This window comes from Enterobacter cloacae complex sp. S1, from assembly GCF_014930525.1.
Lineage (GTDB): Bacteria > Pseudomonadota > Gammaproteobacteria > Enterobacterales > Enterobacteriaceae > Enterobacter > Enterobacter hormaechei_C.
In genome coordinates this window covers 1-42,427 of record NZ_JADBRE010000012.1, presented here as the reverse complement: position 1 = coordinate 42,427, position 42,427 = coordinate 1, and the positions used below count along the sequence as shown (strand labels likewise).

44 protein-coding genes are annotated in these 42,427 nt (G+C 58.7%); 15 read left to right on the top strand and 29 right to left on the bottom strand.

What is annotated here, in order from left to right:
- Nucleotides 1–1,470: STY4199 family HEPN domain-containing protein (locus tag IM290_RS10335; RefSeq protein ID WP_193354476.1), on the top strand; the 1,470-nt coding region annotated here is incomplete at its 5' end.
- 57 nt (nt 1,471–1,527) lie between these two features.
- Here the strand turns inward: IM290_RS10335 and IM290_RS10330 are convergent.
- The 4 genes from IM290_RS10330 to IM290_RS10315 form a co-directional block, all read right to left on the bottom strand.
- On the bottom strand, nt 1,528–3,177 hold the full coding sequence (locus IM290_RS10330; RefSeq protein ID WP_003861211.1) for an alpha,alpha-trehalase: 1,650 nt from the start codon (nt 3,175–3,177) through the stop codon (nt 1,528–1,530).
- 241 nt (nt 3,178–3,418) lie between these two features.
- Nucleotides 3,419–3,706 carry a hypothetical protein gene (locus tag IM290_RS10325; protein ID WP_003861213.1) on the bottom strand — a complete coding sequence of 96 codons (288 nt, stop codon included), beginning with the start codon at nt 3,704–3,706 and terminating at the stop codon, nt 3,419–3,421.
- A gap of 171 nt (nt 3,707–3,877) precedes the next feature.
- Nucleotides 3,878–5,230 (bottom strand): glutathione-disulfide reductase, encoded by a 1,353-nt coding sequence (gene gorA, locus IM290_RS10320; RefSeq protein WP_017384179.1) that lies wholly within the window; start codon nt 5,228–5,230, stop codon nt 3,878–3,880.
- Nucleotides 5,231–5,300: 70 nt separating this feature from the next.
- Entirely contained in the window at nt 5,301–6,143 is an 843-nt protein-coding gene (locus IM290_RS10315) for a 23S rRNA (adenine(2030)-N(6))-methyltransferase RlmJ (protein WP_193041563.1), read from the bottom strand.
- A gap of 206 nt (nt 6,144–6,349) precedes the next feature.
- Between IM290_RS10315 and prlC the strand changes: the two genes are divergently transcribed.
- Together prlC and rsmJ are read left to right on the top strand one after the other, a co-directional pair.
- Entirely contained in the window at nt 6,350–8,392 is a 2,043-nt protein-coding gene (gene prlC / locus IM290_RS10310) for an oligopeptidase A (protein WP_039269545.1), read from the top strand.
- 7 nt (nt 8,393–8,399) lie between these two features.
- On the top strand, nt 8,400–9,152 hold the full coding sequence (gene rsmJ / locus IM290_RS10305; protein WP_017384177.1) for a 16S rRNA (guanine(1516)-N(2))-methyltransferase RsmJ: 753 nt from the start codon (nt 8,400–8,402) through the stop codon (nt 9,150–9,152).
- A gap of 133 nt (nt 9,153–9,285) precedes the next feature.
- Here rsmJ and uspA read toward each other — a convergent pair whose 3' ends face one another.
- Nucleotides 9,286–9,723, bottom strand: coding sequence for a universal stress protein UspA (uspA, locus tag IM290_RS10300; RefSeq protein WP_003861223.1), 438 nt, complete (start codon nt 9,721–9,723; stop codon nt 9,286–9,288).
- Nucleotides 9,724–10,006: 283 nt separating this feature from the next.
- Between uspA and uspB the strand changes: the two genes are divergently transcribed.
- The gene (gene uspB, locus IM290_RS10295) at nt 10,007–10,342 is read left to right on the top strand and encodes a universal stress protein UspB (protein ID WP_003861224.1); all 336 of its coding nucleotides are present in this window, start codon (nt 10,007–10,009) and stop codon (nt 10,340–10,342) included.
- 54 nt (nt 10,343–10,396) lie between these two features.
- Here uspB and pitA read toward each other — a convergent pair whose 3' ends face one another.
- A complete protein-coding gene (pitA, locus tag IM290_RS10290; RefSeq protein WP_003861225.1) occupies nt 10,397–11,896 on the bottom strand; it encodes an inorganic phosphate transporter PitA in 1,500 nt (499 codons plus the stop codon).
- A gap of 228 nt (nt 11,897–12,124) precedes the next feature.
- Between pitA and IM290_RS10285 the strand changes: the two genes are divergently transcribed.
- Nucleotides 12,125–13,324, top strand: a complete 1,200-nt coding sequence (locus tag IM290_RS10285) for an NAD(P)/FAD-dependent oxidoreductase (RefSeq protein WP_102990562.1) — start codon at nt 12,125–12,127, stop codon at nt 13,322–13,324.
- A gap of 87 nt (nt 13,325–13,411) precedes the next feature.
- Nucleotides 13,412–14,437 (top strand): TerC/Alx family metal homeostasis membrane protein, encoded by a 1,026-nt coding sequence (locus tag IM290_RS10280; protein WP_015571505.1) that lies wholly within the window; start codon nt 13,412–13,414, stop codon nt 14,435–14,437.
- 60 nt (nt 14,438–14,497) lie between these two features.
- Here IM290_RS10280 and IM290_RS10275 read toward each other — a convergent pair whose 3' ends face one another.
- The 3 genes from IM290_RS10275 to IM290_RS10265 all read right to left on the bottom strand — a co-directional run bounded on the left by IM290_RS10275 (nt 14,498) and on the right by IM290_RS10265 (nt 16,975).
- Nucleotides 14,498–15,160 carry an HAD family hydrolase gene (locus IM290_RS10275; RefSeq protein WP_003861228.1) on the bottom strand — a complete coding sequence of 221 codons (663 nt, stop codon included), beginning with the start codon at nt 15,158–15,160 and terminating at the stop codon, nt 14,498–14,500.
- A gap of 106 nt (nt 15,161–15,266) precedes the next feature.
- Entirely contained in the window at nt 15,267–16,061 is a 795-nt protein-coding gene (locus IM290_RS10270; RefSeq protein WP_193041613.1) for an SDR family NAD(P)-dependent oxidoreductase, read from the bottom strand.
- Nucleotides 16,062–16,093: 32 nt separating this feature from the next.
- The gene (locus IM290_RS10265) at nt 16,094–16,975 is read right to left on the bottom strand and encodes a LysR family transcriptional regulator (RefSeq protein WP_032669019.1); all 882 of its coding nucleotides are present in this window, start codon (nt 16,973–16,975) and stop codon (nt 16,094–16,096) included.
- A gap of 99 nt (nt 16,976–17,074) precedes the next feature.
- Here IM290_RS10265 and IM290_RS10260 point away from each other — a divergent pair, with 99 nt between their 5' ends.
- From IM290_RS10260 to arnF, 8 genes are all read left to right on the top strand, one after another.
- Complete coding sequence (locus IM290_RS10260) at nt 17,075–17,581, top strand: phenolic acid decarboxylase (protein ID WP_015571502.1); 507 nt, start codon at nt 17,075–17,077, stop codon at nt 17,579–17,581.
- A gap of 324 nt (nt 17,582–17,905) precedes the next feature.
- Nucleotides 17,906–19,045, top strand: coding sequence for a UDP-4-amino-4-deoxy-L-arabinose aminotransferase (arnB, locus tag IM290_RS10255; protein ID WP_193041564.1), 1,140 nt, complete (start codon nt 17,906–17,908; stop codon nt 19,043–19,045).
- 1 nt (nt 19,046) lies between these two features.
- Entirely contained in the window at nt 19,047–20,030 is a 984-nt protein-coding gene (arnC, locus tag IM290_RS10250) for an undecaprenyl-phosphate 4-deoxy-4-formamido-L-arabinose transferase (protein WP_017384101.1), read from the top strand.
- Entirely contained in the window at nt 20,027–22,009 is a 1,983-nt protein-coding gene (arnA, locus tag IM290_RS10245; protein WP_193041565.1) for a bifunctional UDP-4-amino-4-deoxy-L-arabinose formyltransferase/UDP-glucuronic acid oxidase ArnA, read from the top strand. Before arnC ends, arnA begins: the two co-directional genes overlap by 4 nt.
- Entirely contained in the window at nt 22,006–22,908 is a 903-nt protein-coding gene (gene arnD, locus IM290_RS10240; RefSeq protein ID WP_193041566.1) for a 4-deoxy-4-formamido-L-arabinose-phosphoundecaprenol deformylase, read from the top strand. The genes arnA and arnD overlap by 4 nt, the downstream gene beginning before the upstream one ends.
- Complete coding sequence (gene arnT / locus IM290_RS10235; protein WP_193041567.1) at nt 22,905–24,524, top strand: lipid IV(A) 4-amino-4-deoxy-L-arabinosyltransferase; 1,620 nt, start codon at nt 22,905–22,907, stop codon at nt 24,522–24,524. The genes arnD and arnT overlap by 4 nt, the downstream gene beginning before the upstream one ends.
- Nucleotides 24,524–24,847 (top strand): 4-amino-4-deoxy-L-arabinose-phosphoundecaprenol flippase subunit ArnE, encoded by a 324-nt coding sequence (gene arnE, locus IM290_RS10230; protein WP_015571497.1) that lies wholly within the window; start codon nt 24,524–24,526, stop codon nt 24,845–24,847. The genes arnT and arnE overlap by 1 nt, the downstream gene beginning before the upstream one ends.
- On the top strand, nt 24,844–25,227 hold the full coding sequence (gene arnF / locus IM290_RS10225) for a 4-amino-4-deoxy-L-arabinose-phosphoundecaprenol flippase subunit ArnF (RefSeq protein ID WP_017384105.1): 384 nt from the start codon (nt 24,844–24,846) through the stop codon (nt 25,225–25,227). The genes arnE and arnF overlap by 4 nt, the downstream gene beginning before the upstream one ends.
- Here arnF and acpT read toward each other — a convergent pair.
- The 20 genes from acpT to IM290_RS10125 all read right to left on the bottom strand — a co-directional run bounded on the left by acpT (nt 25,199) and on the right by IM290_RS10125 (nt 41,850).
- Nucleotides 25,199–25,792 carry a 4'-phosphopantetheinyl transferase AcpT gene (gene acpT, locus IM290_RS10220; RefSeq protein ID WP_017384106.1) on the bottom strand — a complete coding sequence of 198 codons (594 nt, stop codon included), beginning with the start codon at nt 25,790–25,792 and terminating at the stop codon, nt 25,199–25,201. The genes arnF and acpT overlap by 29 nt on opposite strands.
- A 2-nt stretch (nt 25,793–25,794) precedes the next feature.
- Nucleotides 25,795–27,024, bottom strand: a complete 1,230-nt coding sequence (locus tag IM290_RS10215; protein WP_017384107.1) for a beta-ketoacyl-ACP synthase — start codon at nt 27,022–27,024, stop codon at nt 25,795–25,797.
- On the bottom strand, nt 27,021–27,752 hold the full coding sequence (locus IM290_RS10210) for a 3-ketoacyl-ACP reductase FabG2 (RefSeq protein WP_026094333.1): 732 nt from the start codon (nt 27,750–27,752) through the stop codon (nt 27,021–27,023). The genes IM290_RS10215 and IM290_RS10210 overlap by 4 nt, the downstream gene beginning before the upstream one ends.
- Nucleotides 27,746–28,219 (bottom strand): 3-hydroxy-fatty acyl-ACP dehydratase, encoded by a 474-nt coding sequence (locus IM290_RS10205; protein ID WP_193041614.1) that lies wholly within the window; start codon nt 28,217–28,219, stop codon nt 27,746–27,748. The genes IM290_RS10210 and IM290_RS10205 overlap by 7 nt, the downstream gene beginning before the upstream one ends.
- Complete coding sequence (locus IM290_RS10200) at nt 28,219–29,385, bottom strand: beta-ketoacyl-[acyl-carrier-protein] synthase family protein (protein WP_017384110.1); 1,167 nt, start codon at nt 29,383–29,385, stop codon at nt 28,219–28,221. Before IM290_RS10200 ends, IM290_RS10205 begins: the two co-directional genes overlap by 1 nt.
- Before the next feature lies 1 nt (nt 29,386).
- Nucleotides 29,387–29,965 (bottom strand): DUF3261 domain-containing protein, encoded by a 579-nt coding sequence (locus IM290_RS10195; protein WP_193041568.1) that lies wholly within the window; start codon nt 29,963–29,965, stop codon nt 29,387–29,389.
- Complete coding sequence (locus IM290_RS10190) at nt 29,962–32,283, bottom strand: MMPL family transporter (RefSeq protein ID WP_193041569.1); 2,322 nt, start codon at nt 32,281–32,283, stop codon at nt 29,962–29,964. The genes IM290_RS10195 and IM290_RS10190 overlap by 4 nt, the downstream gene beginning before the upstream one ends.
- Complete coding sequence (locus IM290_RS10185) at nt 32,252–32,857, bottom strand: outer membrane lipoprotein carrier protein LolA (protein WP_023295558.1); 606 nt, start codon at nt 32,855–32,857, stop codon at nt 32,252–32,254. The genes IM290_RS10190 and IM290_RS10185 overlap by 32 nt, the downstream gene beginning before the upstream one ends.
- Nucleotides 32,854–33,276 (bottom strand): thioesterase family protein, encoded by a 423-nt coding sequence (locus tag IM290_RS10180; RefSeq protein WP_006812302.1) that lies wholly within the window; start codon nt 33,274–33,276, stop codon nt 32,854–32,856. The genes IM290_RS10185 and IM290_RS10180 overlap by 4 nt, the downstream gene beginning before the upstream one ends.
- A gap of 3 nt (nt 33,277–33,279) precedes the next feature.
- Nucleotides 33,280–34,971 carry a glycosyltransferase gene (locus IM290_RS10175; protein WP_193041570.1) on the bottom strand — a complete coding sequence of 564 codons (1,692 nt, stop codon included), beginning with the start codon at nt 34,969–34,971 and terminating at the stop codon, nt 33,280–33,282.
- Nucleotides 34,962–35,312 carry a hydroxymyristoyl-ACP dehydratase gene (locus IM290_RS10170; protein WP_193041571.1) on the bottom strand — a complete coding sequence of 117 codons (351 nt, stop codon included), beginning with the start codon at nt 35,310–35,312 and terminating at the stop codon, nt 34,962–34,964. Before IM290_RS10170 ends, IM290_RS10175 begins: the two co-directional genes overlap by 10 nt.
- A complete protein-coding gene (locus IM290_RS10165; protein ID WP_193041572.1) occupies nt 35,299–36,645 on the bottom strand; it encodes an AMP-binding protein in 1,347 nt (448 codons plus the stop codon). The genes IM290_RS10170 and IM290_RS10165 overlap by 14 nt, the downstream gene beginning before the upstream one ends.
- A complete protein-coding gene (locus IM290_RS10160; protein WP_047062433.1) occupies nt 36,638–37,237 on the bottom strand; it encodes a hypothetical protein in 600 nt (199 codons plus the stop codon). The genes IM290_RS10165 and IM290_RS10160 overlap by 8 nt, the downstream gene beginning before the upstream one ends.
- On the bottom strand, nt 37,209–37,460 hold the full coding sequence (locus tag IM290_RS10155) for an acyl carrier protein (RefSeq protein ID WP_003861262.1): 252 nt from the start codon (nt 37,458–37,460) through the stop codon (nt 37,209–37,211). Before IM290_RS10155 ends, IM290_RS10160 begins: the two co-directional genes overlap by 29 nt.
- Nucleotides 37,461–37,471: 11 nt before the next feature.
- Entirely contained in the window at nt 37,472–37,729 is a 258-nt protein-coding gene (locus IM290_RS10150; RefSeq protein WP_003861263.1) for a phosphopantetheine-binding protein, read from the bottom strand.
- On the bottom strand, nt 37,710–38,525 hold the full coding sequence (locus tag IM290_RS10145) for a 1-acyl-sn-glycerol-3-phosphate acyltransferase (RefSeq protein ID WP_193041573.1): 816 nt from the start codon (nt 38,523–38,525) through the stop codon (nt 37,710–37,712). The genes IM290_RS10150 and IM290_RS10145 overlap by 20 nt, the downstream gene beginning before the upstream one ends.
- Nucleotides 38,522–39,244 (bottom strand): beta-ketoacyl synthase chain length factor, encoded by a 723-nt coding sequence (locus tag IM290_RS10140; protein ID WP_017384119.1) that lies wholly within the window; start codon nt 39,242–39,244, stop codon nt 38,522–38,524. The genes IM290_RS10145 and IM290_RS10140 overlap by 4 nt, the downstream gene beginning before the upstream one ends.
- Before the next feature lie 125 nt (nt 39,245–39,369).
- On the bottom strand, nt 39,370–40,419 hold the full coding sequence (locus tag IM290_RS10135; RefSeq protein ID WP_032655401.1) for an AI-2E family transporter: 1,050 nt from the start codon (nt 40,417–40,419) through the stop codon (nt 39,370–39,372).
- A gap of 135 nt (nt 40,420–40,554) precedes the next feature.
- Entirely contained in the window at nt 40,555–41,112 is a 558-nt protein-coding gene (locus IM290_RS10130; protein WP_003861272.1) for a DcrB family lipoprotein, read from the bottom strand.
- Nucleotides 41,113–41,184: 72 nt separating this feature from the next.
- Complete coding sequence (locus IM290_RS10125) at nt 41,185–41,850, bottom strand: 7-cyano-7-deazaguanine/7-aminomethyl-7-deazaguanine transporter (protein WP_003861274.1); 666 nt, start codon at nt 41,848–41,850, stop codon at nt 41,185–41,187.
- 169 nt (nt 41,851–42,019) lie between these two features.
- Here IM290_RS10125 and tusA point away from each other — a divergent pair, with 169 nt between their 5' ends.
- Entirely contained in the window at nt 42,020–42,262 is a 243-nt protein-coding gene (gene tusA, locus IM290_RS10120) for a sulfurtransferase TusA (RefSeq protein ID WP_000130627.1), read from the top strand.
- Nucleotides 42,263–42,427 lie beyond the last annotated feature (165 nt).

The following is a 42,427-nucleotide window of genomic DNA, read 5'->3' as shown; positions in this document are numbered from 1 at the left end:
GATCCACGCTGGTTTCTGGAGCAACTGGATGGCGCCCGCCTGGGGCTGGGCGGGTGGGGCGCCGTAGCCAGGAAGCTGAATCTGAATGATGCGGAAATGACGGCCTTTACGCTGCAATTACGCTTGCTTCAGCAGCGTGTTCCCCAGTATGAAAGCGGGCAGGATGTCAGCGAAAATCAGCTGATTGCGGCGATGCGCTTCGTCACCTCCCTTGAATATCTGCGTCTGCAACAGCCCCTCCTGACCTACGATACCGGGAGGATGCCAGAGAAGGAGAGCCAGCTTCAGGCGCAGAAACAGGTGCGTGCCATTGAGCTGATGATTAAAGGGCTGATACAGCAGGCGTGGCCCGATCCGGTGCGGCTGAATAATCATCTTAAGACCTTGTTTAACGCTGAACGCGTGCGTCGCTGGCTGAAAAACGGTGAGATTAATGATGTTCTGAGCGGCATGTTGTTCAGCGAACTGGCCCAGCTGCTGGTGGATAAAAAAGAATTTAGCCGCTACTACGCGCCGTTGTTTAACGCTCCGGACATGCTGACGCTGCTGGTAGAGCCCCGCAAAACCCTGCAAACCTTCCTCGAAGATATTCGACAAATCCGCAACAGCATCACCGTGCAGCAGCCGTTAAGCGGGGCGCAAATCCAGCTGCTCGACTGCTATTACACGCAGATCACCCGCTCCGTTCAGCGCGCGTTTGAGGAAGGGCGGACACGCGTTAACCCGGCGGCGCTGATGGCGGTGGACGAAAGCGAGCTGCACGCGTTCTGGGAAAAGGCGCAAAAAATGGACCGCACCACAGGCGGCGATCTTTTTGAAGTGCGCGACAGTATAGAAAAACCGACTCAGCGCGCCGCGCGTACGCCAGAGCAGCGCGAACAGCTGATTTCCGGCGTGCTGTGGGGAGCGGTTGGCGTGATGGTTATCGCGATTGTCGTGGGGGGATTCTGGCTGGTGACCAGCAGTAAACCGCAGCCGGCTGTGGCCAGTACGGCATCTCCCGCGCAGGTGCAGGAGATGCGCGAAACGCCTTCCTCACGCGAGACGTTAACCCGCATGGGTGTTACCTGGGATGAGAATAATTTCCGCTCGGCCATCAATCGCAATGACACCCGCGTGGCGCTCCTGTTTTTGCAGGGCGGGATGGACTGGAAAATGTCATGGACGGAGGAGGCGTTGTCGGCAGGCTACGACGATGTACTGGAAGTAATGTTGCGCTACCGCCTGCAAATGACAGAGCAAAAGCCCTGCCGACGCTTTATTAATACGCTTAGCCATGCGATGGCGAACGGCGAATCGCTGACGCCTATGCGTAAGCAGTACCTGAAAGCATTCTGTACCGTCCCCGCGGTGGTGAAACGCCAGCAGCACGACGCCGATATGGCAACGCGCCGCGCGAAGACGCAGCCCGATGCCAGCACAAAAAAATGGCAGTCCATCCAGACTGCCATTTATGAGGTGATCCGCTGATTATTTTTCCCCCTCACCCTGCCCCTCAGGGGAGAGGGGCAGGGTGAGGGGTGAGGCTCAGGGCTCCCCATACAGCCCAATCAACCGCCGCACCACGCCATTCGTCCAGCCGAAGCCATCCTGCAACGGATACTCACCCCCGCCACCTTCGCGTGGCGTGCTGCTGGCGATGTGGTACTTCTCAATCAGCTTATGATGGGTTTTGTAGTAATGGTTCACCGTGTGCAGCCAGCTCCAGGCGATCTCATCTCCCAGCGAGTCGTTGCCGTACTGCTTGAACCCCTGGATCGCCATCCACTGGAGCGGCGCCCAGCCGTTCGGCTTATCCCACTGCTCCCCGGTTTCATATTCGGTGGCGAGAATACCGCCCGGCGTGAGCAGACGGGCTTTAACGGCATCGGACAGCCGTTCAGCCTGCTCATGCGTCGCCATGCCCACATACAGCGGCACAATGCTGGCCGCAGAGAACAGCGCCAGGGCTTCACGCCGCCAGTCGTAATCACGATAACAGCCGTTCTCTTCGTCCCACAGATAGCGGTTCACCGCCGCGCGCCGGTCGCTGGCTTTCTGGCGGAACAGATCAGCCGTCTCTTTATCCCCTTTCGACGCGGAGATATTGGCGATAGCGCTCTCCAGTTTGAACAGGAATGCGTTCAAATCAATGGGGATAAATTGTGTCGTGCGGATGCTGGCCAGCCGCGCAGGATCGCGCAGCCAGCGGGATGAGTAATCCCATCCTGAGGCTGCCCCGGCGCGCAGGTCGCGATACACCTCGTTCGGCGGACGACCGGAATGACGGGCGGTTTCCACATCCTCAATCCACGATTCATCTCGCGGCGTGTCGCGATCGTCCCAGTAGCGGTTGAGCAATGAGCCATCCGGCATGCGTACCGCACTGCGATAGGCCTGGTTGAGCAGCAGCGATTCCGCCCCGTCCATCCAGAAGGCGTACTCCATCTTAAGATGCTCAAGATAGCGCTTCGCCCCGCGCACGCCGTCCTCTTCAAACAGCTCCACCATCAGGGCAAAAACGGGCGGCTGGGAGCGGCTGAGATAGTAAGTACGGTTGCCGTTCGGGATATGGCCGTAGCGCTCAATCAGCCAGGCGAAGTTATCGGCCATACATTTCAGCAGATCGTTACGACCGCTTTCAGCCAGCCCCAGCATGGAGAAGTAAGAGTCCCAGTAATAGGTCTCGCTGAATCGTCCGCCGGGCACAATATAGGCCTGCGGCAGCGCCAGCAGCGACGACCACGGGATGTGATCCTGCGGCTCGCGCGTCAGCACCGGCCACAGATTATCAATATGTTCTTTCAGAGACAGGCCGGGGTCAGAGACGTACTCTTTGCTGTAGTCCTCCGGCAGCCAGAAGTGATTCTCCACAAAGCGCGCCAGGTCAAAATCACGGTGACGACGCACCTTGCGATAGCGGATCAAAATATCCAGCGGATCCATCTTCGGCGCGCAGTCGGGAAAGGTTTTGCTGTCCGCAAAAAGCCGCGACGACTGGACGTGTTCAAACAGTTCAAGGTAGCGGTCTGCGGGCGTAAGGGCATCGGACGCCGGCAGCCCTTCAATCATTTCCGGTTCCGGCTCTGCCTCGATCATCTCATCCAGTTTTAACTCACAGGGATCGGTTTCGTAGCGCAGCTCTTCTGCAATGTCGAACTCGATATCCTCGGCAGTCTGTAGTTTCTGGTTGAACATGGTGTTCAGGACCTCCGGTTTTTGTCGTAACCAATACGGGTTTTTCCCGGCTATCTTTTAAGCGTAGACATTCGCTTCGGTTAATGTGGTGCGAAGTGTGCGGTAGATCACGCTTTCAAAATGGATTTAAACACGCTGAAAGTCAGATATCCCTTTGATTATGAAATCATTAAAACAGAATCTTTGGAAACAGAGCAGGAATAAAATTCAGAGCATTCGGTATTCTGCATATACGCAGGGATTAATGCGCCTGACGCGCATTGCCCTGAAGGCTGTTGGCGGTTTGATTGGCTTTCTGGCTGGCGCCTTCGCTTTTATCCATCGCTTTGCTGGCCGCTTTTTCCGCATGGGCGGCGCTGTACGCAGCCAGATGGGAAATCACGATGGCGTAAATGCTCATTAACGACACCCACAGAATGCTGTTTTTCCACCACAGCAGGGTAGGAATAGTCAGTATCGCCCAAACCAGCGCGAGAACAAGGTGCATTTTGGCCATCAGTTTTGCGGTGATCTTTACGTGCATTTTCATATCTCTAATCTTTTTCCGTAGTAACAGGCGAACGCGTAGCGCTTTCTAAGATTAGTTAATTCCACCCCGGGTAGCGGGTTATTTTGTTACCGTTTGTACAGCCGTTGGGTTTACCTGCCCAGGGCATAAAAAAACCGGCCAGCTGGCCGGTTTTGTTGCGGATCAGACGGATCAGCGCATAGTCACAAACTCTTCCGCCGCAGTCGGGTGGATCGCCACGGTGTTATCGAAGTCTTTCTTCGTTGCGCCCATCTTCAGCGCCACCGCGAAGCCTTGCAGGATCTCGTCCATGCCGAAACCAATGCCGTGGATGCCGACGATCTTCTCTTCCGGGCCCACGCAGACCAGCTTCATGCGGCACGGCTGACGGTGCGAGGTGACCGCGGTATACATCGCGGTAAACGCCGATTTATACACTTTCACCTGGTCATCGCCGTACTGCTCACGCGCCTGCGGCTCGGTTAAGCCGACGGTACCGATTGGCGGGTGGCTGAAGACCACGGTCGGGATGTTGCTGTAGTCCAGATGTTCGTCCGGCTTGTTGTTAAACAGACGCTCGGAAAGACGACGCCCCGCCGCCACGGCAACCGGCGTCAGCTCTACGGCGCCGGTGTTATCACCGACGGCATAAATGCCCGGTACGCTGGTGTTCTGGAACTTATCAACGACGATGTAGCCTTTTTCATTGGTTTTCACCCCGGTTGCGGCCAGGTTGAAGTTGTCGGTGGCCGGTTCACGACCAATCGCCCAGATCAGGCAATCAACGGTCTGGCTACGGCCATCTTCCAGTTCCAGAGTCAGGCTACCGTCCGCATTTTTCACCACCGCTTTTGGCACGGCGTTGGTGTGCAGGGTTGGGCCTTCGGCGTTCATCACCTCGACCAGCGTGTCGACGATCAGCGGATCAAAGCTGCGTAGCGGCGCGTGTTTACGCACGAACAGGTGCGCTTCCGCTCCCAGGCCGTTAATCACGCCGGCCAGCTCAACCGCGATGTAACCTGCGCCCACAATGGCAACGCGTTCTGGCAGAGCAGGCAGCTCGAAGAAACCGTCGGAGTCTATACCGTATTCCGCGCCCGGAATGTTCGGGTGGCTCGGACGGCCGCCGGTGGCGATCAGGATGTGATCGGCGGTGATCGTCTCGCCGTTCACTTCGATCGTCTTCGCATCCACGAAACGGGCGAAGCCGCGGATCACGTCGACGTTATTCTTGCCCAGCACGTTATCGTACGAGGTGTGAATACGGTCGATGTAGGCGGTACGGCTGGCGATCAGTTTATCCCAGTCGAAGTGGTTGATGGTGGTGTCAAAGCCGTAGTCCGGGCCATACATATGGATAGCTTCACGGATTTGCGCGGCATGCCACATCACTTTCTTCGGTACACAACCCACGTTCACGCAGGTGCCGCCGAGTTCTTTGGCTTCAATCAGCGCACACTTCTGGCCGTACATGGCCGCACGGTTGATGGAGGCGATGCCGCCGCTGCCGCCGCCGATTGCGATGTAGTCATAATGCTTAGTCATAGCGTTGTCCTTAATCGTGAATTGCCGCGATTGTATACCTGAAATCAATAGTTTCCACCGATGGCTGCGATTACTCCGGCACGATCCAGCTCACGGTGGCGTGACCCGTACCGGCTGGCACCAGCGTTTTGCGCAGCCACGGCAGCACGTTGTTCATCTGTGCTTCGAGCTTCCACGGCGGGTTAATGACGATCATGCCGGACGCGGTCATGCCGCGCTGGTCGCTGTCAGGGCGCACCGCCAGCTCAATTTGCAGGATTTTACGAATGCCGGTCGCTTCGAGGTCTTTGATCATGCGTTTAATTTGCGCGCGCAGCACTACCGGATACCACAGGGCATAGGTGCCGGTCGCAAAGCGTTTGTAACCTTCGTTAATGCCGGTCACCACCGCCTGATAGTCGGTTTTGATTTCGTACGGTGGGTCGATCAGCACCAGGCCGCGACGGGAAACCGGCGGCAGTTTGGCTTTCAGCTGCTGGTAGCCATCGGCTTTGTCCACGCGGGCGCGGTTATCTTTCTGAAACTCAGAACGCAGCAGCGGGAAGTCGCTCGGGTGCAGCTCGGTCAGCTGGAGGCTGTCCTGCTCACGCAGCAGCTGGCGGGCAATCAGTGGTGAACCCGGGTAGTAACGCAGTTGGCCGTTGCGGTTGAAGTGATTCACCACGCCAATGTACGGCTCCAGCTCGGCAGGCAGATCGTCCTGCTGCCAGATACGCGCAATCCCTTCCAGATATTCACCGGTACGCTCGGCATGCTCGCCGCTCAGCTGATAACGGCCCGCGCCCGCGTGGGTGTCCAGATAAAGGAACGGTTTATCCTTTTCTTTAAGCGATTCGATGATCAGGCTCTGAACGGTGTGTTTGAGGACGTCGGCGTGGTTGCCTGCGTGGAAGCTGTGGCGATAACTGAGCATGGGTAATGATATTCCGCTGAATTGACGATTTGCCACAGTTTACAGCAGAACGGCACAGATTACCCGCAGGCCCGGTAAGCGCAGCGCCACCGGGCGTTTTTCGACAACCTTCGGCATTGAAATCCTCTACACTTAACCCCATTACTGAACAATATGCACAGCGCCGGATGCGCGCTTCATTCATCTATTTCAACAGGACAGCGTTTATGACCAATCCATTACTGACGCCTTTTTCGTTGCCACCGTTTTCTAAAATCCTCCCTGAGCATGTGGTTCCGGCCGTTACCCAGTCGCTGAACAACTGCCGTGCGGCGGTAGAAAGCGTGGTCGCGCAGGGCGCGCCGTACACCTGGGAAAATCTGTGTCAGCCGCTGGCCGAAGTGGACGACGTGCTGGGGCGTATTTTCTCCCCGGTGAGTCACCTGAACTCGGTGAAAAACAGCCCGGAGCTGCGTGAAGCCTACGAACAGACCCTGCCGCTGCTCTCTGAGTACAGCACCTGGGTCGGTCAGCATGAGGGGCTCTACAAAGCCTACCGCGACCTGCGCGACGGCGACCACTATGCCGAACTGAACACGGCGCAGAAAAAATCGGTCGATAACGCCCTGCGTGATTTCGAACTGTCCGGGATTGGCCTGCCAAAAGAAAAACAGGTCCGCTACGGCGAAATCGCCGCGCGCCTGTCCGAGCTGGGCAACCAGTACAGCAACAACGTCCTCGACGCCACCATGGGCTGGACGAAGCTGATTACCGATGAATCTGAACTGGCGGGTATGCCGGAAAGCGCGCTGGCGGCGGCAAAAGCCCAGGCCGAAGCGAAAGAGCAGGAAGGCTTCCTGTTAACGCTGGATATCCCAAGCTATCTGCCGGTGATGACCTACTGCGACAACCAGGCCCTGCGCGAAGAGATGTACCGCGCCTACAGCACCCGCGCCTCCGATCAGGGGCCGAATGCCGGTAAGTGGGACAACAGCCCGGTGATGGCGGAGATCCTCGCTCTGCGCCACGAGCTGGCACAGCTGCTGGGCTTCGACAGCTACGCGGATAAATCCCTCGCCACCAAAATGGCTGAGAACCCACAGCAGGTGCTCGACTTTCTGACCGATCTGGCGAAACGCGCCCGTCCTCAGGGTGAAAAAGAACTGGTTCAGCTGCGCGCCTTTGCGAAAGCGGAGTTCGGCGTGGACGAGCTTCAGCCGTGGGATATCGCGTACTACAGCGAAAAACAGAAACAGCACCTCTACAGCATCAGCGACGAACAGCTGCGTCCGTACTTTCCGGAAAACAAAGCCGTTAACGGCCTGTTCGAGGTGGTGAAACGCATCTACGGCATTACCGCGAAAGAGCGTACCGACATCGACGTCTGGCATCCGGACGTGCGCTTCTTCGAGCTGTATGACGAGAAAAACGAGCTGCGCGGCAGCTTCTATCTGGATCTTTACGCGCGTGAAAACAAACGTGGCGGGGCGTGGATGGACGACTGCGTGGGCCAGATGCGTAAAGCGGATGGTTCCCTGCAAAAACCGGTCGCCTACCTGACCTGTAACTTCAACCGCCCGGTGAGCGGCAAACCTGCGCTGTTTACCCACGATGAAGTGATCACCCTGTTCCACGAGTTCGGTCACGGCCTGCACCACATGCTGACCCGCATCGAAACCGCTGGCGTCGCCGGTATCAGCGGTGTGCCATGGGATGCGGTCGAGCTGCCAAGCCAGTTTATGGAAAACTGGTGCTGGGAGCCGGACGCGCTGGCATTTATCTCCGGCCATTACGAAACGGGCGAACCGCTGCCGAAAGAACTGCTGGATAAAATGCTGGCGGCGAAAAACTACCAGGCGGCGATGTTCATCCTGCGTCAGCTGGAGTTCGGCCTGTTCGACTTCCGCCTGCACGCCGAGTTCAGCCCGGAGCAGGGGGCGAAAATCCTCGAAACCCTGGCTGAGATTAAAAAGCAGGTCGCGGTTATTCCAGGCCCGACCTGGGGACGCTTCCCGCACGCGTTCAGCCATATCTTCGCAGGCGGGTACGCCGCAGGCTACTACAGCTACCTGTGGGCCGACGTGCTGGCGGCAGATGCCTTCTCGCGCTTCGAAGAAGAGGGGATTTTCAACCGCGAAACCGGTCAGTCGTTCCTTGATAACATCCTGACGCGCGGCGGTTCAGAAGAGCCTATGGAGCTGTTCAAACGCTTCCGTGGCCGCGAGCCGCAGCTGGATGCGATGCTGGAGCATTACGGAATCAAAGGCTGATTGCTACGTGAAGATCTGCTTAGTAGATGAAACAGGCGCCGGGGACGGCGCCTTATCTGTTCTGGCGGCCCGCTGGGGGCTGGAACATGATGAAGACAACCTGATGGCGCTGGTGATGACGCCGGAACATCTGGAGCTGCGCAAACGCGATGAGCCAAAGCTTGGCGGGATTTTTGTCGATTTTGTCGGCGGCGCGATGGCGCACCGGCGTAAGTTTGGCGGCGGTCGCGGTGAAGCGGTGGCCAAAGCGGTCGGCATTAAAGGCAGCTATCTGCCGGACGTGGTGGATGCCACGGCGGGGCTGGGGCGCGATGCCTTTGTGCTGGCGTCTGTCGGCTGTCGGGTGCGGATGCTGGAGCGTAATCCGGTTGTCGCCGCGCTGCTCGACGACGGGCTGACGCGGGGCTACGCGGACCCGGAAATCGGCCCGTGGTTACAGGAACGTTTGCAACTTATTCATGCCTCCAGCCTGACGGCGCTGACCGATATCACCCCGCGCCCGCAGGTGGTCTATCTCGACCCCATGTTCCCGCATAAGCAGAAAAGCGCGCTGGTTAAGAAAGAGATGCGGGTGTTTCAGTCTCTGGTGGGGCCAGATTTAGATGCCGATGGCCTGCTGGAGCCGGCTCGTCAGCTGGCGACGAAGCGGGTGGTGGTGAAGCGGCCGGACTATGCGCCGCCGCTGGCGGACGTTGCGACCACTAACGCGGTGACCACCAAAGGACACCGATTTGATATTTATTCGGGAACGCCAGAATAGTGCGGGCTGATGCCCTCACCCTAACCCTCTCCCACAGGGAGAGGGAACAAACATTAAAAACGGCAACCGTGTTGCCGTTTTGCTTTTACCTTGTAGGCCCGGTAAGCGTTAGCGCCACCGGGCTTTTTTGCACTTACTCGTCTTCTTCGTCACGCAGTGGAACAATCAGCATATCCACGTGTACGGTGTTAATCAGCTGGCGCGCGGAAGACATCAGCTTGCTCCAGAAGTCCTGGTGATGACCGCATACCACCAGGTCCATATCGTATTTCTTAATCGCATCAACCAGCACCTGGCCCAGATCGCCGCTACCGCTTAAGGTTTCAGTGATTGGATAGCCCGCGTTGGTAGAAAGCTCGCTCAGCGCGTGGTGAGTCTCTTCGGAGATGCGTTTCTGCATATCGCCGAGATTAACGTCGATCAGACCGGTGTAGAGGTCGGAGTAATTCACATCAACGTGAATCAGCGAAACTTTCGCGTTGTAGGGACGTGCCATGGATACTGCTTTATCAACCAGCACTTTACTCTCCGGGGAGAGGTCTACCGCGATGAGAATGTGTTTGTAAGCCATAGTGTTACTCCTTCCTTAAGTTATCGATGACTAAATGGGAAAGCCGTCGTCTGATGCTTTCATTACGGCCCAGTTAAACATATTTTTCAAGCTTTGGTGTTGATAACGATTAACCTTGTGGCAAAAAAATTAACGGATCTCCTACACTATTTAATGAGCCGTTCGGATATTAAAACGCGAACCGGATCGACTTTTGGTCATTCTTTCACTGAACTGTCTGTCAGGGCATTGGGGTGCGGTAGCTCAGGAGCCTTGCTTCGTGGGCGGACGCCGGGGAGGATGTATGATTAGCACCGTCGCATTGTTTTGGGCGTTATGCGTGGTTTGCATAGTGAATATGGCGCGCTACTTCTCATCGTTACGTGCGCTGTTAGTGGTACTTCGTGGTTGCGATCCGTTGCTTTATCAGTATGTGGACGGTGGAGGGTTCTTCACCTCGCACGGACAGCCCAGCAAGCAGATGCGTCTGGTGGGGTATATCTACTACCAACGCTACCGCGATCACCACGATGAAGAGTTTATCCGTCGCTGCGAGCGCCTGCGTCGTCAGTTCATTTTGACCAGCGCCCTGTGTGGTCTGGTTGTGGTGAGTATGATTGCGCTGATGATTTGGCACTGAGCATAAAAAAAGCGGGCCAGTTTCCTGACCCGCTTTTTTGTCGCCTTCAGCCGATTAAATCAGCTTCAGCGAAATCCAGTACAGACCGCCAGACAGCAGGATGGACGCCGGGAGGGTGAACACCCAGGCCATCAGAATGTTGGTCACGGTTTTACGCTGCAAACCGCCGCCGTCAACAATCATGGTACCTGCCACGGACGAAGAGAGTACGTGGGTGGTTGAGACTGGCATACCGGTGTAGCTCGCCAGACCGATAGATACCGCTGCCGTCATCTGCGCGGACATACCCTGCGCATAGGTCATGCCTTTTTTACCGATCTTTTCACCGATGGTGGTCGCCACACGACGCCAGCCAATCATCGTACCGATACCCAGCGCCAGCGCGACCGCCATGATGATCCAGATTGGCGCGTACTCAATGGTGTTGAGCATATCGCCTTTCAGTTTCTTCAGCAGACGTTGGTCGTCAGCATTAACCTCTGGCAGCTTCGCGACTTTATCGGTCACGTCGGAGATACAGAGCATGATGCGACGCAGTTGACCACGCTGTTCAACAGCCAGTTTGTCATAGCTTTCGATATCGGCCAGCATGCCTTTCGCACGTTCCAGCGCGTTAATCGCGTTTGCCGGATGGCAATGGAACTCGCCCGGTGCCGTCGTTGCGCCTGACTCCGGAGAAGGAATCAGCTGGTCCACGCCGGTCGCTTTCTTCAGCAAATCAGGATGCTGCTGGAAGTAAGTCTCAACGTTGTTAACCGCATCACGGGTACGGGTGATTTCGTAACCGGAGGCGTTCATGTTAACCACGAAGCCCGCCGGTGCGACGCCAATCAGAACCAGCATCACCAGGCCGATACCTTTCTGACCATCGTTCGCGCCATGAGAGAAGGCGACGCCAATAGCGGAAATGATCAGCGCGATACGCGTCCAGAACGGCGGCTTTTTCTTGCCGTCTTTCTTCTCACGCTCTGCTGGCGTCAGATGGATACGCGCACGTTTTTTCGTGTTGCTCCAGTAGCGACGCAGGATGAAAATCAAGCCACCCGCCACCACCAGACCGACGATAGGGGAGATGATCAGAGAGCCGAAAATGCCGAGAACTTTCGGGATGTTCAGCGCATCAACGACGGAGGTCCCGGTCATCAGGGCATTGGTTAACCCGATACCGATAATCGCGCCGATGAGGGTGTGAGAGCTGGATGCCGGCAGGCCGAAATACCAGGTACCGAGGTTCCAGATAATCGCAGCAAGCAGCATTGAGAACACCATGGCCAGGCCATGACCGGAACTCACGTTAAGCAGCAGATCCGTTGGCAGCATATGCACAATGGCATACGCAACGCTCAGTCCGCCCAGGAGGACACCAAAAAAGTTAAATACCGCCGCCATCACGACCGCAAGCTGCGATCGCATTGCGCGAGTGTAGATAACCGTTGCTACTGCGTTTGCAGTGTCGTGGAAGCCGTTGATCGCTTCGTAAAACAGCACAAAAACCAGAGCAAGCAATAATAAAAGCCCGGTATGTAAATCCAGGCCGGCAAACAAATGTAGCATAGGACGTTACGCCATTTTGAGGACATGAACGCGGCGCATTATCCAGGACAAATGCGCAACGGGCAAAGTGAAATATAGACTTTTTTTGACATACCACCTGATTTGAGAAATGTGCCTGAAAGGATAATCTTTAAATATCAATGAAATGGCTTTGTAATATCTTTTTACGCTGGTGCGACCACTGAGGAAACTTTACAATCCGCGGCAGTTAACGAAGAGGATTTTGACGTGGAAAGGTTTGATGCCGTAGTAATTGGCGCCGGTGCGGCGGGTATGTTTTGTGCGGCGATGGCCGGACAAGCGGGTCGTCGCGTGCTGCTGCTGGATAACGGAAAAAAGCCTGGCCGCAAGATCCTGATGTCTGGCGGCGGGCGATGCAACTTTACTAATCTTTATGTCGAGCCTGCGGCCTATTTGAGCCAAAACCGTCATTTTTGCAAATCTGCGCTGGCGCGCTACACCCAGTGGGATTTTATCGAGCTGGTGGGTAAACACGGTATCGCGTGGCATGAGAAGACGCTGGGGCAGCTGTTCTGCGACGACTCCGCGCAGCAAATTGTCGATATGCTGGTGGCCGAGTGCGAGAATGGCGGCGTAGTTATGCGCCTGCGCACCGAAGTGCTGGACGTCGCCCGTGACGAGGAGGGCTACACGCTGCAACTCAACGGTGAAACCGTCAGCGCCGATAACCTGGTGATCGCCAGCGGGGGCCTCTCGATGCCGGGGCTGGGCGCTTCACCGTTCGGCTATAAAATTGCCGAGCAGTTTGGCCTGAAGGTACTGCCCACCCGCGCCGGGCTGGTACCGTTCACGCTGCATAAGCCCCTGCTGGAACAGCTTCAGACGCTCTCCGGCGTGTCTGTGCCGTCGGTCATTACGGCCGAAGACGGCACGGTGTTCCGCGAAAATCTGCTCTTTACCCATCGCGGACTCTCGGGACCGGCGGTATTGCAGATCTCCAGCTACTGGCAGCCGGGGGAGTTTGTCTCCGTAAACCTGGTGCCGGACTGCGATCTGGACGCCTTCTTCAACGAGCAACGCGCCGCGCACCCGAATCAAAGCCTGAAAAATACCCTGGCGATGCAGCTGCCGAAGCGTCTCGTGGAGTGCTTGCAGGTATTAGGGCAAATTCCGGATGTCGCGCTCAAGCAGCTCAACAGCCGCGAGCAGGAAACGCTGGTGGAGACGCTGACGAACTGGCGCGTACAGCCAAACGGCACCGAAGGCTACCGCACGGCGGAAGTGACGCTGGGCGGCGTGGATACAAACGAACTCTCATCCCGCACGATGGAAGCCCGCAACGTGCCGGGTCTTTATTTCATTGGTGAAGTGATGGACGTGACCGGCTGGCTCGGCGGGTATAACTTCCAGTGGGCGTGGGCCAGTGCCTGGGCATGCGCGCAGGCACTCGCTGAAAAGAACGGTTAATATTTATTTTTTTAGCGTGCTGCGTCCTTATCGGGTCCACGCTTTTTATTGTGTGCATGGTGTTTTGTCTTCTTAAAAGGGTTGTCTATGTCTGCTGCTCATCTCGGTTTCCCGACGGAAACCGTTGTTGTCTTCGTGGTTATGGCCGTTGGGGCGATGTTTATCGACCTCTTCATGCACCGTCACGATAAACCGATCTCGCTGAAAAGCGCGGTCATGTGGTCCATCTTCTGGGTCATGATGGCGATGGCCTTCGCCGGATTCTTATACGTGCACCACGGCGCGGAGATGGCCAGTCTGTTCCTGACCGGCTATGCGCTGGAAGAGGTGCTCTCCGTCGACAACCTGTTTGTGATGATGGCGATCTTCGCCTGGTTCGGCGTGCCGGATAGATATCGTCACCGCGTTCTCTACTGGGGCGTGCTCGGGGCGATTGTGTTCCGCGGTATTTTTGTTGCCATTGGCACCAGCCTGCTGAGCCTGGGACCGTATGTTGAGGTCATTTTTGCGCTGGTCGTCGGCTGGACGGCGGTGATGATGCTGAAACGCAATGAAGAGAGCGATGAAGTAGAAGATTACTCCAACCATCTGGCGTACCGCCTGGTGAAACGCTTCTACCCGGTGTGGCCAAAAATCAGCAGCCATGCGTTTATCCTGACCCAGAAAGAGGTGGATGCCGAACTGGAGAAACCTGAAAACAAGGATGTGATGGTAGGCCGCGTGAAGAAGGCGAAGCGCTACGCGACGCCGCTGCTGCTCTGCGTCGCGGTGGTGGAGCTGTCCGACGTGATGTTCGCCTTCGATTCCGTACCCGCAATCATCGCCGTCAGCCGTGAGCCGCTGATCATCTACAGCGCAATGATGTTCGCGATCCTCGGCCTGCGTACCCTCTACTTCGTGCTGGAAGCGCTGAAGCAGTATCTGGTGCATCTGGAGAAAGCGGTGGTGTTACTGCTGTTCTTCGTGGCGTTCAAGCTGGGGCTGAATGCGACCGACCACTTCTGGCATCACGGTTATAACATCGGCGCCACGGCAAGCCTGTTTGTGGTGTTGGGGGTACTGGCGCTGGGGATTATTGCGAGCGTGATGTTCCCGGGAAAACGTGAGGCCTGATGTACCGCTTTTCTCCCTCTCCCTGTGGGAGAGGGCCGGGGTGAGGGCACCGGGCCGCACCTAACCCTTAATTGGTGAATTTCGGCGCTTGCTCGGATGATGAAAATGCCGCCAGTGCGGATCCTGCGCCGCCGCCAGCAACTCGTGGTCGCCACGCGTGTCGCCCCAGGCGCGCAGGTGATACGCGTTCAAATCCCCATACACCTTCTCCAGCCTCGCCACCTTCTGGGCACAACGGCAGTTGTGGCCGGTGATCCGCCCGGTCAGCTTGCCGTCTTTCACTTCCAGCTGTGTGCCAATCAGCTTAATGCCGAGCTTATCGGCCCACGGCTGCAATACCAGCGCCGGGGAAGCAGAGCAAATCGTCACTTCCGCACCGGAATTGACCTCGTTGGCGACGGCCAGCACACCTTCCGGGCGCATCAGCTTGTTCCAGTATTTTTCACAGAAGGCTTCCGCCTGCTGACGTAACCAGTGCTCATCCACCCCCGTCAGGAAGGTTTTGATCAACACCTCTTTCAGCTCATCTCGCGTCAGCTTGCGGCGTACACAGTGCAGCGTAGGCAGGGCCATGCGCACCAGTCGGCCAGCAAAGTAGCGCTTGCCAAAGGCAAAGCGCAGGAACGGGATAAAACTGTCGTGGTGCGTCAACGTACCATCAAAGTCAAAGACAGAGAGCACGCTGGACTTCGCCACGGCTTCGTCGGCAATCATATTGGTCATAAATACGTCTTAGCTGAAATACACATTCTGTTCACTAGTTTACCTGCTTTACCTTCACAGTCCTTATATCAGGTCGCATTTTTTCCTGAACCTGTGGCCTGACGGGTCAAACAATGTCATCCACCACGCCGCCGTCAACGCGCAGCGCCGCGCCGGAAGTCGCGGAGGCCTGCATGGAACAGACATACACCACCATATTCGCCACTTCTTCCACCGTGGCGGCGCGCTGGATCACCGAGCTGGGGCGATTCGCCATCACGAACTCTTTCGCCAGCTGTTCCAGCGATTTACCGGTTCTTTCGATCTCGTCTTTCATCATCGCGGCAAAACCGTCCGACATTGTCGGGCCCGGCAGCACGCTGTTCACCGTCACGCCGCTGCCTGCCACGAACTTCGCCAGACCGCGCGCCAGCGAGAGCTGGGCGGTTTTTGTCACGCCATAGTGGATCATATCCGCAGGAATATTGCAGGCCGATTCTGACGAGATAAACACTACCCGACCCCAGCCCTTTTGTACCATGCCGGGCAGCAGGGCACGAGAGAGGCGCACGCCGGACATCACGTTGGTCTGCCAGTAGCGTTCCCAGGTCTCGTCGTCGGTGGAATAAAAATTCTGCTGGCCATAGATCCCGGCGTTATTCACCAGAATATCGACGTGCGAGGCGACCCTGAGCAGTTCGTCAACGCCCTCCTGCGAGCTCAGATCGGCGATGGCGGCACGGACCTGTACGCCCGGCACCACCTGCTGTAGCGCCTGAATGCCTTTGTTCACCGAGTCGACGCTGCGCCCGTTCACGATCACTTCCGCACCGCTCTCCGCCAGCCCGCGGGCGATGGCAAACCCAATACCGCCGGTGGACGCGGTCACCAGCGCTACTTTCCCCGTTAAATCAATTTTCATCATTCGCTCCTTGTCATCTTATGGTTCAAAACTTAAAGCGTAGCACTTGACGATGACGGCTCCTGTTTAAAAAGGCGCAACAGCGTCTCAACCTGCTCGTCCAGCGGGCTGAGGGAGCGTTTGACGATGAGGTGCAGCGGCGTGGCGCGACGTACGCCGTGGCTGAGCGGCAGCGTTTTAAGGATGCCCTGCTGGAGCGGGGTCTGAATGCGTTCTTCCGGTAACCAGCCGTATCCAACCTGATACATCACCGCTTCGATCGCGGCATCGATGGTGGAGAAGGTCCACGACTCCCCGATGGGGTGAGCGGTGGGCTGGCTGTCTGCGATCTGAATGCGCGGCCACGGTCGTAGCATCTCGTCGTTAAGCGGTGTATCCAGCGCAAACAGCGGGTGAGCGTGATGCGCGACGGCAACAAAATCGATATTCATCAGCCATTCGCCCAGGCCGGTAATGTCCTGGCGGCGGGTTAAGACCATCACGTCGGCTTCATCATTAAGCGCATCTGCGCGGCTGTTTTCCAGCACCTCGGTAAGCCGCACCTGCGTTTGCGGGTACAGCTGCTGAAACTGGCGCAAAATCGCGAACAGCCGGCTGCGCGGAAAAATACTGTCTACCATCAGGTCGATACGGGTTCGCATCCCGCTGCGCAGGGTCGCAGCGCGCGTTTCAACATAGGCGAAGGCTTTCAGCAGCGGTTTAACCTGATTCAGCAACAGCTCACCCGCCGGTGTCAGCACGGCACGCCGTCCCTCTGTCATCAGGAGCGCCACGCCCAGCCGCTCCTGCAACAGCGACAGGTTATAGCTGACCGAGGACTGGCTGCGGTGGGTCTCTTCCGCCGCCTTAGCGAAGCTGCCAGCCTCGATGACTCTCTCCAGCAAGGCCCACTGTTCGAGCGTCGTCTTGTGCATAATTAATCTAAATTTTGGATGAATTTGATTCAAACATAGCGTTATTCATTCATTTTTTGAAGGGGTACGATCGTCTCATCAAAACAAAGGAGACATCGTATGAGCACCTTCGATAAACATGATTTAAGCGGCTTCGTCGGCAAACATCTGGTATATACCTACGATAATGGCTGGAACTACGAAATTTACGTTAAAAACGAAAACACCCTGGACTACCGTATTCACAGCGGTCTGGTGGGCAACCGTTGGGTGAAAGATCAGCTGGCCTACATTGTTCGCGTTGGGGAGAGCATCTATAAAATTTCCTGGACGGAGCCAACCGGTACCGACGTGAGCCTGATCGTGAACCTGGGCGACAGCCTGTTCCACGGCACCATCTTCTTCCCGCGCTGGGTCATGAATAATCCGGAAAAAACCGTCTGCTTCCAGAACGATCACATTCCACTGATGAATAGCTACCGTGATGCCGGGCCAGCGTATCCAACCGAAGTGATTGATGAATTTGCCACCATCACCTTCGTGCGCGACTGCGGTGCGAATGACGACAGCGTTATTGCGTGCGCGGCCAGCGAGTTGCCAAAAAACTTTCCTGATAATTTAAAATAAGCGCGACAATTAACTAAAAAGAAAAGTTCCCGACTCATTTCATATTTATTGGAAATGGTCGGGGATTTTTTTATTTGTTGATGTTTGGTTTAGATAATTGACTTTAATACGGTGAGCGGAATCACATAATAAATAATTCATAATCACTTAACCTATTGTTTAATAATAAATTTATATCAATTCATTCCTCCTTTTTATCACCATCTTAATTTTTCCCTAAGAAATGAACGTTACCTTGAGATGAGTTTATGGTTCGTTGAAATAAACGCATCGGCATTTGGTTAATATCAAAAAGTTGCCATGCATAACTCAAGGAAATTAATAATGCGTGATTTTTTGCCTTTTTCCCGGCCCTCAATGGGCGCGGAGGAAATCGCCGCGGTACAGGAGGTATTAACCTCCGGCTGGATCACCACCGGGCCGAAAAATCAGATGCTTGAAGAGGCGTTCTGTACGCTTACGGGAAATCGTCATGCGATTGCCGTCTCCTCTGCCACGGCGGGGATGCACGTCACCCTGATGGCGATGGGGATTGGTCCCGGCGATGAGGTGATTACGCCCTCCCTGACCTGGGTATCGACGCTGAATATGATCGTGCTGCTGGGTGCCATACCGGTGATGATCGACGTCGACAGAGACACGCTGATGGTGACGCCTGAAGCGGTCGATGCCGCCGTTACGCCTCGCACCAAAGCCATTGTGCCGGTTCATTATGCGGGTGCGCCGTGCGATATTGACGCCATCCGCGCCGTCGGTGAACGTCACGGTATTCCTGTCATTGAAGACGCGGCCCATGCCGCCGGAACGTGCTACCACAGCCGTCATGTGGGCTGGCGGGGCACCGCAATTTTCTCCTTCCACGCCATCAAAAACATGACCTGCGCCGAAGGTGGGCTGGTGGTGACGGATGACGAGCAGCTGGCGCAAAACATCCGTAGCCTGAAGTTCCACGGTCTGGGCGTTGATGCCTATGACCGCCAGACCCATGGCCGCGCGCCGCAGGCCGAGGTCATCACCCCGGGTTTTAAATACAACCTCGCGGATATCAACGCCGCGCTGGCGCTGGTGCAGCTCGGCAAACTGGGCGAAGCCAACAGGCGCCGTCGCGACATTGCCGACCGCTACCTGCTTGAACTCTCGGATACCCCTTTCCAGCCGCTGCGCATTCCGTCCTGGCCGCATCTGCACGCCTGGCACCTGTTTATCATTCGCGTGGATGAGGCCCGGTGCGGCCTCTCGCGTGATGCCCTGATGGCCGCGCTGAAGGAGCAGGGCATCGGTACGGGCCTGCATTTCCGTGCGGCACATACGCAAAAATACTACCGCGAGCGTTTCCCTGATGTGTCGCTTCCGAACTCTGAATGGAACAGCGCGCGTATTTGTTCTCTCCCTCTTTTCCCGGACATGACCCATGACGACACAACCCGCGTCATTACCGCGCTCCATCAGCTTGCAGGACATTGATATGTTCAGTGCGCCGCCTGTACAAAAAGTTTCCGTGGTGATCCCGGTCTATAACGAGCAGGAGAGCCTGCCGGAACTGATCCGCCGCACGACTGCCGCCTGCGAGACGCTCGGCAAAGCTTATGAAATTCTGCTGGTGGACGACGGCAGCAGCGACAATTCCGCGCGGATGCTGACCGACGCCGCGCAGGCGGAGGGCAGCCACATTGTTGCCGTACTGCTCAACCGTAACTACGGCCAGCACTCGGCAATTATGGCCGGGTTCAGCCACGTTACGGGCGATCTGGTGATTACCCTGGATGCTGATCTGCAAAACCCGCCGGAAGAGATCCCACGCCTGGTTGCCAAAGCCGACGAGGGCTACGACGTGGTCGGCACCGTGCGGCAAAACCGCCAGGACAGCCTGTTCCGTAAGCTGGCGTCTCGCACCATCAACCGTCTGATCCAGCGCACCACCGGTAAAGCGATGGGCGACTACGGCTGCATGCTGCGCGCCTATCGCCGCCACATCGTCGACGCCATGCTGCACTGCCACGAGCGCAGCACCTTCATTCCGATTCTGGCGAACACCTTTGCCCGTAAAGCGACGGAGATCCCGGTGCTGCACGCCGAGCGCGAGCACGGGGAGTCAAAGTACAGCTTCATGCGTCTCATCAACCTGATGTACGACCTGATCACCTGCCTGACCACCACGCCACTGCGCCTGTTGAGCGTGTTCGGCAGCGTTATCGCGCTGGCCGGGTTTGCGCTTTCCGTTCTGCTGGTCGTTCTGCGGCTGGTCTTTGGTCCCCAGTGGGCGGCGGAAGGGGTCTTTATGCTGTTTGCCGTGCTGTTCACGTTCATTGGCGCCCAGTTCATCGGTATGGGTCTGCTGGGTGAGTACATTGGCCGTATTTACAACGATGTTCGCGCGCGTCCGCGCTATTTTATTCAACGTGTTGTCCGTCAGGAGCACCTGGCATCTCAAGAGGAAAACCACCCATGAAAACCGTCGTCTTTGCCTATCACGATATGGGGTGCACGGGCACGCAAGCCTTGCTGGACGCAGGCTTCGACATTACCGCCATCTTCACCCATCCGGATGTTGCCGGGGAAAACCACTTCTTCGGCTCGGTGGCGCGTATTGCGGCTGAACACGGTATTCCGGTTTACGCCCCGGACGATGTGAACCATCCGCTGTGGGTGGATCGTATTCAGAAGCTTGCGCCGGACGTGATTTTCTCTTTCTACTACCGCAATCTGCTTTGCGACGACATCCTGAGCGTGGCGACAAAAGGCGCATTTAACCTGCACGGCTCGCTGCTGCCTGCCTACCGTGGCCGTGCGCCGCTGAACTGGGCGCTGGTTAACGGTGAAATGGAAACCGGCGTAACGCTGCACAAAATGGTACGCCGTGCCGATGCGGGCGGTATCGTGGCACAGCTGAAAGTGGGCATTGGCGCTGATGAAACGGCGCTGGAGCTGCACCACAAGCTCTGCATCGCCGCGCAAAGCCTGCTTCGCGACGCGCTGCCGACGATCCTTCAGGGGACTTTTACCGAAACCGCGCAGGACGAAAGCAAGGCAAGCAGTTTTGGTCGCCGCACGCCGGAGGACGGGCGACTGGACTGGGCGAAACCGGCGCGTCAGCTGCATAACCTGGTGCGCGCCGTGACCGACCCGTGGCCGGGCGCGTACAGCTTCGCCGGGGTCAGTAAATTTATCGTCTGGAAATCCCGCGTGCGTGAGGACATTCCGGCGGCAAAACCGGGCACCGTCATCTCCGTCTCTCCGCTGATTGTGAGCTGCGGCGAGCAGGCGCTGGAGATCGTCACCGGACAAACGGATAACGGGCTGTACGTGCAGGGGGCGCAGCTGGCGCAGTCTCTTGGGCTGGTGGCGGGGGCGCTGATCACCAGCGCGCCGGTGGTGGCGATCAAACGCCGCACGCGCGTCTTAATCCTCGGCGTGAACGGGTTTATCGGTAACCATCTGACCGAACGGCTGCTGGAAGACGACAATTACGAGATCTACGGTCTCGATATCGGATCCGATGCGATCGGTCGATTCCTCACTAATCCCCGTTTCCACTTCGTTGAAGGGGACATCAGCATCCATTCCGAATGGATCGAGTACCACATCAAAAAATGTGACGTGGTGCTGCCGCTGGTGGCGATTGCCACCCCGATTGAATACACCCGTAACCCGCTGCGCGTGTTCGAACTCGATTTCGAAGAGAACCTGAAGATTATCCGCGACTGCGTGAAATACGATAAGCGCATCATCTTCCCGTCGACGTCGGAAGTGTACGGCATGTGTACCGACAATAACTTCGATGAAGACACCTCCAGTCTGGTGGTCGGGCCGATTAACAAGCAGCGCTGGATCTACTCCGTCTCCAAACAGCTGCTGGACCGCGTGATCTGGGCATACGGTGAGAAAGAGGGGCTACGCTTTACCCTGTTCCGCCCGTTTAACTGGATGGGGCCGCGCCTGGACAACCTGAACGCCGCGCGTATCGGCAGCTCCCGCGCCATCACCCAGCTGATCCTCAACCTGGTGGAAGGTTCGCCCATTAAGCTGATTGAAGGTGGCAAACAGAAACGCTGCTTCACCGATATCAGCGACGGTATTGAAGCGCTGTTCCGCATCATCGAAAACAAAGACGGCCGCTGTAACGGGGAGATCATCAACATCGGTAATCCGGACAACGAAGCGAGCATCCGCGAGCTGGCGGAAATGCTGCTGGCAAGCTTTGAACGTCACCCGCTGCGCAGCCAGTTCCCGCCGTTTGCCGGTTTCCGCGAAGTGGAGAGCAGCAGCTACTACGGCAAGGGTTATCAGGACGTTGAGCACCGCAAGCCGAGCATCCGCAATGCGAAGCGCTGCCTGAACTGGACGCCGACGGTGAAGATGGAGCAGACCATTGATGAAACGCTCGACTTCTTCCTGCGCACCGTGGAGCTGTCGGAACAGGCATCATGAAAAAGGTCGGTTTACGCATTGACGTCGACACCTTTCGCGGCACGCGCGAGGGCGTGCCGCGGCTGCTGGAGCTGCTGAGCAAGCACAACGTGCGTGCCAGCATTTTCTTCAGCGTCGGGCCAGACAACATGGGGCGTCACCTGTGGCGCCTGGTTAAACCGGCCTTTCTGTACAAAATGCTGCGCTCGCGCGCGGCATCGCTCTACGGCTGGGATATCCTGCTGGCCGGAACCGCATGGCCCGGCAGGCGCATCGGCGCGGAAAATGAAGCGATCATCTGCAAGGCCGCGCAGCATCATGAAGTGGGGCTGCACGCCTGGGATCACCATGCCTGGCAGGCCTGGGCGGGCGTGTGGGATATCCCCCGCCTGGCGCGTGAGGTTGAGCGCGGCGTGCTGGAGCTGGAAGCCATTACCGGCCAGCCTGTACGCTGTTCCGCCGTGGCGGGATGGCGGGCCGACCAGCGCGTGGTGAAGGCCAAAGAGCGCTTCGCCTTTCGCTACAACAGCGATTGCCGGGGCACCGGACCGTTTTTACCGCTGCTGGGGGAAAACCGAACCGGCACGGTGCAGATTCCGGTCACCCTTCCGACGTGGGATGAAGTGGTCGGGCGCGAGGTGAGTGCCGACAGGTTCAACCGTTACATTCTGGATGCGATGCACCGCGATGCCGGTACGCCGGTTTATACCATCCATGCCGAAGTGGAAGGCATTGCGTATCAGCAGGATTTTGACGCGTTGCTTGCGCTGGCGGCGCAGGAGGGCATTCAGTTCTGCCCGTTAAGCCAGCTGTTGCCGGAGGATCCTGGCACGCTGCCCCTGGGAAAAATCGTCCGTCATGAAATGGCTGGCCGGGAAGGCTGGCTTGGCTATCAACAAACCGTGAGCCCGGCACTATGAAAACAGCCCGCTATGGCCTGACGCTTCTCGCCCTGTTTGTCGTTTACTACCTCCTTCCGGTCAACCTTCGCCTGTTATGGCAGCCTGATGAAACGCGCTATGCGGAAATCAGCCGCGAAATGCTGGCCTCCGGCGATTGGGTGGTCCCGCATTTCCTCGGGCTGCGTTACTTTGAAAAACCCATTGCCGGTTACTGGGTGAACAGCATCGGGCAATGGCTATTTGGACACACCAATTTTGCCGTTCGCGCGGGGGCGATATTCTGCACCGGGCTGACGGCGCTGCTGGTGATCTGGCTGGCCTGGCGTCTCTGGCAGGATAAGCGGGTGACGATCTTCTCCGGCCTGATCTTCTTAACCCTGTTCCTGGTCTATGGCATCGGCACCTACGCCGTGCTGGATCCCATTATCACCCTCTGGCTGGTGGCGGCTATGTGCAGCTTCTGGCTGGCTTCGCAGGCGAAAACGATAGCCGGAAAAGCGGGGGGCTACATTCTGCTGGGGCTGGCCTGCGGCATGGGCGTTATGACCAAAGGCTTCCTGGCGCTGGCGGTACCGGTGATTGGCGTGCTGCCGTGGGTGATTGCGCAACGACGCTGGAAGGAGGTGCTGGTTTTCGGCTGGCTGGCGATCCTCAGCTGCGTACTTATCGTCCTGCCCTGGGGGCTGGCAATCGCTCAGCGTGAACCCGATTTCTGGCGTTACTTCTTCTGGGTGGAGCATATCCAGCGCTTTGCCCGGAGCGATGCCCAGCATAAAGCGCCGTTCTGGTACTATCTGCCGTTCCTCATCGCGGGAAGTCTGCCGTGGCTGGCGATGCTGCCGGGCGCGCTACGCCTGGGATGGCGAGACAGAGAAAACGAGAGGGCGGGGCTTTATCTGCTGGGCTGGATCGTGATGCCGCTGCTGTTCTTCAGCATCGCCAAAGGCAAGCTGCCGACCTATATCCTGCCGTGCTTTGCGCCGCTGGCGATCCTGATGGCGCGCTACGCCTGCACCGTCGCCGAAAAAGCGTTACGTATTAACGGTGGGATCAATATCGCGTTTGGCGTGCTTGGCACGCTGGCGGCGCTGGTGGTCTCGCCGTGGACATCGGTCGAGATGTACAAACTCTTCTGTGCGGTAGTGGCTTTTCTTATCTGGGCCTCGGTGGGCTGGTTTACCCTTAAAAATCCGCAGCGCTGGTGGCTGGCGGCGCTTTGCCCTGCCGGACTGGCGCTGCTGGTGGGTTTTGCGATCCCGGACCGGGTAGTGGATTCCAAACAGCCGCAGTCGCTGGTGGATTCCGTTCGCGAGCCATTACAGATGAGTAAATTCGTCCTGGCGAACAACGTTGGTATAGCCGCCGGGCTGGCGTGGGAGCTTCAGCGTAATGACATCATTTTGTATGGGCAGAGCGGCGAGCTGAAATACGGCCTGGATTATCCGGACGCTAAGGGGCGTTTTGTGAGCAAAGATGATATCGCGCACTGGCTTGAAGCGCATCGTCAGCGGGGACCGGTGTCGCTGGTGATCCTGTTGTCGAAAAACGACGACCTGGCCCGCGCCGGGCTGCCAAAACCGGACAACCTGACGATTCAGGGGCGTCTGGCTTACCTGCAATATCTGCCGCAGTGATGGCCTGGATCTGGCTGGTGCTGGCAAGCCTGTTGAGCTGCGCAGGTCAACTGTGCCAGAAACAGGCGACCCGGGCAGGCGGCGGTCAGCAGGTCGCCCTGTGGCTTGGGCTGGCCCTGCTGATGCTGGGTGGCGGGATGGTTGCCTGGCTGGTGGTATTGCAGCATCTGCCCGTCGGGGTGGCGTACCCCATGCTGAGCCTTAACTTTGTCTGGGTAACGCTGGCGGCAAAAATCGTCTGGCATGAGCCTGTCCCGCTACGTCACTGGCTGGGCGTCGGGTTGATTATCGTCGGGGTTATTTTGCTGGGAGGAAGCCTGTGAACGGTGCGTGTTGGGCGTTATGCAGCGTAGTGTTAGTCAGCGTGGCGCAGCTGCTGCTGCGTCATGCGATGGTAACGCTGCCCCCGATGGGCGACGCTTTCTGGGCAGCCCTCTGGCATATAGCCCCCGGTACGGGCGCGCTGATGCTGGGGCTGACAGGCTATTGCGCCTCAATGGGCTGCTGGTATCTGGCATTGCATCGTATGGCGCTCAGCAAAGCGTATGCCTTGCTGAGCCTCAGTTACATCCTGGTGTGGAGTGCTGCAATTTTACTGCCCGGCTGGGGAGAATACTTTTCCTGGCGCGGGCTGGCGGGCGTCGGCTTGATTATACTCGGCGTGCTGGTCATTTTTATGCCGCAGAAATACCGGAGTAAGTAACCGCTTCCGCCGTTAAGGTGAAAGGCGTAGGGGTACAGACCGCCAGGCTCAGCGAGCCGAAGCGTAGCTGACTGACCGGGAGGGGCTGGGCGGTGCTGTCAATACTGACAATCTGCCACGCGCTGCCGCCACGCTGTTTGACGATCGCCTCTTTGCGCGTCCAGATACGCCAGAATGCGGAAAGCTGCTCTTCCGGCGCTTCACGTTCCAGCTCGTCATGTTCGGTGAGGCTGAAAACGGCATTCGCCAGCGCCTGCCAGTTCTCCCGCGGGCGGATCACTTCGATATCGCAGCCCACTTCACCTTCATCGCTCATCAGCAGGGCAATGTCGTCCCCGCTGTGGCTCAGGTTAAACCACAGAGGATGGCCGTTAGCGAAGGCCGGTTTTCCCTGCTCGCCGTAAATTATCTCGGGAAGCGGTGAGGGGGATAAGGTTCTGGCGAGCAGCGTCCGGCCTGCAAGCCAGGAAGCGTGTCGTGCACCCTGAGGTGCCATGTCTGCGAGCGTTGACGCCAGCGGGTCCGCGCTAAGGGTGGAGATCTTTCCCAGTACAAACTGGTACATAGTTACGCCCAGCGTTTAATGATTATCGAGGTATTGATGCCGCCAAAGGCAAAGTTATTGCTCTGAATAAATTCGCAATCAATCGGGCGGGTTTCCCCCATAATATAATCTAAAGCGCCGCATTGCTCATCCGGTTGTCTTAAATTGAGCGTCGGTGTGAACCAGCCCTCCCGCATCATGTGCAGACTCAGCAAGGCTTCCAGTGCGCCGCAGGCACCCAGGGTATGGCCGAAATAACTCTTTAAGGAAGAGATGGGCACGCTGTCGCCGAAAATGGCGGCGGTCGCCTGACTTTCGGCGATATCCCCGCGATCGGTTGCCGTGCCGTGGGCAGAAATGTAGCCAATCTCCTGAGGACCAAGGCCCGCCATCGCCAGCGACTGCGCCATACACACCTGCATGGTTTCACGCTGGGGCTGGGTGATGTGCGCCGCATCGCAGTTGGTGGCAAAGCCCACGATCTCGCCATAGATTGTCGCCCCGCGCGCTCTGGCGTGATCCAGCGCTTCCAGCACCAGCGTGCCCGCCCCTTCGCCAATCACCAGACCATCGCGCTGAACGTCAAACGGCGACGGCGTGGTTTTTGGCGCGTCGTTACGCTGGCTGGTGGCAAACAGGGTATCGAAAACCGCCGCTTCCGACGGGCACAGCTCTTCCGCGCCGCCTGCCACCATCACCGTCTGGTAGCCGTGACGAATCGCTTCCCAGGCGTAGCCAATCGCCTGGCTGCCAGAGGTACAGGCGCTCGAGGTGGGGATCACCCGTCCGCGCAGGCCAAAGAACAGCCCGGTATTCACCGCCGTGGTGTGCGGCATCATCTGCACGTAGGTGGTGCCGGTGATGTTGTGGGTGTGCTTTTCGGTGAGCATAGAGGCAAACTCGCTGACCGGCCCGGTGCTGCCGGTCGACGAGCCGTAGGCGATGCCGGTCTGACCGTTGGTCAGCACCGCGTCGTCGATCAGTCCCGCCTGCTCCAGCGCCAGCTCGGTGGCGCGGGTAGAGAGCAGCGACACCCGGCCCATGGCGCGAATGCGCTTACGGGTATAGTGAGCGGGGAGAGTGAAATCTTCAATCGGCGCGGCGAGCAGGGTTTGCAGGCCGTCATACGCCTGCCACTCCGTCATGGTACGCACCGCATTTTCATACTCGCGCAGACGGCGCGAGATGGTCGGCCAGTCCTCGCCGAACGCGGTGACGCCGCCCATGCCCGTAATCACTACCCGGCGGGTCATAGCATGCCTCCGTTAATCGAAATCACCTGACGCGTCACATAGCCTGCTTTATCCGACATCAGGTAACTCGCCAGCCCGGCGACCTCCTCGGCCTGGCCCATACGCTGCATCGGGATCATCGACATCGCCGCGTGCAGCGCGGCTTCGTCCATCTCGATCATGCCGGTATCGATCAGCCCCGGCGCGATGCAGTTGACGGTGATTTTGCGTTTTGCCAGCTCGGTGGCGAGCGCTTTGGTGGCGCCGATGATCCCGGCTTTCGCCGCGCTGTAGTTCACCTGCCCACGGTTGCCCATAATGCCTGACACCGACGACAGGGTGATGATCCGCCCGCCCTTGCGGGTGCCGATCATCGGCATAATGCAGGGATGAATGACGTTATAAAAACTGTCGAGATTGGTGTGGATCACGCTGTCCCAGTCATCGTCGCTGAGCGCCGGAAACGCACCGTCGCGGGTAATACCGGCGTTACTGACCACGCCATACCACGCGCCGTGGTCAGCGATCTCCTGTTCCAGCACCGTGCGGCACTGCTCGCGGTTGCCCACGTCGAAGGTGAGTAAACGGCCCGCGCCGCCTGCCTGGACAATCGCTTCCAGCGTCTCCTGCGCGCCCGCTTCATCACGATGGTAATGCACGCCGACGGTGAAACCGTCCGCCGCAAGCTGAAGGGCGATAGCGCGGCCAATGCCTTTGCTGGCGCCAGTGACCAGTACGGATCTCATGATGGTGTTCCCTGGTTGAAAAGTGTGGTTAATTCATCCTCGCTCGGCTGGAAGGTGTTCACGCGGCCCGTGGCGAGGGAGACACTATCCGCACGAATGGTGCACTCGAAGCTGCCAAAGCGTTCATCCTGCATCAGACGTTCGATGGTGATGATCAGCGTGCTGCCTGCGGCAAAATGCCCTGCGTCGCACACCAGCTCGCGCGCGCCCAGCACCATGCCCAGCGCACAGTGCGGCAGCCCTTTTTGCATCCGGTGCCATTCAGACCAGACGCCCACGGTCTGGGCCATCAGCTCCAGCGCAAACCAGCCAGGCAGGTTGCCGTCCGCGTCCAGGAACGGAGCCAGAACGCCCCGATCGTTCACCGTCACGCTGCAAACGGCGCGGTCATCGGTGACGCTTTCCACGCTCTCAAGCAGCAGCATCGGCGTGTCGTGAGGAAGATAATCCCCGGGAGGTAAGTAGCGCATCATACCCTCCCCAGCAGAAGGCTGGCGTTGTTGCCGCCAAACGCGAAGGAGTTTGACAGGATCGCCGGTTTATTCAGCGGTGCGCTCTGGTGCAGCAGGCCGAAGGCGGGCAGGGTGTCGTCTGGCGCGTAGCGGGAAAAATCCTGCGGCGGCAGCGGCAGGTCTCGAGTCAGGATCAGCCAGCTCAGGGCGGCCTCGGTGATCCCCGCTGCGCCCAGCGTGTGGCCGGTAAGATGTTTCGTGGAGCTGCACGGCACGCGGTCGCCAAAGAGATCGTGGATCACCTGCGCCTCAATGCGATCGTTCAGCGGCGTAGCGGTGCCGTGCAGGTTGATATAGCCGACGTCCGCCGCCGTCATGCCCGCCTCGTTCAGCGCCTGGTTGATGGCGCGGATCGCCCCTTCGCCCTGCGGATGCGGGGCGGAAATATGGTACGCATCGCTGGATTCCCCCGCGCCCAGGAGCGCAACCTCGCCCGGCTCGCGGGTCAGCACCATCAGTGCCGCCGCTTCGCCAATGGTGATCCCCCGACGGTGGCGGCCAAACGGTTCGCACAGGGTTGGGGAGAAGGACTCCAGGCTGTTGAAGCCGTTGACCGGCATGCGGCTCAGGCTGTCGGCCCCGCCGACGATGGCGACGTCCACCAGCCCGGCGTCAATCAGGCGACGACCGCTGACGATCGCCCGCGCGCTGGAGGAGCAGGCGGTTGAGATGGTATACGCCGGGCCGTCCAGCGCAAGCCAGCGGGCGAGAAAGCGCGACGGATCGCCCAGCTCCTGCTGCGGATATTGCCACTGCGGGCTGCTCTCGCCGTTTTGCGCGCGGCGCACGTACTCATCACCCTCGTCCAGCCCGGAGGTGCTGGTGCCCAGCACAACCGCCACGCGGTCGCGCCCTACGCGCGCAATGGCCGCATCGACGGCGGGCCGGATTTGCGCCAGCGCCGCCAGCAGCAGTTGGTTGTTGCGGCTGCGATGCGCAGAAAAAGACTCGGGGACAGGGGGAAGTTCACCCTCCACGCCCCCCAGCACGGCCTCGGGTAAGCCCTGTAGCCAGCCCGCACGCTGGCGCATCCCGGGGGCCACACCAGCGATCAGGTTCGCCGCTATTTCATCAGCCGAGTTGCCGAGCGCGTTGACCATGCCAACGGCAGAAAGGTAAATCATCTCAGTCACCCAGATATTGAATGGTGATGTGGTAGTGAAAAGCGTGCTGCACAATGCTAATCGGTTCGCGCCTGCCGTTACGGTTCAGGTAGACAATTTCCGTGACCAGTTTGCCCTCGGGGTTGCGCAGTTCGCGTCTGGTGTCAGTATCGTTCAGCGTCCAGCCTTTCGGCAACTGCGGCTGCCAGGCGCTGAGTGGCCAGTGGCTCAGCATCACGTCGGCCAGCACCTGGCTGGCGGGCGGCAGCTGCGGCATCACAACCGACTGCTCGGTGTGGATCCCGGTGTTGTCGTAGGTGGCGAGGAACAGGCGGATCCCGACGGAGGAGAGGCCGGCAAGCGCCACTTTATTTCCATCGGCGTTCAGCATCACCAGCAGCGACTGGGTCTGGCCTTTAAAACTGCCGGTAAGCAACTGCTGCACGCGGATGACAGGCGTGATGCCCGGCGGGGGCAGCGTGACGCGGGTGCCGGGCTGGAGCCAGGCCTGAGGGCGCGCGTCATCGCGGTTCGTCGTATGGCTACACCCCGCCAGCAACAGGGCCATCATCACTGCCGCCAGGCGAATGAAACGGGTCATGGTAAGTTCTCTTTGTTAGACGGCATCGCCAGCGGGGCGAGCAGGAACGCGGTGAAGATACCGCTCACCAGCACAATGCCAAAGCTGCTGATGGCCTGAGTGGTGCTGAACACCAGCATCCCCAGCGTCAGCAGGGTAGTCATCATGGCGAGGGTAATCGCCAGCATGGAGGTCAGCGGCGTGCCGCGCGGGTTGCTGAAAAACAGCGTGTAGTTAATGCCAATGCCGAGGACCAGCACCAGCGCCAGCAGGGAAAACAGGTTCACCGGATGGCCCGTCATGGCCAGCGCCGCCAGCCCGCCGGCCAGCGACAGCACGGACGGCACCAGCGCCACCAGCCCTTTTCGCCAGCCGAGGCGTAGCATCGCGCCGCAGGCAATCACCGCCAGCGCCACGCCCAGCAGCCCCGTCAGCAGCGAGCGGTAGAGCGCAAACAGGCTGTCGAAGCTGGCCTTACGGTCAACCCAGACGACCCCGGGATGGCGGGCGGCCAGCTCACCGAGCGCGGCGCTGTTTCTGACGCCATCGACCGGGACCAGCACACCGCTTTTGCCGTCCGGCAGCGTCAGCCACAGCAAACGCCAGCCCTCGCTGGCCGGGCTGGCGAGCCACGCTTCCACGCTGACAGGCATGGCGTTCAGGTTCGGTGGGACGGCGTTCAGCCCCGTGCTTTGCAGCATTTTCATCACCGTCGGCGCGGCGTTACGCAGAAGATGCAGATCGCTGTTCTGCCGCGCCAGCGAGTTCAGCGGCAGGGTGCGCCAGCGGGTTAATTCACCGGCTTTTTGCGCCAGCGCCAGCGCCGGGGTAAACGCCTCCAGCCGCTCCAGCGTTTCCTGAGCCGACGCGCCGTACACCACGAACCACTTCTGATCGACATTTTGCCCGGTCAGGGCGGTGATGGTTTTTTCCTGCGCCAGAATGTCCTGCGGCAGCGCCTGAAGCCGGGCGATATCGTCATCCACCCGCAGGCTGGCGATCCCGATGGCGGAGAGCAGCGCCAGCGCTACCGGCAGCCCGACAGAGAGGGCTTTACCGTCGCGCCAGGCGTTCAGCCAGCGCTGCATCATCCCTCTCAGGGGGACCGGGCGGACCGGCATGCCCCGGCACAGCCACGGATGCCAGAACATTACCGTCAGGCACGAGGCGCTCAGCCCTGCGGCGGCGAACACCGCCATCTGACGAATGCCGGGGAAGGGGGCCAGCATCATGAAGAGATACGCCACGACGGTGGTCAGCAGCGCCAGCAGCAGCGCGTTACGTACTTTCGCCAGGCTTTGCCAGGGCGAGTTTTCCGCGCCGTGCACCATCCGCTCCGTGAGGTAGTAAATCGTATAGTCCGCCGAGATGCCGATGATGCTCATGCTCATCACCAGCGTCATCAGGTGCAGTTCACCGAACAGCAGCAGCGTCACGACCGTCCCCGCCAGCGCGCCGATGGCAATGGAGAGCAGGCTCAGCAGCAGCGGACGCACGGAGCGAAACACCGACACAATCAGCAGGATCACCCCGAGCACCGTGGCGACGCCAAGCGTGGAAATATCGTTTTTAGCCTGCTGGCTGGCGTAATCGCTGTAGAACACCGTCCCGCGCGAGAGCAGCTGCGCCTGTGGATACTGGCTTTTCAGCGTCTGCTGCAACGCGTTAAGGGTGGTCACCAGCTGGTGGGTTTGCTGCATATCAAACGATGAGCCCGCCAGCTCGCCGTGCAGCAGATACCAGTAGTTCCCGGCCGCATCTTTTGTCACCAGCCAGCCGTCCATCAGCTGCATCTTCTGGCTGTTTTTCGCCAGCGCGAGCTGCGCGCCGCGCATCAGCATCAGCGGATCGTTTTGCAGCTCCTTGCCGCTCACGCCGGAAAAGGCGGAGTAGAGCTGGGACAGGATCCACTGGGCCTGTGCTTGACCGCCGTTTTGCAGGCGGGCGCGGGTGGCCGGATCGACCAGGCCATTGCGGTGTTGCCAGAAGAAATCTCCCCAGGCCTGTTGCCCGGCGGCATCCAGCGGACCTTTTACGACACTCAGCGCCTGGCTGCGTTGCAGCAGGGTTAACCACTGCTGCGCCACGCGCGGGTCCGGCTGTTTGCCGGGGCTGACCAGCCAGATGAGCTGGCGGTCGAGGCGCTGCATAAATCCGTCGTTGAGAGCGGGAGGGATCGCGCCGAGCGTCTGTTTCGGCAGCATGGCGAGCACGCTGCTGTTCAGCCGCGCGCCGGGCAGCAGCGACAGCAGCACGCCCAGCAGGATCAGGCATACCGCGGCCCACAGCAGCGCCGGGCGCAGGGCGTTACGGTGCGGCAAAGCGCTGGCGTTCTGCATCGGTCAGGCGGGCGGGCGTCAGTTGGTGGCGGGAGAGGGCGATATCCGTCGTGTCGCCCTGCTTATCGTTCAGGCGAATGGATTCCAGATAGATCGCGCCCTTCAAATCAAGGGTGGAGAAAATCTTGTCCAGCGGCGTGGTGACGGGCGTCAGCACCAGTGACCAGCGGCCTTCACCCAGATCTTTGAAATCGACGCGGAAGTTCTCTTCCAGCACCTTGCGGTCGGCCTGGAACAGCGCCCGCAGCAGATGGTTGAACTGGAACATCTGCGGGTTAGTGTCGGCGGTAATGGTCTGCGGCGACTGACCGTTGACGATCTGCACCATCCGTTTGTCATCCAGCAGCAGCGTCATCGGGAACGGCGCTTTTTGATCCCACAGCAGGCCATTGTCACGGGCGATCAGCATCTCCCCCTGCGAGCGCAGGGGCTGAGGCATATCCTTGATCGTGCGGATCTGTTCGAAGTGTGCGCGTACCACTGGTTGCTCCGCAAACCGCTGTTGCAGTTCATCCAGCGTGATCGCGTTCACCAGCGGGCTTACCAGCAGCGCGAGTAGCGTTATCCATTTCATGGCGCGATCCCCATGCGTTCGAACAGAATGGCCGGGCTGACAAAGCACATCTCCCGGCTTGCTTCTTCCACCGCCACCTGAATGGTGTAGCCGGTGGTGGTGCGTTTCCCGGTTTGCGCGTCGAAGATTTGATAGGCGATGCGCAGACGGTTTTCAACCTCTTCAATGTGGGCGCGGACGCGAATGCGCTGCTCGAAGGTCACCGCGTCGCGGTATTTCACCCGGGTATCCACCACCGGCCAGACGTAGCCGGACGCTTTCATCTGGCGGTAGCCGTAATCAAACTGGTTGAGCAGCGCTTCGCGGGCAATCTCAAAGTAGCGGAAGTAGTTGCCGTGCCACACCACGCCCATCATATCGACATCGTGGAACGGAACGGTGATTTCAACTTCAGCCGTAAAGCGGGGATCGGTCAGCACCCTTTACTCCTTCTCGTTGACCTCTGGCAGCTGCCAGAAATCGAAAAAATTAAACCAGTCGAGCGGCGACAAGAGCGCGTAATGCTCCAGCCGCTGCGCATAGCGGTCGACGGTCTGCTGTAGCGCCTGCTGGCGTTCGCCGCGCGGCAGCAGCAGCGGGTCGGCAAACGGCTCGCAGTGCAGAGTCAGCTTTCCCTGCTGGCAGAGGGCAAAAATCAGCACCACCGGGCAGCGCAAAATGGACGCCAGGATAAACGGCCCCTGCGGGAACGGCGCGGGCTGGCCCATAAATTCGCTCCATATCACCCGCCAGCTACCGCCGCGCTGCGGGGTGACGGCGATGCGATCGCCCACGATCGCCACCCATTCGCCGCGATCCAGCTTCTCTTTAATGAGGATGGCAGTCTCCGGGCCAATGTCGGTGACCGCCATCAGGTGAATGCCCGCCTGCGGCGCCATCTCCTCCATCACCTGCTTAAAGCGTCTGGCGTTGTCGCTGAAGACCAGCGCGTTGATGGTTTTCGCCCCTTCGCGCTGGGCCAGCGCCCGGCAGGCTTCCACATCGCCAAGATGCGACGCGAGCAGCAGTTTGCCCTGAGGATCGTCGAGCCCCAGCGCCTCCTGCGCGCCTGGCGCAAAGACCAGATCGCGATGGAGTTTCATTTCGCCGCGCCAGCTGGCCACTTTATTCAGCATGGCATGACCGAAGCGCAGGAAGTGGGAAAAACTGTTAAGCCGTGCGGGTTGCGGCATTTGCCGCTGTGCCATCACCGTTTTAACCTGCGCCAGCCACTGCTGCGACGCCTGACGCGCAGAGCGGGCGGTCAGCCAGTAGACGGCGGTAACCGGCCACAGCAGGGCGGTAAACGCCTTACGCCCCAGCAGTTGCCAGACGCGCAGCATCAGGCGCATGCCCCATAATCCTTTTACCTCCTGCTGCTGCGCCCAGTGCTGCGAGCGGCGACGCATCAGCAGGGAAGGAATGCGCGGCAGCATGCCGAGAAACAGACGGGTATGCATCAACGAGATGCGCACGTTGTCTTTCAGGGCATCGAAATGGGATACCCCGTCCGGCGGATAGGTTACGCGGGTGGGCAGAAAATAGCTGGTGTTGCCCTGCCAGTAGAGGCGCACCATCACTTCGGTATCAAAATCCATTCGCCTGCCGAGCGGCGTGGTTGCTGCAAGGCGCAGAACCGGGGCTATCGGGTAAACGCGAAACCCGCACATGCTGTCTTTCAGTTGCAGGGAGAGGGTTTCAATCCAGACCCAGACGTGCGTTATCCAGCGCCCGTACAGGCGCGAACGGGGGATCGAGTCATCGTAAACGGGCTGCCCGGAAATGAGCGCATCGGGATGACGCCCGGCCAGCGCCAGCAGTTTGGGAATGTCCTCGATAGCGTGCTGGCCGTCAGCGTCCACCTGAACGGCGTGGGTGAAGCCGCGATCGGCGCAGGCTTTCAGCCCCTGCATCACCGCCGCGCCTTTGCCGCTGTTTTCGGCCAGCCGCAGCAGCGTAACCTGCGGACGATCCGCCGCCAGCGCTTCAAGCGTGCGGCGCGTGGTTTCATCGCTGCCGTCGTCCACCACCAGACAGGGTAGTTCGAAAGGCGCCAGGCGCGCCAGCACCGAAGCCATCATCGCCCCGTGGTTGTAGCAGGGGATCAGCACGCAGGGACGGAAGGTTACTGACATAAGCGAATCTTCCCGCTGCTGGCGGTGTGGCGCTCGTTACCCGCATGGCGCTGGTAGCTAAAGGTCAGCATCTGGCGTTCGGGCTGCCAGGCAAGGAGCAGCGTGACCGTGTTCTCCGGCAACAGCTGGGCGGCGAACTTCACGTTCTGAATACTGTGAAAACGGTAGCCCGACGCCAGCGCGGCGGCGTAATGCATCACCCAGTCGAGCTGCGCCACGCCCGGCAGCAGCGGCTGTACGGCGAAATGTCCCTTAAACCAGAGCAGGTCAGGATCAAGATAAAAGGTTATCTCCAGATGCTGTGGATCGGGCTGGAGGCGCCCGATTTCAGGGATCTTCATGAAACAACTCCTGTAGCTGCGCAGTCACGCGCTTGTTCATGCTGTTGACCGGGATTTCATCAACGATCCGCCAGTAGCGCGGTACGGCAACCGGTTCAAGCCAGGGACGAAGGGCGCGTCGCCAGGCGAGCTCCTGCGCTGTTTTGCTCTGTTCGTGTTGCTGACGCACCGCTTCATTCAGCACCAGCAATACGCCAATGCCCTGACGCCCGCCGCGCGTCACCGTCAGCGCGGCGGCCTCGCGGATGCCGTCCAGCGCCAGCAGGCGGTGCTCAATGTCATCGAGTGAAATGCGCTTATCTTCAATTTTGACCACCCGACCGCGACGCCCGACGAGGCTGAACTGCCCGTCAGCCGTGAAGTGCAGGATATCATCCAGCACGATTCCCTCCGCCTCGGGGATCAGAGGCGATATCACGCGATCGCCGTGAAACGTCACGCCGGGAAAAGACTGCCAGCGCGTGCTTTCCTCCTGACGGTAGCGCCAGGCCATTACGCCCGTTTCCGTGCTGCCGTATATTTCATCCGGCCAGACGTTGAGCCAGGCCTGAACCGCGGCGACCTCCTGCCAGGGCAGCGCGCCGCCGGCGGAGACGAGCAGGTTGACGGGGGGCGGCGTCAGCGACGCGTCCAGCCGCTTGAGAAACGCCGGACTGCTGATGAAAAGGTAGCGTTTATCGTCGGGAAGGGCAGAGAGCTGCTCGGCATAGTTGAGCAGGCTGGCATGCAGCGGCAGGCCGAGCGCCATGGGTAAGACAACACGAAACGTCAGGCCATACAGGTGGTGCAGCACCACGGAAGCCACGACGTGACAGCCCGCCAGACGCTCGCCAAAATGCGCCGCCAGCAGACGAGCCTCACGATCAAGGCTGACCACCGGCTTACTTACCCGCTGCGGCGTGCCAGTCGAGCCGGAGGTGTAAAGCTCGATCGTGCGCGTCTCACCGATGGCTGGCAGCGGTGAAAAGGGATGGCCTGCCCGCTGCGCGGAAGCCACCCGCAGCTGTCGCCCCTGAAAATCGAGCGTGGTGTCGCTCAGGACGCCGCTGAACAGCGCCCGCTGTTCGTTAAGCTGCGCCGCCCGGCTGTGCCCGGGGAGGACCGGCGTTTTACCCGCATGCAGCGTCGCCAGCAGCGCGACAATAAACAGATAACCGTTTTCGATGCACAACGCCCAGCGTTCGCCATCTTCACGACGCAGCGTGTAGACCAGCTGAGTGACGTCGTGGCGCAGATCGCCAAGCGTCCAGAGGCGGTCGTCCTGCCAGGCGACAGGGGTGTTGTCAGGGCGGGGCGCACTGAGCCACTGGCTAAGCGGAAGAGGGTTAAGCATCGTTTTTCATCACCCGTTGTCGCACCACCCACTCGCCAGCCATCAGCGTGCCCATCAGGAGATAGGCAATCATCCCATTCCACAGCGTCCACAGACGGATATCGGCGTGTAATACGGTAAACAGCGCGATCGCCCCGTTGATAATAAAAAAGCCGCACCAGACCTGGGTAACCCGGCGCGTGTAACGTACCCCGACGGGGGAGAGATCCGGTTCACGCAGGCGCGCCAGCCGTTCAACAACAGGCATTGCCGTCCACAGCGAACCGCCAAACACCACCAGCATCACCAGATTCACCACCACCGGATATAACAGCACCCACTGGTGCGCGTGCAGGACGTAGCTCGCCGCGCAAAGTGCTATGCCGGCCAGCGCCACGCTCACGAACAGATAACGCAGGGGGCCGCCCTGCCGACGGGCCTGGCAGACGCGCAACAGCAGCACCAGCGCCATCACGGGCAGTATCCCGTGCAGGCTATTATTCGCCAGCCCGAAGCCGATCAAAAACGGCCATGCCAGCAGCATCAGCCCCGTCAGGGCGGGAAGAACTGGAATCGAACGCACGTTACGCGTCGCGCTGAAGCTGTTCCACAACGTCCACGACGTCCTGCACCGTGCGCACCGCTTTGAAGGTTTCGGGCTTGATTTTATGGCCCGTTTTCTTTTGCAGGTGCACCACCATATCGACGGCATCAATGCTGTCGAGGTCCAGATCCTCGTAAAGACGTGCCTCAGGGGTAATATCCTCCGGGGCGATTTCAAACAGCGTAATAAGAAGCGCAGAGACTTCCTGATAAATCGTTTGTTGTTCTGTCATAGCGGTCATTCTCAGGCGCGTTGTTGATGGATAAAAGCCGCGAGCGTGGCAACGGAATAGAAGTGCTGACGCATCTCGTCACTTTCGGCAGAAAGCACTACGCCGTACTGATTTTTTACCGCCAGCCCCAGCTCAAGGGCGTCGATTGAGTCCAGACCGAGGCCGTCGCCAAAGAGCGCGGCGTCTGTATCAATATCCTCTGGGGTAAGTTCTTCCAGATTCAGCGTAGAGATAATGAGATTCTTAATTTCAAGATAGAGCGCTTGCATCTTTCGTTCCTGACAAAGATTGAAGACCGGTTGTTAACTGATGCTGCATATGCCGGTTTAACTGCCTTGCTGCCAGCGCGGGTTCGTGCTGACTCGCATCATAAAAATCATGAATGTTGATGCGTTCGCGAACATCCACGGTGAAAACAGGTTTGTTGGGGGGCACGTTATACCAGCTGCTCTGTTTATCCAGCATCCGTTCGCTACAGTGGATCACCACCACGCGCACGGCGCTGTTGCAGCGAACGGCGATATTCGCCGCCCCACGTTGCAGGGTCATGGCTTCCCCCACCCGGGTGCGGGTGCCTTCAGGGAAGATAAGCAGGGTGTCGCCCTGAGCCAGACGCTGCTGGCTTGCGGCAAGCAGCGTGTCGGCTTCGCTGTTAATCAGATAGTCAGCCGCGCGGATCACGCCGCTGACGAACGGGTTACGCAGCAACGCGCTTTTCACCAGACAGTCGGTTTCGTTCATCACCGACGCCAGCAGAACGTAGTCCAGCAGCGAGGGATGATTCGCAATCACCAGACAGCCCCGCTCGGCGCGCAGAACGTCCAGGTTGTTGAAACGGTAATCCAGTACCCCTGCACCGCGTACCACCGCGAGGAACAGGCGAAAACTGGCAGAAATAGTGCGGCGTGCCAGGCGGCGACGTTGAGTGCGGTCGCGCTGGAAGATCAGCAGCAGGTTAAACCACACCAGCGACAGCGTCAGCCCGCCGAGGCCGAACAGGGCGAAGCACAATCCGGTCATCAGCATGCGCCATATCCGATCGAGGCGGGAACGTAACCCTCTCATTGGCGCGTCCATTGCCACAGCAGGCGCTCGCCCGGCAGGGTAAACTGGCGCTCGTCCCGCAGGTAATGGCGCAGGAACTGGAGGCTTTGCGGCAGCGCGGGCTCTTCAGGCGTGCGGTTGACGTGCGTTTCACAGCTGAGCGTATTTCCGGCCTCAATCACCAGCGCCAGCGCGTAGGGCCAGACGGGCATCTGCGGCGGCAGCCCGGCGTGATAAAAATCAGGCAGCAGACCGTCGAAATCCACCAGCAACACGCGGGAGTAGCCCGCATGCAGCAGGCTCAGCACGTCGCACAAGCTCTGCTGGAAGGTATCCATACCGGCGGAAACCGACGAAGAGACAACAGGCTGACGCGCGGCGATAGTGAGATTGCCGACCGCCGAGTTGTGTACCGACATGGCAAAATCGGTGGGGGAAACGGGCTGTTCTGCCGCCAGGGCCTGGAGAATACGGAAATTGCGCTCCAGCTCCCCATGACGGCTGCTGTAGACGACGGCATCGATGCGGTGTTTGCGCAGCATCATCAGGCCAAGATCGACGGCCAGCCTGCTGCCTGAATTCAGGCGGCGGGCGGTCATCATCGGCAGATCGGTCAGTTTCGCCAGCGGTGCAGCGGGATCGATGGCGTCAGACCGGCGTGACCATGCCTGCCATTCGTCGGCATCGCTGAGTCCTGGCGCTCTTGCCTGCCAGTCGATAAGGGTAAGTGTAAATTTCATCTACGCGCGTCCGCGATAAACCTGTTTCTGTGACTTTTTCTTCGCCAGCGCGATTTGCTGCGCACATCGTACAATGTTGTCGTCGCGCTGGCGAATAAACGTCACTTTTGACCCTTTCCACCCGGTTATCCCGGCAAACGGCTTTTTGGCCGACCCGGACCCAGAAGAATGGCGAGTTTACTGCCTCCTTTCGTGGTTTCCATCCAGATTTTACAGACGCTGGTGAGCGGCACGGAGAGCAGCATGCCCACCGGACCCAGCAGCCATCCCCAGATCAGTAACGATAAAAACACCACCATCGTCGACATGCCCAGACGGTGGCCCATCATGCGCGGCTCGAGAATGTTACCCAGCACCATATGCACGACAAGGAACAGCGCCCCTACCAGCATGCACTCATAAAAACCGTTAAACAGGAACGCCTGGATCATCGGCGGAACGGCGGAAAGCACCGCGCCGATATTGGGTACGTAGTTCAGTAAAAACGCCAGCACGCCCCACATCAGCGCGAACTGCACGTCCAGCAGTACCAGCCCCAGCCAGACGATCACGCCGGTCCATAGGCTTAACAGCGTTTTCAGCGCCAGATATTTGGATACGCCCTTCAGCGCGCGGTGCAAGCCGGCAATGTGGATCTGAGGATTGTTCAGGGCAAAACGCAGTTTATACGGCACGTGGCGCACTTCGAACAGCATAAACACCACCGTCATCACCAGCAACAGAATGCTGGCCATTGCCCCGGAAAGCCCGGTCATCAACGTGGTGGCGTAGGTCATCACCTTCTCGGAATCCATCCGACGCAGCATCCGTTCCGGTGAGATATGCAGATTCACGAACGGCAACGTGCGCTGAAGATCGACCAGCTTGCGCGTCAGCTCTTTATTGTACTGCGGCAGCATGGTGGAAAATTCGCTCAGCGAGGCGGCGAGCACGCCGAACAGCGCCGTCAGGACAACCAGCATCACCATCACCACGATGGTAATCGCGACCGGGCGGCTGATGCCCCGGCGTAAAAACCATGTCACTAGTGGGTTGAGCACAATGGCGAAAAACAGCGCCAGCAGAAGCTGAACAATGATATCCGCCGCCGCGTGGATACCCGCAAGGATAACCACCAGACAGGCAAGTTTTAATAAAATATGAAGTCCGGCTTTGTCGGGCGGGCTGGCAGTCATAAGAATTCCTTTTTCCGGGGGGCGTGTTAATTGTAGTGCGCCGGATGGGCTTCGTCTGGCGTGTTAGTCTGAAAGTCGTGGCAAAAAAATGGCCTCCGGCGCAAGCGACGGAGGCCACGGCATCCTGGTGAACGATTACTGGATCACGAGGGTGTTAATGATGTTTTCAGCGGCGGTCTGCGCTTTCTGCTGATTGTCTGCCGGCAGGGTGATCTGCATGGTCAGCAGTTTATTGTCCACCTTGCCGAGCACCACGGAGGAGTAGGCGGTCTGGCCTTTGGCAGAGATGATGCTGTCCAGCTGTTGCAGCGTGTGGCCTTTCAGTTCAACAGACTTGTTGGTGACCACCTGAAGCTGCGGGTCGCGGCTGCGCTGCTGATCTTCCAGGCGTTTGGCCAGCACGCCAAGATCTTCGCTGGTATCGTCACCGACGATCACAATCACCGCTTTTTGGCCGGTGGCATCGGAATAGACGTGCATATTGTTCGCCTGGGTACCCAGCTTACCGCTCTGGTCGGTCATGTCCGCAGGCAGAGAGAAACTGAGTTTACCATCCATCAGGCTCACCGGCTGACCGGTGGCGTTGCTTTCTGCTGACGCGCCCTGAGCAGGCGTTTTGGTGTCGCTGTTATCACAGGCTGCAAGGCCAACAACCAGCAGGCCAATCCCGACATATTTAACCAGATTGCGCATTGACTTCTTCCTTTCGATAAACGGCCATAACGGCTCATTCGTTCATCTTATCACAACTGATAAAGCGAACCCTTAACCTGCCTGCAATGCGGAGATTTCAGATTTATCTGCCAGCCTTTTCAGCAGCATATTCAACAGCACGCCGTACATCGGCAGGAAGAAAACCAGGCTGATAAGCACCTTAAAGGCGTAGTCCACCAGAGCGATTTCCATCCAGTGTTCTGCCATGAAGGCGTCCGGGCTGCGCCAGAAGGCGATGAAGAAGAAGGCCAGCGTATCGCTCACGTTACCGAACAGCGTGGAGGCCGTTGGTGCCATCCACCAGCGATGGTTTTGACGCAGGCGGTTAAACACGTGGACATCGAGGATCTGCCCCAGGGCATAAGCCATAAAGCTGGCGGTGGCAATACGCGCGACGAACAGGTTGAAGTGCGTCAGCGCTTCGAAGCCCTGCCAGCTGCCCATGTAAAACAGCGAGGAGATGGCGTAGGAGACAAACAGTGCCGGGATCATCACCGCAAAAATAATCCGCCGCGCCAGCGGTGCGCCAAAAATACGCACGGTTAAATCCGTCGCGAGGAAAATAAACGGGAAACTGAACGCGCCCCAGGTGGTATGGAAACCAAAGATGGAGATCGGGAGCTGTACCAGATAGTTACTGGAGATGATCACCAGCAGATGAAATAGCGAAAGCCAGAACAACGCCTTGACGCGTTGCGATTGTGTAAAGGAGTTCATATTGTACCTTTTTGATTAATATTTGGGGTGAGGGAACCCAATAAAGCCGCCGCATGATACTGCTTTGACGACACTTTGCAATGGCTAATTTTCACGCAATCGTTAACCTGGTTTGCATTGGCGATAGCGGGGCGTAAACTACAGCCGTTTTTACCTGAACGAGAAGAAAATGACCGACCTGTTTTCCAGCCCAGACCACACGCTTGATGCTCAGGGCCTTCGTTGCCCGGAGCCGGTAATGATGGTGCGTAAAACCGTCCGTAACATGCAGAGTGGCGAAACGCTGCTGATCGTCGCCGATGACCCGGCTACCACCCGTGATATCCCCGGCTTTTGTACCTTTATGGAACATGAACTGGTGGCGCAGCAAACCGAGACCTTGCCGTACCGGTATTTGATTCGTAAGGGGTAAGTGCGGCCTGATGTCCTCACCCTGACCCTCTCCCACGGGGCTGAGGGTTCCCCACAAAATAATGCCTGCACAGACGGCCCCCTCTCCCTTGAGGGAGAGGGCTGGGGTGAGGGGGAACATACGGCTCTGGTGGTCATTCCGTTCACGTTATGTTCCTTGCTACTC

Excerpts from the sequence above, each read along its gene's own strand:
- IM290_RS10205 (WP_193041614.1), bottom strand. The coding sequence starts at position 28,219 with ATGCGCTACTTACCTCCCGGGGATTATCTTCCTCACGACACGCCGATG.
- IM290_RS10150 (WP_003861263.1), bottom strand. The coding sequence starts at position 37,729 with ATGCAAGCGCTCTATCTTGAAATTAAGAATCTCATTATCTCTACGCTG.
- IM290_RS10145 (WP_193041573.1), bottom strand. The coding sequence starts at position 38,525 with ATGAGAGGGTTACGTTCCCGCCTCGATCGGATATGGCGCATGCTGATG.
- IM290_RS10135 (WP_032655401.1), bottom strand. The coding sequence starts at position 40,419 with ATGACTGCCAGCCCGCCCGACAAAGCCGGACTTCATATTTTATTAAAA.
- IM290_RS10195 (WP_193041568.1), bottom strand. The coding sequence starts at position 29,965 with ATGACCCGTTTCATTCGCCTGGCGGCAGTGATGATGGCCCTGTTGCTG.
- arnD (WP_193041566.1), top strand. The coding sequence starts at position 22,006 with ATGAAAAAGGTCGGTTTACGCATTGACGTCGACACCTTTCGCGGCACG.
- IM290_RS10175 (WP_193041570.1), bottom strand. The coding sequence starts at position 34,971 with ATGTCAGTAACCTTCCGTCCCTGCGTGCTGATCCCCTGCTACAACCAC.
- IM290_RS10130 (WP_003861272.1), bottom strand. The coding sequence starts at position 41,112 with ATGCGCAATCTGGTTAAATATGTCGGGATTGGCCTGCTGGTTGTTGGC.
- IM290_RS10125 (WP_003861274.1), bottom strand. The coding sequence starts at position 41,850 with ATGAACTCCTTTACACAATCGCAACGCGTCAAGGCGTTGTTCTGGCTT.
- uspB (WP_003861224.1), top strand. The coding sequence starts at position 10,007 with ATGATTAGCACCGTCGCATTGTTTTGGGCGTTATGCGTGGTTTGCATA.
- IM290_RS10190 (WP_193041569.1), bottom strand. The coding sequence starts at position 32,283 with ATGCAGAACGCCAGCGCTTTGCCGCACCGTAACGCCCTGCGCCCGGCG.
- IM290_RS10275 (WP_003861228.1), bottom strand. The coding sequence starts at position 15,160 with ATGACCAATATGATTGCCGACGAAGCCGTGGCGAAGTCCAGCGTGCTC.
- prlC (WP_039269545.1), top strand. The coding sequence starts at position 6,350 with ATGACCAATCCATTACTGACGCCTTTTTCGTTGCCACCGTTTTCTAAA.
- IM290_RS10315 (WP_193041563.1), bottom strand. The coding sequence starts at position 6,143 with ATGCTCAGTTATCGCCACAGCTTCCACGCAGGCAACCACGCCGACGTC.
- IM290_RS10325 (WP_003861213.1), bottom strand. The coding sequence starts at position 3,706 with ATGAAAATGCACGTAAAGATCACCGCAAAACTGATGGCCAAAATGCAC.
- uspA (WP_003861223.1), bottom strand. The coding sequence starts at position 9,723 with ATGGCTTACAAACACATTCTCATCGCGGTAGACCTCTCCCCGGAGAGT.
- IM290_RS10185 (WP_023295558.1), bottom strand. The coding sequence starts at position 32,857 with ATGAAATGGATAACGCTACTCGCGCTGCTGGTAAGCCCGCTGGTGAAC.
- IM290_RS10165 (WP_193041572.1), bottom strand. The coding sequence starts at position 36,645 with ATGCTTAACCCTCTTCCGCTTAGCCAGTGGCTCAGTGCGCCCCGCCCT.
- arnB (WP_193041564.1), top strand. The coding sequence starts at position 17,906 with ATGCGTGATTTTTTGCCTTTTTCCCGGCCCTCAATGGGCGCGGAGGAA.
- arnE (WP_015571497.1), top strand. The coding sequence starts at position 24,524 with ATGGCCTGGATCTGGCTGGTGCTGGCAAGCCTGTTGAGCTGCGCAGGT.
- IM290_RS10215 (WP_017384107.1), bottom strand. The coding sequence starts at position 27,024 with ATGACCCGCCGGGTAGTGATTACGGGCATGGGCGGCGTCACCGCGTTC.
- IM290_RS10330 (WP_003861211.1), bottom strand. The coding sequence starts at position 3,177 with ATGTTCAACCAGAAACTACAGACTGCCGAGGATATCGAGTTCGACATT.
- arnT (WP_193041567.1), top strand. The coding sequence starts at position 22,905 with ATGAAAACAGCCCGCTATGGCCTGACGCTTCTCGCCCTGTTTGTCGTT.
- tusA (WP_000130627.1), top strand. The coding sequence starts at position 42,020 with ATGACCGACCTGTTTTCCAGCCCAGACCACACGCTTGATGCTCAGGGC.
- acpT (WP_017384106.1), bottom strand. The coding sequence starts at position 25,792 with ATGTACCAGTTTGTACTGGGAAAGATCTCCACCCTTAGCGCGGACCCG.
- IM290_RS10155 (WP_003861262.1), bottom strand. The coding sequence starts at position 37,460 with ATGACAGAACAACAAACGATTTATCAGGAAGTCTCTGCGCTTCTTATT.
- IM290_RS10260 (WP_015571502.1), top strand. The coding sequence starts at position 17,075 with ATGAGCACCTTCGATAAACATGATTTAAGCGGCTTCGTCGGCAAACAT.
- IM290_RS10280 (WP_015571505.1), top strand. The coding sequence starts at position 13,412 with ATGTCTGCTGCTCATCTCGGTTTCCCGACGGAAACCGTTGTTGTCTTC.
- IM290_RS10265 (WP_032669019.1), bottom strand. The coding sequence starts at position 16,975 with ATGCACAAGACGACGCTCGAACAGTGGGCCTTGCTGGAGAGAGTCATC.
- IM290_RS10170 (WP_193041571.1), bottom strand. The coding sequence starts at position 35,312 with ATGAAGATCCCTGAAATCGGGCGCCTCCAGCCCGATCCACAGCATCTG.
- arnC (WP_017384101.1), top strand. The coding sequence starts at position 19,047 with ATGTTCAGTGCGCCGCCTGTACAAAAAGTTTCCGTGGTGATCCCGGTC.
- gorA (WP_017384179.1), bottom strand. The coding sequence starts at position 5,230 with ATGACTAAGCATTATGACTACATCGCAATCGGCGGCGGCAGCGGCGGC.
- arnA (WP_193041565.1), top strand. The coding sequence starts at position 20,027 with ATGAAAACCGTCGTCTTTGCCTATCACGATATGGGGTGCACGGGCACG.
- pitA (WP_003861225.1), bottom strand. The coding sequence starts at position 11,896 with ATGCTACATTTGTTTGCCGGCCTGGATTTACATACCGGGCTTTTATTA.
- IM290_RS10200 (WP_017384110.1), bottom strand. The coding sequence starts at position 29,385 with ATGATTTACCTTTCTGCCGTTGGCATGGTCAACGCGCTCGGCAACTCG.
- IM290_RS10140 (WP_017384119.1), bottom strand. The coding sequence starts at position 39,244 with ATGAAATTTACACTTACCCTTATCGACTGGCAGGCAAGAGCGCCAGGA.
- IM290_RS10270 (WP_193041613.1), bottom strand. The coding sequence starts at position 16,061 with ATGAAAATTGATTTAACGGGGAAAGTAGCGCTGGTGACCGCGTCCACC.